Origin of the sequence: uncultured Parabacteroides sp., from assembly GCF_905196875.1 — a bacterium.
In the GTDB taxonomy this organism is placed as follows: domain Bacteria; phylum Bacteroidota; class Bacteroidia; order Bacteroidales; family Tannerellaceae; genus Parabacteroides.
In genome coordinates this window covers 1-57,671 of the sequence record NZ_CAJJWO010000005.1, presented here as the reverse complement: position 1 = coordinate 57,671, position 57,671 = coordinate 1, and the positions used below count along the sequence as shown (strand labels likewise).

Genomic DNA, 57,671 nt, shown 5'->3' with positions numbered 1-57,671 from the left:
TACCGAAGGTGATGTCTGCATTGTAAGCCGCGCGGCGTGCATCCGAGTTAGGCTGGTGTTTGTCGATACAATCTACGGAAAGTCCGTGGAACATATAAAGCGGCCCCATCCATTCCGAGTCACGTTTTGACAGGTAGTCGTTCACGGTTACTACATGTACACCGTTACGGGTCAAAGCGTTCAGGAATACCGGGAGGGTTGCCACCAATGTTTTACCTTCACCGGTTGCCATTTCTGCGATCTTACCTTTGTGAAGAACGACACCACCGAACAACTGAACGTCGTAGTGAACCATGTCCCAGGTAATTTCGTTACCACCGGCTTTCCAGTGATTCAGAAAGATTGCTTTATCGTCTTCGATACGTACGAAATCATATTTGGTTGCCAGGTCGCGGTCGAAGTCTGTTGCCGTAACGACAACTTCTTCATTTTCTGTAAAACGACGGGCTGTTTCTTTCATGATAGAGAATACTTCCGGCAGCGATTCTTCCAGAACTTCTTCCATCTTATCGGTAATAGCCTTTTCAATTTTATCTACTTCGGCCCAGATAGCTTCACGTTCTTCCAGCTCTTTATCGTCGATACCTTTACGAAGCTCTTCAACCTGAGCACGTTCGGCAGCTACATAATCCTGAATACGTTGTTTGATTTCATCTGTTTTCGCTCTCAGTTCGTCGTTCGAGAGAGCTTTGATTGACGGATATACGGCCTTGATCTTATCCACGTATGGAGTAATTTCTTTAAGGTCTCGCTGCGACTTGTTGCCGAACAGCTTCGTCATAATTTCATTAAATCCCATGATATATATTAATTTATTTTATTTCGTAAAGTGTTTATTTGTTGACAATCGGGTTTAGTTGATCACCGGAATGATATTGTCTTATCAAATTCCATGCCAAACTAAAAAACTGTCATTTCTTGGTTGTCAACTCCCAAAGAGGCAGACTCTGGGACGCATTCGGTGGCCGTATCCTCAGCACATGGGTTACCGTAGGGGCTACCTCTGTGGCTTTCACTTCACGGTAGATATGTTCCGGTTTGAGACCGTTACCCATAAATACCAATGGGGTAATTACTGCGTTATTACGAATTATTTTAACTTTTTCTTTCGGATTGTCGTTGTTGATGATCCAGCCGGGCTGCAATTCGATGATCAGGTCGCCGCGTTTCAGGTGGTGGGTTCCCTGGCGGAACTTGGCAGTTCCTTCATTCCATTCGCCGGTACGCAGGGCATTGTCGGTGGTAACATGCTGTACACCGCTGAATTCCATCAGGAATTCGGCCGCCTTGTCCTGTATGGTCGACAGATCGAGTTTAGCATCTTCAATAGCTTTGCGGTTCAGATATATTTGGTTGTTGTAGAACCCTTTCACCCAACTGCTTTGCTGCCCGTACATGGCCATCAGGTACATATTCAACAGGGCTACGCAACGTTTCGGGTGGAATTCACCGCCATTGATAAGCAAACCGTCGGCATATTCCTCTTCGCTTGTATAATAACCGGAACCTGTAAATACGACCAGTGTATTGGCCAGGCCTATCTTTTTATCGATGGCATCGAGCAATTGCTCCAGATCTTTATCCAGTTGATAGTAAGTATCCTGTATTTCACGGGTGTAGTCTTTGCTCATCGTTCCCTTATAATTACCGGCATAGTAAGTAACCGATAGCATGTCCGGACAACTTCGCGTACCGAATGCACCATATTCAAGGAACTGCAGGGCCAACCTGTTTATTTCCTTATTAATGAAAGGCGTTGTTTTCAGCTTCGGAAAACAATCTTGCGTCTTTTCATTAAAGGTATATTTGAAAGGAATTTCGTCGAGTACATAAGGGAAAGCATTATACTTTTCCATTGGGAGGGCCGGAGTCCAAATCATCTTATCCAGCCGTGCGGATAACGATTCCGGTCCGTTGTTATAGCGGTCTACATACCACGGGATTCCTTTATAATAGGTCGTCGTAGCCCATTTACCGTTCAGATCGTCCATCCAGAAAGCGCCGTTTGCTGCATGACCCGCCGAAAGGATTGCACTTTCTGCGTCCGGGGCAATGGAGTAGACATCGCTTCTGCCTTTGGAGGCTATTTTCAGTTCGTCCCCGATTGTGGAACTGAACATTTTTTTAGGAGAGTAATTCTCGCGGGTATAGTTTCCCAAATAATCGGCATCGTAAAGGACGGAGACTTCTTTGTCCTTTTCAAAATCGTAGTATTTACCGCCGCTGACACCGCTGAAGCAGGGGTTGCTTCCGGTGAATAGGGTGGCAAAAGCACTCGCCTGGTCGATATTGGAGAATTCGAATTTGATATTGTTATATACCAAACCTTCGTTCATCAACCGTTTGAAGCCGCGTTCGCCGAATGTGTTGTAAAAATATTCTACATAATCGCCCCTCAGTTGATCGACGGTAATGCAAACCACTAACTTTGGGGTACGTTGTTGTGCCTCCAGGTTAGTGACTACCAGGATCGCGATAAGCGACGTTATTATTTTTCTCATTCGATTGTCCATATCTTCAATTGTGCATCCGCCCTCTGTAAACACCGAATCCTGAACGTAGCCAAAGGGTGGCGACAAGCGGAATAAAGGCTATATTTAAATGCTGTGGGATGAAATACCAACCCGCCAACAATAGCGTAAGCGCCGCAAAGTTAATAAAATGATAATAATATGCAGCCTTTCCGAACTTTTTTACTGCAAACAAAATAACAGCAACCAGATCGAATGGTTGCAACCATACGATCGACCAATTAGGCCAGATACAGGGATGAGTCGATATAAAACAAAGGAAAAACAACACCGTACCTGCCACACCTGCAAGCAGAAAGAGGATGAAATCCACCAGGCGGAAATATGTTTTTTTCTTCCATTCGATATAGGTTGTAAACAGTACCAACAGGAAAATAAGTATGCTGCAAAACATAGGAGTGAACCACTCTTTTCCTTCCTGATCGTCGCCTGTCAGTTCTTCAGCCAGGCGAATGGTCGACTTAACCAGCTTTCTTTCGGTTCCATCCGGATTGACGATCGTTGCCTTTTCGAATTCGTCTTTCAGATATACAGGCAGGAACATCATTTCGTGTGGAGTGGCTACCCGGTCTGTCGGGCTTCCGAGTGCCAGGTCGCATCCGAAAGTAAGCCATGGATTGCTACGCGTACAGTAATTAATAAGGTCGCGGAATGTCTGCGGCTTGGGAGGATTGTTATATTTTACTTTCCCATTCACCTGTTCTTCTACGATTGCAACCGGACGAGTGGCGCAGTTGTCGAAAAAGAAATTGTACCGGTAAACGGCATTCTCAGGCTGTGCGTTGGTGATCAGCGCATTCCATATTTTATTGATCTCTTCTGGGGTGAGGTTCAGAACCTGTTCGGTTACTTCGCTTCCCCGCATCTGATATTCTATTATATAATGTGAGAAATTGTACGCAGCCAGCTTGTAATCTGTTTCCCCTTTCGTGAAACGATAGATGAAATTGGGTTTTGAGAAGTCGAAAATACCATAGTTGAATACAACATCGAGCTTATGCAAAGTATCTATAACTCGTATGGCTGTATGTCCATATAAAGTATATACTTCATCATTGGATGGAGCTGCCGTCAATATGCTGATCTGCGCTTCATCACTTAATCTGTTTTGTGCTTTTGCCGGGATCAGCAAAAGGAACAGGAAAAGCAGAAGCAAACTTTTTTTCATACGATATTTGTTTTACCGCACAAAGGTAGAGCTATTTTTTTAATTGACAATTGGTAACGGTCAATTGACGGTTATTTCATTACAGGTTATATTAATGCTGTACGAAATCCCCGCCAATTGTCTTTTTCTGCCTATCTAAGATCTTTTGAATAGCGAAACGATCCATAATAAAACGATTGCACCGATTGTGGACATGACCAGACTGCCGATCACTCCGTTTACACTGAGTCCGAGCAGGCCGAATATCCATCCGCCTAATACACCGCCTATAATACCTACTATCAGGTTTACTATCAACCCGAATCCACTCCCTTTCAATATCTTCCCGGCCAGAAAACCTGCCAGGATACCGATAATAATCGAACCTATAATTCCCATACTTTTTATTTTATTAGTTTTGTAGATAGAACAAGCGAGCGGCAGGCTTTGTTTTCCTATCTCCTGTAGATATAAAACAACCATCATGAGCCTGAAGCGGACTGTTTAGGATGAAAATTTGCCCGGATGCCTATGTTTTCTTTGTTTGACCTGTGTCGAACAACTGTCTGACCCGGCTCGAACAGCTGTCCCACAGGTGTCAGACAGCTGTCCGACCTTTGTCGAACGAATATTTCTCCACGAGGTAGGGAATATTTCTTCACAGGTTGGTCGGAATAGAATGCGGGAAGTTCGGTTTTTGATCGGGTAGAGTATTTTCGGGATTGTACTCTTTTTTTTAGTTTATCTTTATTGAAAGAGGCGGACTCTCAAAGAAATTTAGCAGGTTATTCTCTGGTTATGCATGTTATTTCATCAATTTTGTTTTTCTTTGCGGAAAATTTCAGTCACGTGAATTTAATTATAGAACAAGGAAACACCTCTTCAAAAGTTGCGGTATACAACGGATGGCATATGGAAACCTCCTTTGTGTACAAGAAATTCGATGTTGATGAATTGGAGTCTCTCTTTGGGAAATACGATTTTAAACATGGAATATTGTCGACTGTCATAGGCAAAAACGAAGAGCTGAACGATTACCTCCGGGGAAAACTTCGGCGCTTTATCTTTCTGGATGAAACAGTAAAGTTACCTATTACGGTTCAATATGAAACGCCCGAAACATTGGGGAAAGACCGGTTGGCTGCGGCTGTCGGGGCTAATTACCTGAAGCCGGGAAAAGACCTGCTGGTCATCGATGCTGGCACAGCAATTACTTATGAATTGATCGAAGCTTCAGGCACTTTTCTGGGGGGGAATATCTCTCCGGGAATGACTACCCGTTTCAAGGCTTTGAACTTTTATACAAAAAAACTACCTTTGGTGGCGGAAAAGGAGGAGATCCCTCTTATGGGCACCAGTACTGAGAGTGCTATTCAAGCAGGAGTAGTAAATGGTATTGTTTACGAGATGGATGGATACATCGAGATGTTACGGATAAAATATCCTAACCTTTTGGTTTTTTTAACAGGCGGTCATTCGTTTTATTTTGAAAGACGGCTAAAAAACTCCATCTTTGCAGACATTAATTTAGTGTTGACAGGATTAAACAGAATCTTAGAGTATAATGTTGAAGATTAATAAGCTACTAATAGCAAGCATTCTTATATTTACGCAGTTGTCGCTAGCGGCACAAAATAACACTAACTCGCCCTATACCCGTTTTGGGTATGGTGAATTAGCGGATCGTTCATTCGGAGCCGGACGGGCTATGGGGGGCGTTGGTGTCGGACTGAGATCGCCGAAACAGATAAACCCGATGAACCCGGCGTCTTACAGCTGTATGGATTCGTTGACATTTCTTTTTGATTTTGGTGCATCCGGCCAGCTTTCATGGTTCGATGACGGAATCAATAAGCAAAATAATGTGAATGGAAATGTAGAGTATATCGCTTTGCAGTTCCCAATACATAAACGTTTAGCCATGAGTGTCGGGCTTTTACCTTATTCGTATGTAGGGTATAGTTTCGGTGCACAAAGGACCAATGAGGCCAATTTGAATTATGTGGAAACATATAATGGTAGCGGCGGATTAAACGATTTGTATGTAGGATTGTCTATAGATATATGGAAGAAGCGTCTTTCTGTAGGAGCAAATTTCGGATACTTTTTTGGCAATATCAAGCATGAACAGTATTCTATTGTAGGTACCGGAAATACCTACAATGCAAACCGAAGTCAGAATCTGGAAGTGCGGGATTTTAAAATGGATTTCGGAGTGCAGTATACACACCCGATCAGTAAAACTGAAGAGGTGACTCTGGGTTTGACATTTTCACCGAAAAAACGGTTGCATTCAACGTACACTAATACATCTATAAAGTATACCGATAACGGAGCTTCAGAGGTTATCAGTTCCGATACACTGAAAAATCAGGCTTATGATATTCCGAATTCATTCGGTTTCGGTGCATCTTACGTGAAAAAAGATAAATTGACATTGGCTGCGGATGTATTGTATGAAACATGGGGTAAGGCTCATTTCTACAGTTCGGATAATAACTTTAAGAATCGTGTACGTGTTGCTGCCGGGGGTGAGTATATACCGAATGCTCAGAATCGTAATTTTTTCAACCGGGTAAGATATCGTGCAGGTGCTCATTACAGCAACTCTTATTTGATGATAAATAATAAAGATGAAGATCCAGCCTATAAAGGTAACGGGTATAACGAATATGGAGTAAGTGTTGGTATGGGATTGCCGTTGATTGATAACCGTTCTCTGATAAATGTGTCTTTTGAATACACAAAGATTAAGCCCGGAGGTGTGAACATGATTGATGAACAGTATTTCCGTTTTACTGTTAACTACACATTCAACGAAATGTGGTTCTGGAAGAAAAAAGTAGATTAATTTAAATTGCTAACTTAAATTAAAAACAGATATGAAAATAAAGGTATTATTGATTACCGCTGCATGTTCCTTAGGAGCATTTGGCGCTCATGCACAGAAAGGAGTAGATAATGGTACACAGTTCGGTTCTGGTGAAGACAGTATCCGTTGTATTACCAATATCAGCTTGTTCGTTCCTTATGCGAAAGCAGGAAATTTTAAGGACGCTTACGATTTTTGGAAAATTGTATACGATGAATGTCCTGCTGCAACAAAGGATATTTATTTGCATGGTGTAAAGATTATGGCGTGGAAGATCGCCAATGAAAAGGACCCTGCTAAGAAAGCAGCTCTGGTTGATGACCTGATGGCCGTATATGATAAACGTGTGAAATATTTTGGTGACGATAACCGTTACGGAAAAGACTGGATCGTTTCTCGTAAAGCACAGGATTATATCCAGCAGATGGGTGACAAAGCCGATTATAAGAAACTGTACAACTGGTTGGGCGAAATCATTAACGAATATGGTGATAAAACTGAAGCATTAGGCGTTTCTTTATATATGTTCGCATCTTATCAGATGATGGCAGACGATCCTAATCACAAAGGTCAGTATGTAGAAGATTATCTGAAAGCTTCAAAAATACTTGATACTCAATTGCAGGCTGCACAGGCTGCCAACAATGAAAAGGAAGTAAACAACCTGACTACATTCAAAACCAGTGTAAACGGGGCGTTTGCCAACAGTGGTGCTGCCGATTGCGAAACGCTGCAGAATCTGTATGCTCCGAAGGTTGAAGAAAACAAATCGGATCTTGCAGCTTTGAAGGAGATCGTTTCTTTGTTGAGACGTGTTCGTTGCCAGGAAATCGATGCTTTCTTTGCTGCTGCTGCTTATGCTTATGAACTGGAACCAAGTGCTGATGCTGCTATCGGTATTGCGAAACGTGCTGTAAAGAATAAAGAATATGACACAGCTATCAAGTATTTCGAAGAAGCTGCCAATATGGAAACAGACCCTTCTTCAAAAGCTGAAGACTATTATATGATCGCTTTGCTTAATTACGACCAGAAAAGCTATTCAAAAGCAAGAGAATATGCTTTGAAGGCAGCTTCTACCAATTCAAGTTACGGACAGCCTTATATCCTGATCGGACAAATGTATGCTGCAACAGTAAAGACAGTATTCCCGAATGACGGTGTACTGGCAAGAGCTGCCTACAATGCTGCTATCGACAAGTTTGAAAAAGCCAAACAAGTTGATGAAAGTTGTATAGATGAAGCAAACAAATTAATTGGTACCTATCGTGCTCATCTACCTTCAACAGAAGAAATATTTATGCACCCGGATTTGGAAAAGGGTAAACAATTCACTGTTGGTGGTTGGATCGGAGAACGTACAACAATCAGATAATTATGACTGAAACGCGTTTTCTTTGTAAAACGGGAAAATATAGCATAACAACTACCTTTGCGGTGGTTGTTATGCTTCTTTTATTTATGGCATCTTGTGGGAAAGAGAATAAAGAAGTGGTTGAAGTTACATTCGATCCGGAAAATACTTATACTATGAGAACCACTGATGCCACCAGCTTGATCTCCGACTCGGGAATTACTCGTTATCGACTGAATGCGAAGGAGTGGTTGGTCTTTGGTAAGGCTCAGGAGCCTCATTCTTATTTTCCTCAAGGTGTTTATGTGGAAAAATTTGATTCTTTATTTAATGTAGAAGCTAGTGTAAAGGCTGATACTGCTTACTATTGGGACAAGAAGGGATTATATAAACTGATCGGTCACGTGAGTGTATTAAGCCTGGAAGGAAAGAGATTAGATACTTCAATACTGTTTATCGATCAGAAGGAAGATAAAATTCATACGGATGAATATTTTGAGTTGCAGGAAGGAGAGAAGGTTATCACAGGCATCGGTTTTGAGTCTAATCAAAATATGACGAAGTATAAGATATTTAATTCGCAGGGGACTTTTCCTGTAAACGAAACTCCTCGTGATTCGTCGAGAGTGAATGTAGCTTCTGATTCGACGGTTGTGGATGTGGCAAAGGCCGATTCAATAAAAAAAGATTAGTGTGAATGCATTGACGTACATATTAATATCATTAGCTTTCTCAGCTTTTTTTTCAGGAATGGAGATCGCATTTATCTCCTCTAACAAGCTGCGGCACGAACTGGATAAAAAGAATAAAACTATAGCCGGGAAGATACTGGATATCTTTTACCGGAATCCGAACCAGTTTATTTCTACGATGCTGGTCGGCAATAATATTGCATTGGTTGTGTATGGTTTGCAAATGGCAATTATATTGGAGCCATTTATCGCAAGGTTTGTAGACAATGAAGCGCTGATCGTATTCGTACAATCGATTATTTCAACTCTTTTGATTTTATTTACTGGTGAGTTCATTCCCAAAACGATCTTCAAGTTGAATCCCAACTTTTCGCTGAATCTGTTTTCAATACCTCTATACATTATATATATTATCTTATATCCTATATCCAAGTTCTCAGCCCTTGTTTCATATCTGATTTTAAAACTGATAGGAGTAAAGGATGTGTCTGGTTCTACGGCTCGTACGCTGGGTAAGGTGGATCTGGATTTTTTTATACAACAAAGTATCGATGATGCTCCGTCCAATTCGGATATGGATACGGAAGTGAAGATATTTCAGAATGCCCTGGACTTCTCAAATGTGCGGTTGCGCGATTGTATTGTTCCTAGAACAGAGATCGTTGCTTGCGACACAACGGTCAATATAGAGGAACTCCGTTCTAAATTTATTGAGACGGGGTTGTCGAAGATATTGATATATAACGAAAATATAGACGATATCATAGGTTATATCCATTCGTCGGAATTGTTTAAGAATCCGGAAGATTGGACTCAAAATATAAAAGATATTTCCATTGTGCCGGAAACGATGGCTGCGAATAAACTGATGAAGATATTAATGCAGGAAAAGAAAAGCCTGGCTGTCGTGGTAGATGAGTTTGGCGGAACATCCGGTATTGTGACTTTGGAAGACCTTGTGGAAGAGATATTCGGAGAGATTGAAGATGAACACGACATGAAGTCGTACGTTGCCCGAAAGGTGGCGGATGACGAGTATCTTATATCCGGTCGTATGGAGATCGACTCGTTAAATGAGAAGTTTAACCTGGAACTTCCGGAGTCGGACGACTATGTGACGATTGCCGGGTATATTTTACATTTCTATCAAAAATTTCCTAAATTGAATGAATCAATCGTAATTGATAAGTATACGTTCAAAATAATAAAAGTTACAGCTACAAAAATAGAACTTGTGCGAATGAAAGTAGGTGGTTAATGAAAAAAAACAGAATAAAAGATGTAACAAATCCTTTTTTTCGTATCTTCGTGCCCTTAAACTGTAAAATATAAACTTTAAAAATAAATAACGATAAATGGCTACGCTGGAAAAAATCAGAAGCAAAGCAGGACTGCTCGTACTCGTTGTGGGTTTGGCGCTGTTCGCTTTTATCATTGGAGACTTTTTGAACTCCGGTTCTACTTATTTCAGACAAACTCAGGAGAGAGTTGCTAAGGTTGACGGAGAAGTAATTAAAATTCAGGATTATCAGGGACGTATTGATGAAATGACTGAGATGTATAAAATGCAATCAGGTCAGAATAATCTCCCCGAAGAATACATGAATCAGATCCGTCAGTCAGTATTCGATGCGATGGTACAGGAAGTTGTATTGGATGAAGCAACTGATAAATTAGGTATGCAGGTTAGCCCGGAAGAACTGTTCGATATGGTTCAGGGCGAAAACATTTCACCGATGATCCAACAGATGCAGATGTTCGTTAATCCGCAGACCGGACAATTCGACAAAACTGCTTTGTTGAACTTCCTGAAGCAAATAGACGACGATAACATCGCAAACTATCCTGCAGATCAGCAGGCACAGCTGATCCAGGCTCGTAATTTCTGGTTGTTCTGGGAAAAGAACATCAAACGTCAGCGTCTGGAACAAAAATATACAACTTTGTTAAGCAAGGCTGTTTCTGCAAACGTACTGGATGCAAAAGAAGCTTTCAATGATGTTTCAGAAAACTCAGACATCGTATATGCTATGCAGTCGTATGCAAGTATTCCTGATTCAACAGTTGATGTTAGCAAGAGCGAAATTGAAAAGCTGTACAATCAGCGCAAAGAACTTTACAAACAGAAAGAAGGTAAAGTTATTAAATACATCGCTGTTGATATTCGTCCGAGCCAGGAAGACTATGACAAGGCTAGTGCAGATATCGAATCTTTGAAAGAAGAATTCAAGACTTCAGAAAAGGTTGCTGATATTGTAAATGAAAATTCAGAAGTTCCTTATATGGATGCTTTTTTCACTGAAAATGCATTTGATCCGGAAATGAAGCAGTTCGCAACTACTGCTGAAGTAGGTGCTGTTTATGGACCGGTATTCGATAATGACAAATACAGAATGTTTAAGCTGGTTGACAAGACAGTGGCTCCTGACTCAGTAAAAGTAAGTCATATTATGTTGGCTAACACGGGTGACGAAGCTCGTACAACAGTTTTGGCAGATAGCTTGATGAACGTACTGAAAAATGGCGGTGACTTTGCTGAACTGGCCAAACAATTCTCAGCCGACCAGGCTGCCGAAAATGGCGGTGAACTGGGATGGTTTACAGAAATCACTGCACTGAGAGGTGTAAACGAAGATTTCAAGAACGCAGTATTCTCGACTCCGGTGAACAATATTGCAAAAGTTAAATCTCTATACGGAACTCACCTGGTTAAGGTTACAGAAAAAACAAATAATGTGAATAAGTATAAGGTGGCTGATATCGATATGACTGTATCTCCGAGCTCTAAAACTTATAGCAACATTTATAATGAGTTGAATCAGTTCATTTCAAAGAACAGTGACCTGGCTAAGTTGGATGATGCAGCTAAAGAAGCAGGTTATAACCTGATCTCGGGCGTAACTGTAACTGCTGACAACCAGACTTTGGGAAGCATTAAGAATTCTCGTCCGGTAATCCGTTGGGCTTTCCAGAACGATAAAGGTAAAATCTCTGAGATCTTCGAATGTGACGATAAGTTTGTTATTGCAGGTGTTGAAGGTACTTTGAAAGAAGGTTATCGTTCAGTTGCTTCTGTTACTCCGGCTTTGAGAGCTGAAATAGCTGCTCAGAAGAAGGGTGAAAAGATCGCAGCCGATCTGAAAGCTAAAAATCTAACATCTGTTGATGCTTATGCAGATGCAATGGGTTCAAGAGTAGACTCTGTTAAGTTTATTAACTTTGGAACACGTCGTATTGCCGGTATCGGTGTAGAACCGAAAATGAATGCAATGGTTTCTATTGCAGAAGTAGGTCAGTTGAGCGAACCTGTAGTTGGAAACAATGGTGTATATGTATTCAAAGTATATGACAGAAACAAAGATGCTAAAGAATTCAATGAAGCTGAAGAAATCCGCACATTGGATGCTTCTAACGCTTATCGTTTCGGATTCCAGGCTATCCAGTCACTGGTGAACAAAGCAGAAATAGAAGATAACCGCGTACGTTTCTTCTAATTTGAAATAAAGATAATAAAAGGAAATAACTATACCTTTAATAGAAAGCTGCCGGACTTATTCAGAAAAGTCCGGCAGCTTTTTTTTATCTTTGTGCCGGATTAATCGTTATATAAATAAAACAATGCAAGAGAAAAGACGATTGTTGGGCATGACGCTGAACGAACTGAAAGAGGTGGCTGCGGAGGTCGGATTACCTGGTTACGCTGCTAAACAGATGGCTGACTGGCTGTATAAGAAAAAAGTAAGCTCTATCGCTGAAATGACTAATATTGCAGCTGCCAAACGAACACAACTGGAAGAGTCTTTTGAAGTGGGTGCCGTTCCTCCTGTAGATTGTATGAAGTCGGTAGACGGAACGATAAAATATTTGTTTGCTGCCGGTACTGGTAACTTTGTCGAGGCTGTTTATATCCCGACAGATGATCGTGCAACTTTGTGTGTCTCTTCCCAGGTCGGATGTAAAATGAACTGTCTGTTCTGCATGACGGGAAAACAGGGGTTTACAATGAACCTTACAGCCAATCAGATACTGAATCAGATACAATCTCTACCGGAATCTGACAGTCTGACGAATCTGGTCTTTATGGGAATGGGAGAGCCGTTGGATAATGTGGACGAACTTTTTAAAGTTCTTGAGATCCTGACATCCTCATATGGATATGCCTGGAGCCCTAAAAGGATAACCGTTTCAACTATCGGGGTTGCCAAGGGATTGAAGCGTTTTCTAGAGGAAAGCGACTGTCATCTGGCCGTTAGTCTGCATTCTCCTTATCATGAAGAGCGATTGTCGTTAATGCCTGTGGAAAAAGCTTATCCGGCACAAAGCATCATCGAATTACTTAAGGAATATGATTTCTCACACCAGCGGCGGGTGTCATTTGAATATATTGTTTTTAAAAATTTAAACGATAGTCCGCAACATGCTAAAGCATTGATTTGTTTATTAGATACCTTGGACTGCCGGGTAAATCTGATCCGTTTTCATGCTATACCCGATGTCCCGTTGGAAAGTTCGGATCTGGCAAAGATGGAAGCATTTCGCGATATATTAAATAATGCCGGAATAATCTGTACGATTCGGGCTTCCAGGGGAGAAGATATATTTGCTGCTTGCGGAATGTTATCCACCGCTAAAAAGCAACAAAAGGGATAGAAGACAAGTCATTTAAGAGAAAAGAATTATATTTGTGTAATAAAACGAATGGGTATGAAAAAGATTTCTTTACTGATTAGCTTATTCATGTTTCTGGTATTGCTGGGTGCATGTAGCTCTGGGCCGGTTGGAAAACGTGCAACAGGACTTGCTTATGAAGTCGTTGTTGTAATGAAAAAAGCAAACTGGGATGGCCCTTCGGGAATGGCTGTTAAAAAAGAACTGACATCCGATGTCCCGGGACTTCCTCAATCTGAACCCGCATTGAAAATAACCTATGTAGATCCTTCACAATTCGATGGATTATTGACTTATGTTCGTAATATTCTGATCGTAAATATCGATCCTGCTATTTATACGAAAGCTTCAGTGAGTTATGAGAATGACCGTTGGGCAAATGGACAGGTGGTCGTAACATTAAATGCCCCTTCTCCGGAAGCTATCATCGAATATACGGAAGCACATCCAAAGGCATTGGTTGATTTCTTCGTGAAGGTGGAAATGAACCGTGCTATGAATCAGTTGCAGAAAGATTATAGTGCAGTTGTTATGGATAATCTCAAAAATAATCATGACCTGATGCTCAATGCTCCGGCGAATATGACTTATTATCGTGATACTACTGATTTCTTCTGGGCATCTAACAATGCGAATACCGGACGTACTGATTTAATCGTATATACATTCCCTTATACGGATCCGAACACCTTTACTGCAGAGTATTTGATAGCAAAGCGTGATTCTGTACTGAAAAAGAATTTGCCGGGATCTTTTCCTGAATCTTATATGGCAACAGAAACGCGTGCCGATGTAAGTTATACGCCTATAACAGTGAATGGAAAGTATTGTGGCGTATTACGTGGTTTATGGAAAATGGTCGGTGATATGATGGGTGGGCCGTTTGTCAGCCATGTCCGTCTGGATGAAAAGAACAACCGGGTCGTTGTGGCTGAAGGTTTTGTTTTTGCCCCGGAGACAGATAAACGTAATTTCATTCGTCGTATAGAGGCTGCATTATATACCCTTCGTCTGCCGGATGAATTTAACAAGTCCGTAGATGAAACGCTGGATATTCCTGAAAATAAGAAATAAACAAACATAATACATGGAAGAACGATTGATAAAAGTGGGCATTACTCACGGAGATATAAATGGCATCGGATATGAGGTGATATTGAAAACATTCTCAGATGCCAGGGTAGCAGAACTTTGTACTCCGATCATATACGGTTCGTCAAAGATTGCCGCCTATCACCGGAAAGCATTGGAATTGCCCCCTGTGAATATGAATATTATCTCTCAGGCAGAGGATGCCGGTGTTAACCGCGTTAATATTATAAACTGTGTGGATGACGAGACGAAGGTCGAGCTGTCCCAGTCGACAACTATTGCCGGTGAAGCTGCTTTTCTGTCGCTGGAAGCCGCAGTTGCAGATCTGAAACGTGGTGCTGTTGATGTTTTACTGACAGCCCCGATCAACAAGCATAATATACAAAATGACCAGTTCCATTTTCCGGGTCATACGGAATATTTGGAAGAACGTTTTGGGGGAGTAGGCCGGAAGGCCTTGATGATCCTGATGAAGGATAGTTTGCGGGTTGCTTTGGTGACCGGACATATTCCTCTGTCGGAAGTTCCATCCAGAATAACTGTGGAGGATATTATGTCGAAATTGCGTATATTCAATCAATCGCTCAAGCAGGATTTCGGAATCGTAAAGCCACGTATTGCCGTGTTGTCTTTAAATCCTCATGCTGGAGACGACGGCCTGCTGGGAAAAGAAGAGGAAACGATCATTATTCCGGCAATGCAAGAGGCTGAGAAAAGAGGTGTTATGTCTTTCGGCCCTTATGCCGCCGACGGATTCTTCGGTTCGCAGATGTATGATAAATTTGATGGTGTACTGGCTATGTATCATGATCAGGGACTGGCTCCATTCAAGACTCTGGCGATGGACGACGGAGTTAATTATACGGCCGGTTTGTCTGTGGTACGTACTTCTCCGGCACATGGTACTGCTTATGATATCGCAGGACAGAATTTAGCTTCGGAAGAGTCTTTCCGTCAGGCTTTGTATGCAGCTCTGGATATTTATCAGAATCGGTTGATCTATCGTGAAGCAACAGCCAATCCACTTCGTAAACAATATTTTGATAAAGGAGGCGATAATGAAAAGCTGGATCTTACCAAGGAAGACGATGATACGGATGTTTGTCCTCAATAAATTACGCTTTTTGACTTCAAACTTTTTTTGATAAGAAAAGTTTACGTAAGTTTGTAGTTTCAAATTGCAACATGAATTATGTTTAAAGATAAAACGATCGTATATACTTCCGGAACGTTTGATATGTTCCACTATAATCACCTACGGATGATCAATTATGCCCGTAGTTTGGCTGATATTCTTATTGTAGGTGTAAGTACGGATGAACTGGTCTCTTCTTATAAGGCGAATCCTATTATTCCTTTTAATGAACGTCTTCAGATCATTGAAGCATTGAAAACGCCTGATATTGTGATACCGCAACATACTTTGGATCATACGGAGATAGTAAAAAAACTGAATATCGATGCATTTGTTGTGGGTGACGACTGGTTCGGTAAATATGATTATCTGAAAGATCTGGGTGTGCAGGTCTTTTATTTCCCTTACGGAACAGGAGTGTCTTCTTCTAACCTGAAGAAAACGATCCATGATTCTTATGAGGAAAATCTGAAATATCAACGACATGCTAAACCTGCAACTGTAAAAGGTAAAGGGGAGGAATAAAAACGACTCATGGAAAAATATGCTTTAATTACCGGTGGTACGAAAGGTATAGGTAAAGCGGTGGCTTTCTGTTTAGGTAAAGCCGGGTATAACCTTGTCCTTACCTATGCTTCCGATCCGAATACTGCAGAACATACCAGAGAACAATTGCAGCTGCAATTACAAGTAAAGGTCTTTGTATTGCAGGCTGATGTAACAGATAAAGAATCCATAGAAAAAATATATACTTATCTGCTGGAGAAAGATTTGCAGCTCGATGCCGTAGTTTTTAATGCCGGCCTTACCTGTCGTGACTCTTTTGAAGAGTTGTCGTTGGCGGATTGGGAACGGGTGTTTTTTGCCAATGTGCATTTTCCGGTGTTCTTTCTTCAACGCACTGTCGGACGTATAAATAAAGGAGGCAGTGTAGTTTTTACCGGCTCTCTTATGGGAATTCAACCTCATTCGGTGTCTTTGGCTTACGGTGTAACAAAAAGTGCTGTACATGCCCTTGTTAAAAATCTGGTTAAGTTTCTTACGCCTTATGAATTGCGTGTGAATGCAGTGGCCCCCGGATTTGTAGATACGGAATGGCAGAAAACAAAACCGGCAGAGATACGCCGGAATATAGAAAATAAGGTTTCTCTCGGTCGCTTTTGTGATCCGGAAGAGCTAGCCGAAGTATATAAGATGTTAATTGAAAATAGTTATTTTAATGGCGAAGTGGTCGTTGTAGACGGCGGTTATTCGTATAAATAATAGATAGATGAGTAATTTGGATAAGGAATACGAAGCATCGCTGAAATCGATAGAAACAGAAAATGTTGTCGATCGGGCATTTTACCGTCCGATAGGTTTCCGTATAGCTCGTATGTTACGTGGCACAGGAATTACCCCGAATATGGTAACGGTAATTTCTATATTTGTAGGGGCGGCCGTTGGTTTTATGTTTTATCATGATAATCTGGTCTATAATATTTGTGGTATATTATTATTGATTTTTGCCAATATACTGGATTGTGTAGACGGCCAGCTGGCTCGTCTGACAGGTATAAAGTCGGCTATCGGACGAATACTGGACGGTTTTGCCGGTGATATCTGGTTTGCATCTATCTATGTTGGGTTCGCTTTACGTTTATCACACGACTACGGAACACACTGGTTCTTTGCCTTAGCTGTCTTATCCGGACTTTCTCATCTGGTACAAGCAAATATTACCGACTACTATAAAACGCTCCATCTTTATTTTATCAGCAAAGATAAAGGAGCCGAGTTCCAATCGTTGGAACAGGTTATAGCTCGCCATAAAGAGATGAAGATGGGAATCAACAAAACATTTTATTTTCTTTACAGGGGGTATACATTGCTTCAGGTAAAGGCTACTCCTGCTTTGCAGCGTATGCTGCGGAGCCTGCATGCTAAATACGGTGATGACATCCCCGAAAATGTACGGGTAGCTTTTCGTAAACAAAGTCGTGAATTGATGCGTTATATAGATCTACTGACATTTAACGGACGTACGATTGTTATGTTCATCGTGGTGTTGATAGGTGAAGTCTGGATTTATTTCCTGTATGAAATAATTGTGTTGAACATAGTCTTGCTATTGGCTATGCGTAAGCATGAAAAGATGTGTGCATCGTTTATAGAATAAATAATATATGAAAAAGAGCGTAGTAGACATAAATGATTTGCAGGAAGCTGCCCCGTTCTTCAAAAGCCGTATAGGCACCTTCCTTGGCAAATTATTGATTAAATGCTTAAATGTTGATAAAGTAAACAGGGTACATGCTAATAATTGTCATCTGCGCGGTTCTGCATTTACATCTGCGCTTCTGAGTGATCCGTTGATCGATATTAAGTATAACCTGCATAATGCGGAAATACTGGATCATTTACCGGAAGGTGCATTTATCACAATCTCCAACCATCCGATCGGATCGGTAGACGGCATTATGTTGATCGATATAATGGCTTCCCGTCGTCCTGATTTTAAAGTGATGGTAAACGGTGTCCTGACTAAGATCGGAGCCATGCAAGATAATTTTGTATCGGTCATGCCGGACTCGACAGGTACCGGACCGAATCCAGCTAATATCAATGGTGTCCGTTATTCCTTACAGCGACTGAAAGAAGGTCATCCTATGGGCTTTTTTCCTGCAGGAGCTATCTCTTTTTATAATAAGCAGGATAAAGCGATCCACGATTTACCTTGGACACATAGTGTGATCCGGTTGATAAAAAAAGCGAACGTGCCTGTTTATCCTGTCTATTTCGATTTTCTTAATTCCCGTTTCTTTTACTGGCTGGGAAGCATAAGTTGGAAGATCCGTACCCTGCGTATTCCGACAGAAGCTTTTAATAAAAGAGGAAAAACTGTCGATGTATATGTCGGTGAACCTATCTCTCCGGAAGAAATAAAGAAATTTACCGATGATACGGCACTTGCTGAGTTCTTGTTCAACAAGACTTACGGTGCTAAAAAATGAGAAACCGCTGATAGAATCTACTTCGGATAGCTGGAATTTGAATTAAGATTTGTAATTTTGGCAGACAAACTGAAATAATTACAGATATTCAATAGATATGATGATTAAGCTAGACGTCCAGCAAATAAAGCAACGTTTTGGAATTATAGGAAATAGCCCGGGCCTGAACAGGGCTATCGATGTGGCTCTTCAGGTGGCCCCGACAGATTTATCTGTCCTGATTACCGGTGAGAGTGGTGTCGGTAAGGAGACATTTCCACAGATTATACATCAGAACAGTCCGCGTAAACACGGACAATATATAGCCGTAAACTGCGGTGCTATTCCTGAAGGAACAATTGACTCGGAATTGTTCGGACATGAGAAAGGTTCTTTTACAGGAGCATTGGCAGACCGGAAAGGATATTTTGAAGTGGCCGACGGTGGTACAATCTTTCTGGATGAAGTTGGGGAATTACCTATCCCTACACAAGCCCGTTTGTTGCGTGTGCTTGAAACAGGGGAGTTTATTAAGGTCGGCTCTTCCAAGGTGTTGAAGACAAATGTGCGGATTGTAGCTGCTACGAATGTAAATCTGATACAGGCTGTTGCCGATGGGAAATTCCGTGAGGACCTGTATTATCGTTTGAATACTGTTCCTATTCAGATTCCCCCTTTACGAGAACGTCCGGAAGATATAATTCTTTTGTTCCGTAAATTCGCGGGTGATTGTGCAGAGAAATATCGTATGCCGCCCATCCGTTTGGATGATGAAGCACGTCAGTTGCTTACTTCGTACCGCTGGCCGGGTAACGTCCGGGAACTGAAGAATATAACAGAGCGTATTTCCGTGATTGAAGAGAACCGTGATATAACAGCAGATGTTTTACGTTTGTATCTTCCTGATCTGAATGTGGAGAAATATCCGGTACTGGTTAAGCAGCAGGATAATGATCAGAAGTTCTTCAACAGTGAACGTGAGATCCTTTATCAGGTTCTTTTCGATATGAAGAAAGACGTAAACGACCTGAAAAAGCTGGTCCATGATATTATGGGAGGGAAGATGCAGATGCCTGTTGCAGAAGAGACAACCTATGCACATCCTATTCATCCGGTTCATTCTACTTCCATCCAGGAAGTGGAAGACGTAGAAGAGGAAGAAACCTTATCACTGGAAGAAGTGGAAAAAGAAATGATCCGTAAGGCACTGGAAAAGCATAACGGCCGCCGTAAGAATGCTGCTGCCGATCTGAAAATTTCGGAACGTACGCTTTACAGAAAGATTAAAGAATATAATTTGGAATAATATGTTTAAGAAAAATGTGATCTGGCTTTGCCTGTTGATAGGATTGGTGCTGACAGCCTGCTCCATCTCGTATAAGTTCAATGGAGCTTCTATCGACTATACGAAGGTGAAAACCATCACGATAAAAGATTTTCCCAACCAAGCTCCCTTGGTTTATCCGCAGCTTTCGCAGGAGTTTACCGAGGCACTGAAGGATATATACATTCGTCAAACACGCCTTCAGCTGGTAAATGATAATGGCGACCTGGAGCTGGAAGGTGAGATCACCGGTTATCAACTGACACCGATGGCTGTCAAGGAAGATGCCTGGTCTTCACAAACCAAGTTGACCATTACGGTACGTGTGCGTTATTCAAACCGGACAAATCCTGATGAAGATTTCGAGCAGACTTTCTCTGCTTATCAGGAATTTGATGCGACACGAATGCTGCAGGATGTAGAACCTGAATATGTACCGCTCATTATAGAAGAAATTGTAGATCAGATTTATAATGCGACAGTAGCAAACTGGTAAGATTATGAAAGCGGCAGATTTATATCAACTGATAGAAAATCCCTCTCTGCTGACGAAGGAAACACTTCCTCAACTGAAGCAGATAGTGGACGAATATCCTTATTTTCATATAGCACGGATGCTTTATCTGAAGAATCTGGCTGTATTGAATGATATCCGTTTTGCTGCCGAACTGAGGAAAATGGCTGTCTATATACCGGACAGGAAAAAATTGTTTACATTAATTGAAGGAGAACGTTACGGCATGCATCTTAAAACTGCGTCGGGCGAAGAAGCAGAGACGGCCGACGCTTTTTCTCTGATCGAGGCCTTTCTTGCCGACCGTGAGAGTGAAGGAGAGCAACAGGCTTCAGATCCGACATTACTATTCCAACCATCCGTATCATCGGATTATATTTATTGGTCTTTGACAAAAGATTCTGAAACACAAGAGGAGGAAGAGTCGTCTGTTAAATTGCAGCATCACGATCTGATCGATTCATTTATTAAAAATGATGAACAGCGTGCACCGGGAAGTGGTTTAGGGATCAACCTGGAAACGGATGAAGAAGGACAACCCTCTTCGTTGAAACCGGAAGATGAGGAACCGGCTCGTTCTCTGGATGATGATTCTTATTTTACCGAGACTTTAGCGCATATTTATGTTAAACAGAAACGGTATGAGAAAGCGTTGCAAATTATTAAAAACTTATATTTGAATTATCCAGAAAAAAATGCTTACTTTGCAGACCAAATAAGATTTTTGGAAAAATTGATTATTAACACTAAAAAATAAAACTAAAATGTACGTATTTATTTCTATTTTGATCCTGATTGCGTCATTACTATTGATCCTGATAGTACTGATTCAGAACTCAAAGGGTGGAGGTCTGGCTTCAGGGTTCTCTTCTTCTAACCAAATTATGGGTGTACGTAAGACCACAGATTTCCTTGAAAAAGCAACTTGGGGCCTGGCAGGTTTCGTTATCGTTTGTAGTATCGTTATTACTGCATTCATTCCCAGAGCAACTACAACAACTCAATCTGAAATCAAACAACAGGTAAACGAAGCAGTAACAATCGATCCGAACACGGTAGCTCCTAACTTCGGTACTGCCCAGCAACCGGCTACTGCACCGGAAGAAGCTCCGGCTGAAACTCCTGCAGAATAAGATTTAAAGAATAAGCAGTTATATATAAAAAGGCGTTCCTCATAAGGGAGCGCCTTTTTGTTTGAATTTATGACAATTGTCAATGAGGCTATAGGTATAATTTATAAGCAGGGTTATTTAATTTTTGTATCTTTGTCAAAGTAGATAAATAAAGGCTTCTGTTTTATAATAAACGATATGATTATGGATATGATTAATTTTGACGGACTTTTGATAGGTATTGCTACTTTTTTGATTATCGGATTGTTTCATCCGGTTGTAGTAAAAGCTGAATATTATTGGGGAACTAAGTGTTGGTGGATTTTTCTTATATTAGGTATTATCGGGACAGTTGCTTCCTTGTTTATAGAAAGTGTTTTTTTATCCGCTATCTGTGGAGTTTTCGCTTTCTCTTCGTTCTGGACGATCAAAGAAGTGTTCGAGCAGGAAGAGCGCGTACTGAAAGGTTGGTTTCCGAAGAATCCTAACAGACAATATCCGGAAAAATAATTGTATCTTTGTAGCCGTAATAAATAGTACAGCTATGAAGAAGAAAAAGAAAGTCTCTCCGCTGGACGAGTACATCAAGGCAAACCGTAAAGGTAGCCGCGAAGCGGAAATAGAGAATCACGGACGTCCGGTAAGTCATAACCGGGTGCATGTATCGAAAAAGGTTTACAACCGTAAAAGAGATAAGGCAGATGCCCTGGGGCGTCTGCCTTACTTGTGTAATGCCGGTTACCTGTGCGGACCGTTTTTATTCTTCTTTCAGATAAAGCCCTTCACGAGATAGCTGATGATCCAGATTAGCTACGCCCAGGCCGACAATAGCCATTACAGTAGCGGCATGTTTCTGGTATTCAGGGATGCTCTTAGTGTAAAGGTCACGTTCGGTATGCCATATCTCATCATAGCTGAAGTTATATCCTTTGAAATCTTTTTCCATAAATCCGATGGTCGGTACCCCTTCGATAGCAAAGACAGAGGCATCCGTGCCGCCCGGTGTTTTGGGCTGTTTGCGAGGTTCGGCTTCCTTCACTTCGAACGTATATTCCGGGTTGATCTTTTGGATAGGAGTGCATATCTTTACGAAATCATCATACATCGCTTTCGGTACGCTGATACCTACCGGAGGCGTTGGGCCACCATCGCGGTTAAAGAGGTTGGCTATTTTGTCCAGTTTCTTCAGATTACCTTTCACCCATGCCGTTGCACCGAGCAAACCAAATTCTTCACCGGCAAAAGCACAGAATAACATCGTACGTTTGGGTTTAGCACCGGAAATGGCGATCAGGCGGGCCGCCTCCATGACAGGAGTAACGCCTGAACCGTCATCGACACCTCCTGTGCCTACGTCGAACGAGTCGAGGTGACCGCTAAGCATTACATATTCCCCCGGATATTTACTACCTTTGATGGAGCCTATTACATTATAATATTTCACCGGTCCCAGGCGGAAATGATTGCGTATGTCGAATTCAAGCATGAAAGAGCGGCGTTCTTTCACCATCTGTTTGATCACTTCGTATTGATGTTCGTCCAGCTTGATGTCGGCAACGGTCGGTAATTTATCGATAGTCATTTCTTTGTCGAATACGACGTCTTTATCATAGAGGGCGCGTAGAGGAACCGGTGCCGACTGGATAAAACCTAATACTCCGGCCTCGCACATTTCTTTATAAAACAGTGCCGGAACATCCTCTTTAAGAGGCAGCATCGGATTGTTGGTTCTGTTCTCCCAGTTGCCGATCATTATTTCCCGGTTCTTTACAGCGATCTCGTTATTCTCGGCAATGATAGCGGCACGGGTTGAGTCGGCCGAAGCAGAGTGGGCGATCGGCCAGCCTACATTTTTGCCGTTCACTAAGACCCAGGCACCTTTCAGCTGGCCTTTCATACGATCGAACTCTTCCTGTGTACGGGGCTCCATCAAAACATGACCGCGTTGTAATCCTTTCGTACCGGAGGTGTAGGAAGGAGTAACGAAGTGCAGTTCCATACCTTGTTCTCCCAATAACTTGCCGAACCACGGACCACGGTTGAATCCGACCGGTAAAGTGCCGGCTTCCTGCAATTCCACTTCCAGTCCCCATTCTTTGAACTTGGAGGCAACCCATTGGGTGGCATTATCGTAGGCATCGGAACCGATAGGGCGGCCGCCAAAACGATTGGTAAGGATATCCAGATGGTTCATAACACGGTTGTCGGTACGTCCGGTCTCGATAATTTTGTTTACAGCGGCATCCTGTGCCGGTAAAGAGGAAACGGTCATGCAGGCCATTGTTGCAAAAAGAAGTATAGTCCTTTTCATATAAGTGTTGTTTAAGTCTTGCAAATTAATGGATATTCCCGACGTTCACCAAATGAAAAGTAAAAAATAATCATAGAATCGTTACATAAATGTAAAAGTATAACCAAAATAAATAAATACCTTTGCTACAAAATCGGAAGCGTGTGAAATCTATCTGCAATGCTATAGTAAAATATCTGCTGGTAGTTCTGTTTGTGAGCTACTATGTAGGGGGCACTGCGTTCACTCATACCCATTATTTCCCGACTTATTCAGTTACCCATTCTCACCCGTTTTTGCCGGGAGCCGACGGACTGCCGCATCACACGCATAGTTCTGCCGCGTTCAATACCATTCAGGAACTGGATGATCTCCTGATGGAGGCGGCTACCTTATGTTTAGCTCTGGTGACGGCCTGGGTACTTCTTTCCGTGTTTATTCAGAAACACCAGTATACAACCCCCGTACGTCTTGTACGTAATGTCAGCCTGCGTGCCCCGCCTTTGTATTAAATAATTTATTCGTAACGGAAAAACAGAATTATTTAATACAACATAACAACAATATGAAACAATTACTTATGCTATTGCTTCCGGCAATGGTATTGTGTTCCTGCAACTCAAACAAGCAGGACGATGAAGTTGCTGTTGCCATCACTTTGCGGGGCGACACGATACAAATAGGGGATAAATCGCCGATCTTATCCCGATTGAAGACCGATGTAGTGAAGAAAGAACCCTACCGTATGGAGTTCAGTACTTCCGGGGTGGTGAAAGCCATTCCTTCTAATTATGCGGAGGTTGCTTCTCCTTTTGGCGGACGCATTTCCAAATCGTTCGTACGGCTGGGGCAGAAAGTGGCTGCCGGAAGTCCTATCTTCGAGATCAGTTCACCCTCTTTCTTTGAAACAGGGAAGGCTTACTATCAGGCCAAGCAGGAGATGGAGTTGGCTTTGAAGAGTCTGAAGCGCGAAAAAGATCTGTTACAAAACAAAGTGGGCGTCCAGAAAGAACTCGAAGAGGCCGAAGTGAATTATGAACTCAAAAAGAAAGACTACGAAAATGCCGTCGCCGCATTGAAGGTGTTTCAGATAGAACCCGCAGATATGGTATTGGGGCAACCCCTGATTGTTCGCTCGCCGATAGCGGGAGAAGTGGTGACCGACCGTATCGTGATCGGCCAGTATATAAAGGAAGATGCAGAACCTGTCGCTGTCATAGCCAACCTGAATAAAGTATGGGTATCGGCCCATGTAAAGGAAAAGGATATGTCGCTGATACAATCGCTTGACAGTGTGGAGATCCGCCTGGTGGCTATGCCCGACCGACCTTTCCCCGGAAAGATATACCATGTCAGCGAAATGCTGGATGAGGAGACCCGCTCGGTGGAAGTGTTGATCGAATGCGATAACGACGCCCGCCTGATGAAACCGGCCATGTACGGGACTGTCAAGCTGTGCGATCGTAGTGCGGAAGTGATCCGTATCCCTGACTCGGCCATTCTCCAGGAGGAAGAAAGTGCATACGTACTTGTCTCTTTGGGAAGCAACAGCTATCGTAAGCAACAGGTATCGACTTCCGTCAGCGAAGGAGGGAAGACGGTGATCCTTTCCGGCCTTACTTCCGGCGATACGATCGTGACTACCGGAGCCTTTTACTTACTTGATGCCCGTTAAACACTATGAAAAGGATTATTTATATGGCGATATACCGGCGGGGGCTGATGTTCGTACTCTTCCTGTTTTTGGGTATAGTAGGTTACTATTCATGGACGAAACTGGCAATCGATGCCTATCCTGATATTGCAGATACTACGGTACAGGTTGTAACGCAAGTACCCGGTCTGGCTGCCGAAGAGATAGAGCAGCAAATCAGTATCCCTATCGAAAGGGCGATGAACGGTATGCCGGGACTGAATGTGATGCGAAGCAAAAACACGTTCGGCCTCTCGACTGTCGTACTGGTTTTCGATGACGGTATCGACGATTACTGGGCCCGTCAGCGGGTGCAGGAGCGTCTGGTAGATGTGGAGTTGCCTTACGATGCGGTACCGGGACTTAACCCGTTGACTTCGCCAACCGGTGAGATCTTCCGTTATGTACTGGAAAGCGACCAGCTGGATATACGCGAACTGACCGACCTGCATAAATGGGTAGTCATTCCCCGTCTGAAACAGGTGACAGGTGTGGCCGATGTCAGTAACTTCGGCGGTATCACCACCCAATACCAGATAGAGGTGAACCCACATAAGATGGAACAATATAATGTGACATTGGGAGATATCACCGAGAAGATCGAAAAGAATAACGTAAACGCCGGCGGCAGTATGCTGAGCCGTGGCGATCTGAGCTATGTGATCCGTGGTATCGGTCTGGTGAAAGACCTGAAAGACCTGGGCCGTATCGTTGTCAAGACCGAGAACGGTATACCCGTCTACCTCGACGATCTGGGAACGCTGAAATACGGAAACCTGGAGCGTAAAGGCGTGTTAGGTTTCTTCGACGGCGTGCGCGACTATTCCGATGGCGTGGAAGGTATCGTGCAGATGCTTCGCGGCGAGAACCCTTCGCAGGTGCTGGAAGGAGTGCATCAGGCCGTAGACGAACTGAATAACGAGACCCTGCCTAAAGGGACTCATCTGCATGTCTTTATGGATCGTACCAACCTGGTGGATACGACTTTGCATACCGTATCCCATACCCTGTTCGAAGGAATGGTGCTGGTCGTGCTGGTGTTGATCCTGTTTCTGGGAAACTGGCGCGGTGCTTTGTTGGTGGCGCTCACCATCCCGCTGTCTTTGCTGATCGCTTTTATCCTGATGCAGTTGACCGATATTCCGGCCAACCTGTTGTCGTTGGGAGCGATCGACTTCGGTATCCTCGTGGACGGGGCGATCGTGATGATGGAGACGGTATTGAAGAAGCGCGAACGGCATCCCGACGAAATGCTGACCGAAGATTCCATCCTGCGCCGTACCACCGAAGTGGCCCGCCCGATCTTCTTCTCTACATTAATTATTATCACCGCTTATCTTCCCTTGTTCGCTTTCGAGCATATTGAAAAGAAACTCTTCACTCCGATGGCTTACACCGTGGGTTATGCCTTACTGGGTGCGCTGGCTGTTGCCCTCTTCCTGATACCGGGGCTGGCTTTCTATGCCTATCGCAAACCGCGTAAGATATATCACAACGGCTGGTTGGAGAAGTTGGGGGATATCTATCATAAGCAGATCATCGCCCTGCTGGATAAACCTAAGCGGGTGTTGATGCCTTTGCTGGTTATTCTGGTAGCAGCCGGCGTGTTGAGTTACACCGTAGGAAAAGACTTCCTGCCACCGTTGGACGAAGGAGCTGTCTGGATACAGGTGCAACTGCCTCCGGGTATTTCTATCGAGAAGGCGAAGGAAATGGGAGCCGAATTGCGCAAAGCGGTGAAAGAGTTTGAAGAGGTCTCTTACGTAATGACCCAGGTAGGCCGCGATGACGAGGGAGCCGAAGCTTTCTCTCTTTCCCATATCGAATGCGGTGTCGGCCTGAAACCCTACGATACCTGGAAGTTCGGCAAAACAAAAGCAGACCTGATCGAAGAAATGTCGGAGAAGCTTTCGACCATGCCGGGTTATACCGTCAGCTTCTCCCAGCCGATCATCGACATGGTAATGGATCAGATTGCCGGTGCACACAGCGACCTGGCCATCAAAGTCTATGGCGACGACATCACCGATACCCGCCACATCGCCGATAAGGTAGTCAATGTTTTGCGTACGATCCCGGGAGCCGCCGATGTTGCTATCGACCAGGAGCCACCGCTTCCCCAGTTGCAAATCATCGCCGACCGCGACCGTATCGCGCAGTATGGCCTTAACTTCTCCGACGTAGCCGATATGATCGAACTGGCGATCGGAGGAAAAGCGATCTCGCAAATCTTCGTCGGCAGTAAAAGCTACGATGTGATCTGTCGTTTCGAAGGAGCCAGCCGCAACTCGCCCGAAAGCATCGGCAACCTCTTGCTTACCAACGGAGCCGGGGCAAAGATTCCCCTTTCGCAGGTAGCGGAAGTGAAAATGACGACCGGCGCCAGTACCATCTCCCGCGAAATGAACAAGCGTCACCTGACCATCCATGTCAACCTGCGCGGCGTAGACCTGACCGAGTTTCTGAATAAGGCCAACCGCTTGATCGATAAAGAGGTAAAATACAACCACGACACCGTTCACCTGCAATGGGCCGGACAGTTCGAGAACCAGCACCGTGCCTATAACCGTTTGGCGGCAGTCGTGCCCCTGGCTTTGGGTATTATGTTGCTGTTGCTCTTCGCTGCTTGTGGAAAATTCCGTCAGGCCGCCCTGATGATGTGTGTCGTTCCCTTGGCGCTGTTCGGCGGTATGCTGGCCCTGAACGTCCGGGGAATGACGCTGAATGTATCTTCCGCCGTCGGTTTCATAGCATTGATTGGCGTGGCGATCCAGAACGGGGTAATCATGATCTCGCATATCAATAACCTGCGCAGTCGTGACCGTGGTTTCAAGCAGTCTATCATTACGGGAGCGAAGCATCGTTTCCGTCCCATATTGATGACGGCGACGGTGGCTGTGCTCGGTTTGCTGCCTGCTTCGTTGAGTACCGGTATCGGTTCCGATGTACAACGTCCGTTGGCAACTGTCATCGTATACGGATTGCTGTTTGCCACCGTAATTACTTTGTATGTGCTTCCCGCTTTATATTATCTGGTGGAAAAGCACTATTTAGATGAAGACAAGGCACCAACTAAGCCGCAGGAGCCTATCGTTTAGAGGAAAGCTCCCTACTCTCTGATTTTTCGACAACTGTCGAAAGATTATTTGCCATCTGTTAAAAAATAGTTTGCCAATTGTCAAAAGATTATATAACGGTTGTCGAAAGATCAGAAAGTGGGGACATAAGGATTAGTAAGTAACGAGTAAAACAATAATAGATATGCGACAATATATTACTATGTGCCTGCTTGCCGGAAGCCTGACAGGTAGTGCGCAGCAAATGATATCCCTTTCGTACCGGAGTTATATGGAGAAGGTGACGGAAGGAAACCTGGAGTATGCCGCCGAACGTCTGAATGTGGATGTTTCGGAGGCAGAAGTGATCGCTTCGAAAGTATTCAACGATCCGAACCTGTCTGTCTCTTATTTCAACAACGAGAATGGCAGCCTGCAGATGGGAGAAGGGGTGGAAGTGGAGCTGAGTAAGACTTTCTCTTTTGGAAAGCGTGGGGCGAACATAGCCCTGGCCCGTAGCGAAAGCGAACTGTCGAAGGCTTTGCTTGCCGATTATTTCCGCAACCTGCGTGCCGATGCAACGGTTTCTTACCTGGAAGCTCTGAAGCAATATGAGTTGTACAAGGTGAAGCAGAATGCTTACGATAATATCCGTCAGCTGGCGGAGAGTGACAGTGTGCGTTTTGCGTTGGGTAAGATTATGGAGATCGATGCGATACAAAGTCGTCTGGAAGCGGGTATCCTGAAGAATGAATTGTTGCAGGCTGAAACCGATCTGCATAATGCGTTCTCCAACCTGAACTTGCTGACGGGGTCGGTAGCTCCTGATACATTATATATCCCTGATGCTTCTTTGCATCTGCCGTACCGCGATTTTGTGCTTGCCGACCTGATCTCTACGGCTTCGATGAACCGTGCCGATCTGGTGGCCGCCCTGAAGAATAAGGAGGTTGCTTCCCGTGCGTTGAAGGTGACGCGCCGTGAGCGGAATACGGATGTCGATCTTTCCATCGCCGTCAGTAAGAATGCCCGGGTGTATAATGAAGAGGCGCCGGCTCCTCCCTTTACCGGGGTGACGGCGGGGATTGCTATTCCCCTGAAGTTTTCGAACTTTAATAAGGGTGCCGTTCGTGCCGCCCGCTTTCGGGAGCAACAGGCGGAGACGCAATATCAGCAGGCGTTGTTGCAGGTACAAACCGAAGTGATGCAGGCTTATCGTAGTTATCAATCGTTGACCGAGCAGGTCGGCCATTACGAAAAAGGTATGCTCCATGCTGCCCGCGAAGTGATAGACGGAAAGGTGTATAGCTACAACCGCGGTGAAGTTTCCCTGCTGGAAGTGCTGGATGCCCAACGGACGTATGATGATGTGCAGGCGCAATACATTGAGACATTGTTTAATTATAGTACGGCGCTCGTGGAGCTGGAGAAGAGTGCCGGGGTTTGGGATGTGGAGATGTAATACTAAAAGCACAGTAAAGTCGGTTTATACTCGATATTTACTGTGCTTTTATTTATAAGTCCCGGGATAGTTTCTCAGGGTTTTGTCTGCAATCGAATATGGTAGCTATCCTGATGTAATTATCCTTTTCCAGGCAATATACTATTTTGTAATTACCTTCAACAAGCGAACGGTATCTATGAGGATTGGTAAGTAACAAAGGCTCTATAAACCCTAATAGCGGTTGTTCTTTAAGTCTTTTACTGCTAGTCCTGATTGCATCGGTAATTTTCCTGGCAGTACGCAGTCCGTATCGCGTTTTATAAAAGTTGAATATTTCAGTGATTTGTTCTTGTGCGATAGGATCCCATCTAAGCCTTTTCATTTAAGCGAGTCCAGGTAGTTATCCATATCTTCTTCCTCAATAAATTTACCGGAGCGGTAATTTACTTCAGACTCAGCAACAACTGATCTGATCTCGTCTGCGGTCGGTGCCCAGGGATAGGGCTTGCTTTTGGATGTAGCTCTTTTTAATGATAAAGCTTTAGCACATTTCTCCATCTCTGTGAACTCTTCTTCGCTCATCGAAAAGATGAGCTCGGTAAGGCTTTGTTTCCGTAAATTCAATTCCATTGTTGTCATAATTATTCTTATTAGGTTTTCTTGTATGGCAAAGATAAGATATTAGTTCTGAATTATATTTACATTTGTGGCCAAATAAGAGATACGCGTATGATATTTTACTTTTCAGGAACCGGCAACTCCCGTTGGGTGGCGAATGCGTTGGGTATTGCTTTGGGAGAACCCGTTGTTTCGATAGCCGAGGAGTTAAAAACAGGTAAAAAGGAATTTGTCTGCCCGCTTAGGGAAGACGAGAAAGTACTGTTCGTTTACCCGGTACACTCCTGGGGGCCGGCTGTTCCCGTTGCCCGCTTTATCTCGCATCTGAAGCTGACCGGATACGATAAGCAACCGGTTTACTCTGTCTCTACCTGTGGCGACGAATGTGGCTACACGGCTGATCTGATGCGGAAAGCACTGGCGAAAAGGAATATAACACTGACCGATAGCTACTCTGTCGTTATGCCAAATAACTACATCCTCCTGCCGGGCTTCGACGTGGATAGTAAAGAGGTGGAAGAACAGAAACTGAAGGAAGCCCCTTCGGCTGTCACCGCCATTGCCAAGGCTATCTGCGAACGTAAAAACGTTAATTTATACAAGAAAGGAAGCCTACCCGGACTGAAGAGCTACTGGATATATCCTCTTTTTACTAACTTTGCGATAGGGAAGAACTACTTTCGGGTGACAGACGACTGTATCTCTTGTGGCCTGTGCGAACGGGTTTGTCCGACAGGGACTATCTCTTTGAAGGACGGAAAGCCCGTATGGTCGGATACCTGTGTGCAATGTGTCGCCTGTATCCACCGCTGTCCGGTACGTGCTATTGAATATGGTAAGATAAGCCTGAAAAAAGGAAGGTATCGTCATCCCGATGTCAACAATAAAAATAAATAACGTCAAATGAAGCAACTATTAATGATGGTTATGGCTGTGTTCCTGTTGGCAGGTTGCCAGGAAACGCCTAAAGGTTATGTGATAAACGGAGTCGTGGAGAATATGCCGGATGGCAAGATCTACCTGAAATCGTTCCGTAATAAAATGTTCTTCGATGTGGATACTGCCGAGATCAGGAACGGTAAGTTTACATTCAAAGGCGAAGTGGATCAGCCACTTCTGTATGGCCTGGCAACGGAAAATATGGATTACCCGGTACAGTTCTTTGTAGAGAATACCACTATGGATGTAACGATCGGGAATGACGGTGAGACGATTATCGTACAGAACTCTCCGGTGAATGCCATCTTCCAGGAAAACCAGAGTAAAGTATTTGAAGAAGGTTTCGATGTCGACAGCCTGATCAGCAAATACCCGGACTCTCCGGCAGCTGCTTTCTATCTGTATCGTTATTTCACTTATCAGTTACCGCTGGACGAGTTGAAAGCTACTCGTGCAAAGATATCTCCGGCATTGGCAAACTGTCCTTATGTAATAGACCTGGACGGTATCATCAAGCAACTGGAAAACGTACAGATCGGTAAGACAGCTCCTGAGTTCTCTCTGCCGGATACTGCCGGTGTGGCTGTTCCCCTGGCCGATTTCCGTGGTAAATATGTTTTACTGGATTTCTGGGCTTCCTGGTGTCCTCCCTGCCGCCGCGAAAATCCGAATGTCGTGAAAGCATTCCAGGACTATAAAGATAAGAACTTTACTATTCTGGGGATTTCCCTGGATAACAATAAGAACAAATGGCTGAAAGCAATCGCCGACGACAACCTGACCTGGACACATGTTTCCGATCTGAAGTACTGGGACTCTGAAATACCCGCTTTATATGGTGTCCGTGGTATCCCGGCCAATGTGTTGCTCGATCCTGACGGTGTGATTATAGCAAAGAATATCACCGGCGAAGAGTTACATAACAAATTGAAAGAAGTAATCAAATAGGCATGAAGCGAAGTTTGCTTATATCCTTTTTCTGTCTTCTCTGTCTGTGGGGTTCGGCGGCGGAGAAGACTGACTTTAAGAAAGCAGTTCGTCAGGCAGTCGAACGGCAGATGCAGACGTATCCCAAGTCGACACTGAAAGACCTGTATAAAAACTTTTTCCAGGATAAGTTCGGACCGGGACATATTATCAGCGATACGACTGCAGCTGCTAATTATCTGCGCCGTGAGATGGCTTCTTATACGGAAACAGAAGGCGATATCGCAGAACCGACCGGTTGGGAGGGGAACTTTTATCGGGTCAACCTATCCGTTATAAAAAAAGGACAGATCCCTTATCCGGTTTATTTCGATGCATTTATCCGCAGTGTGAATGGTATCCGTCCGGTAACTGTTGCCGAGTGGCAAAAGGAGTGGAACCGGATTGAAGCTATTATCCGCACCATGAACTTTTCCCTTACTAACTATAAAGAAGACAAAAAAGAGATCGAGGACCGTCTGAACCGCGGTGAATATGTCGGTCATCACAGTAAGATATTTGAAGACAATTACTCTCCGCATTACCGTATCATCAGTAAAGCTATTTTTGAAGAAGAATTACAACCTTTAATACAATCATCCTTAATCGATTAAAACAAACGACTACCTCTGGTTGTTCTACTAGAAAAACATAAAATCAATTAAAGAGGATATGAAGATCGCAATTAGTGGTAATTCAGGTTTCATAGGACAGCACCTGACGGATTTTTTTTCTGGCAGGGGGGATGTTATTGTTCCTTTGAAGCACTCGATGTTTCTTCTCGGAAATGACGATAAGCTGAAAGAAGCCCTGACCGGATGCGATGTTGTAATCAATCTGGCCGGTACGACAATCAATCAACGTTGGACTAGCAAAGCTAAACGCGAGATAAGGAACAGTCGTGTTTGTACGACGCGGCGGTTGGTGTCGATCATAAATGAGATGCCTGTCAAGCCGGATTTATTTATTTCGGCTTCTGCAGTAGGTATTTATCCGGATAAAGGTATTTATTCGGAAACCAGTACGTCTGAAGGTTCTGGTTTTCTGGCAGAAGTCTGTATCCGTTGGGAAGAAGAGGCTCAGAAACTATCGAGGGATGTACGATTGGTTATTACCCGCTTTGGAGTCGTACTGTCGAATGATGGTGGCGCCTTGCCGAAGATGTTGCTCCCGTTTCGTTTCTTTGTCGGCGGAAAGATTGCTTCCGGTAAGCAGGGATTTTCGTGGATACATATTGAAGATGTATTAAATGCCATCAGATTTGTTATTGAACATAAGGATCTTTCAGGTGTCGTGAATCTGGTCGCTCCCCAGCCGTTGACGAACCGTGCCTTTACCCGTGCCGCAGCCGAGGTATTACATCGTCCGGCCTGGCTGACCATTCCTGGGAAAGTATTTCGTTTTTTATACGGGGAAGGAGAGGAGCTTCTGACCAAAGGGCAACAGGCTTATCCTGCCCGCCTGCTTTCTGCCGGCTATGTGTTCCGTTATTCGGATATACGGTTGGCACTGTATAGTTTTCTGATGTGAAATAGATAGTTTGCACATTGATAATAAATAAAAAGCGATCCCTGATTAACAGAGATCGCTTTTTTATGACAGTGTCTATTTATTTATAGCTATATCCAGCTTTCTTTTGTGCACTGTTGGCATTTTCTGCCGGGATCAAAGTGAAGCCCCACTTATATTCCTGGTTTGCAGGTAATGTGTATTGAGGTTCGGGACGGGAATACCAGCTATCATAACCGGCCAATCCCTGTTGTTTCAGGTCGACACATACTTCTACGAAATTACGCGGAGTGACATCGTTGATGTGTGTCTGGCGAGGTTTGTCGTACGGGCCGATATTCGGTCGGTTGTTGATCTCTTCCTGCGTGAAGTTGTTCCACTGGTACGGACGGTTGGTTGTCTTACCGGCATCAAAGTCTTCAACAGAGTTGCGCATGGCATTGAATTCCATTTCGTCGTCGGCAACGATCAGCAGGTTTTTACCCTTACCACCCAGCGTGATCCAACGTGTATCGCAATGGTGACCGTTTTCCTGCGGACGAACATAAGGGAAGTATTGATCTTCTGCTGTGCTCTTATATTGTCCAATCATATAACCGGCTTTACGATCCCAATAGTTTTCTAACGGACCGCGTCCGAAGTATTCCAGTTGGTTCATAGTTACCGGCAGGCGGAAACGTACGCCGATACGGGGTACAACCATTTTATCACGTTCGCTAACCTTATCACGTCCCGGAGAGAAGGTAGCGGTTGCGGTTGCTTCGGAGATACCGATCTTCACGCCATCTAATTGAGCAGGAGTGAAGTGGGTAGCCACATTCATAACACCGTCAGGGTAGATCTTATAAGTGATCAGGAACTGGTTGCCGGCCGGTAATTTATAATCGACATTTACAATTGCATTGCCATCGATTATTTCAGCGGAGGCATTCGTTACGTTGAAGTTACGGCTTGACAGTTCCCATATTTCCAAACGTTTCGGGTCACCGCTACCATAATCGTTATCGTTGGGAGCACGCCAGAAGTTCGGTTGGATGCCGAAACCTTCATTGAAGTATTCTGTTCCACCCACTTTATAAGAAGTAACAACTCCCGCTTTCTTATCAAATACGAAGTTAACCTTAGAAGATGTAACTTTCACATTGTCTCCTTCTTCTGATACCGTTAGTTTAGGGCCACCGGCCTTATAAGCAACTTTATCTGCTTCAATCGGCAAACGGAACTGATCCTGTGCGATATCGTAACCGGCGGGAACCAGACCTTCCTGCTTGGTTGATGTAACGACGAAGTTAATCAAATAGTCCGTGCCTGCCTGTGGTTTCAGATCGGCTACCGGAACAGTTATTTCTTGCGAAGTCTGAGGAGCAAGGTCAAGTGAAACTTTGTTGCTTTTGATTACTTTATTGTTTGCTTTCACCGTATAGGTAATTACGTAATCCTTGAGATTAGTGAAGTAGAAGCGGTTCGTGATCTTGAATACACCATTGGCTGCATTTACAGCTTCGAAACCTACATTCTGATGTGAGAACTTCACCTCTGCCATAGCCGGATGCGGAGTACGATCCGGGTTTACGATACCGTTACAAAGGAAGTTTCCGTCGCTGGGCATATCCTTGCCGAAGTCGCCACCATAAGCATAATAGTCTTTTCCGTTCTCATCTTTAACAAGCAAACCCTGGTCTACCCAGTCCCAGATCCATCCGCCCTGCAGATTCGGATATTTATAGATTGCTTGCCATTGTCCCCAAAGGTTACCGGTTGAGTTACCCATGGCATGTGCATATTCGGAGGGAGCTACCGGACGGTCGCTACCTTCTTTTCCTATTTCTTCCAGCCATCCTGCGCTAGGATACTGTGGTACATACATGTCTGTGTTCCATTCCCACAAAGCACGTTCATAGTTAACGGGGCGATCCATCAGTTCTTTATCTTTATTCTTGAGATACAGATACGTCTGGTAGAAGTTGTAACCGTTTCCGGCTTCGTTACCTAATGACCAGATGGTTACCGACGGGTAGTTCTTGTTGCGCTCATACATGTTCATCGTACGATCCATGTGCGGCAACAGCCATTCAGGGTTGTTACCCAGTGAACCGCCTTTACTCAGGCTATAATACATTCCGTGCGACTCGATGTTCGCTTCATCGTACACATACAGTCCGTATTCGTCGCAAAGCTCGTAGAACTTACGGTCTTGCGGGTAGTGGCATAAGCGAACGGAATTGAGGTTGTTCTTCTTCATGATCTCGAAGTCCTTACGCATCAGTTCCTCCGTTACATAATGTCCGGTCTGCGGATTATGTTCGTGGATGTTTACGCCTTTGAACTTGATCGGCTGTCCGTTGAACAGCAGCACTGTATATGGTTTACCATTACCGGCGATCTGATCGATAGGCTTGATTTCGATACGGCGGAAACCGACGTTATAAGGAATAACTTCCGTTACTTTGCCGTCTTCTTTTACTGTCATCAACAGTTTGTAGAGGTTCGGATGTTCGGCATTCCAGGTGGCAACATCATTCAGGTCTTTTGTGAAAGAGACTGTTTTAATATCGTTGGCACCTACCCATAGCTTATTATCGGCGGTTGCAACAGGTTGGCCTTTTGTATCCAGCAATTCATAAGATACGGTAATATCTTTAGCTTCTTTGGTGTGGTTCTTGATATCCACGGCCAGTTTGAAGATACCGTTTTTATATGTATCGTCCAGTGTGGAGATTACGCGGAAGTCATTCACTGCGATCTTCGGTTGCGACCACAGGAACACATCACGTTCGATACCGCTGAGACGCCAGAAGTCCTGACATTCCAGGTAAGAACCAGTGCTCCATCTGAATATCTTCAGGGTAAGTACGTTTTTACCCGGTTGCAGATATTTGTTGATAAGGAACTCGGCCGGATTCTTGGAGTCTTCGCTGTAACCGACTTCCTGACCGTTCACATAAACGTAAAGACCTGATTTGGCTCCGGCGATATGCAGATAGACATCGCGTCCGTCCCAGTTGGCCGGCACTTCGAAGTCACGGCGGTAAACACCCACCGGTGTAGCTTCCGGCAATTGTGGCGGTTGCGGATTACGCGGTTTGAACTCATACCCGTGATTGGTATAAATAGCTGTGCCATGTCCCTGTACTTCCCAGTTACCCGGAACAGTAATATCATCCCAGGAAGAAGTACTGGCAGACGGATCTGTGATATTATCGGGAAGATCTTTATAAGAGTCTACGTAGAAGAACTTCCATGTACCGTTCAATAATGAATAATACGGACTTTTTTCAAAACGGGATGTGAGAGCTGTCGAACGGTCACCATACGTCATAAACGAGGTACGCGGACGCTCTTTATTTACGGCAACGACCTGAATGTCCTGCCAGTAAGGCTTCGTGGTCTGGGTGGTAGGCGTACCGTCAGCCAGTACGGACCCCAGCAGGAAGCAACTGAATGCTCCTGAGAGCACGGCTTTTTTGATAGAGTGTTTCATCTGTATTTATTTAGATTGGTATAGCTTGATAAAAGGGTATACCGAAAGTCCGTATGATAGCACGTATACTTCGGGTACACCCTTATGTGTTTGAACGCGGTTTATTTTGCTGCGTAGAAAGAATATCCTTCGGCTACCTGGCGGAATGCCAGAACACCGGCCTGGTTCAGCTCGACATTCATTTCCTTACCGTCGGGCAGATACATGACAACTTCGTCATTGTCTTTGAACTTCAGTAATTTGGTTGCTTCTCCATTCGCTTCGACGCTCCAGCTCTTGTCTGTTTCGTCGAATACCAGATCGATTGCTTTTTCTTCGCCTTCCTTCTGAATATGGTATCCGTCGGTTTTTGTTTCAACGGTATAAACGCCATCTTTGCCTTCGATCGTTTTAACTGTACCGGCATCTGCAACAGGATTGTTTCCACTCCAGAATTCGATAGAGTTGAGTACCAATACGTCGGCAAGTGCTGATATTTCGTAAACAGGAACAATCCAGAAAGCAATAAATACTAATTCGTTTACGAACTTACTGTCGATGTTTCTATTCCAGTCCAGAAGCTTATTCGTTAAACCAAATGATCCGATACAAGAGGAAAATAATACACTGCTGGCTAATGTGGTCGCCACTAATAATGTTAATCCTTTTTTCTTCATGAATTATTGAAATTGATGTTAGTAGTTAATTGTGGGCGAAGATAGTAATTATTTCGGTATCCGCCAACCAGTTCATCTCTGTTTTCTACGGGTTTGGTAATCAGTTCCGGAAGGTTGAATGTCCTGGTGAAATCGAGGTAGAAATCAGGGTCTTCCTGCGGAAGGACAAAGGGCTTTCCAGCCATGCCTGTCCGGCTGTCGAAGCTTGCTATATAAGGGTGCGCCCATAATCCGTCCAACCGTTTACTGCTGAAAACAAACCATTCTCCGGTAGACGACCAGGAATGAAAGCTTTCTACATCGTTGCTGTTTACTTCCTCCATATTACGTATGTTATTTGTTGCCAGATCGAGCAGATATAATTCGCTTTCCGGATGCCAGATCGAGAAGTTGCCATAGTCGGAGCAGGTAAACATCAGGAATTTCCCGTCGGGTGAGATACGTGGGAAAGAGACGCTTTTACCTGCTTCGGATGCATTGAATATGCATTCGGGGGTACCGAAACTTTCCTCTTTTTCGTGAAAAGGAATCCGGTACAGATCGTAATGAATGCTGTCGAGCGGCGTTTTTTTGTTTATTGCTTTACTGCGGCAATAATATAACATATCCCCGTCAGGGTTCCAGGTCGGGAACGTCTCCATCCATTTTTCACCGTAGACGGCAGTATCTGTGATAAGTGAATTGGTTTCCGTATCGAGTATGACCAGGTCCGACTCCGAGTCGGACACTTCCACTGCTTTAGGGCCGGTGGAATGGAAGTACTGTTGGATTTCGTTGACGGAAAAGGCCAGGTATCTGCCTCCCGGATGCCATGATGCGTAGGTTCCGGAGTTGTTCATTCCCGGAGCTTTGACTTCTGTCTTGTTTATCGTTTCCTGCCGGCGGACTAAGGTGCCACCTGCTTTTCCACGTATGTGTATCATCATCGTCTCCGGAGAGTTTTTGCAGAAGGTATGGCAGTTTAGGCAACCATTTTCTACGGATTGATTTTCGATGACCGGTGTTTCGTCGTAGGAGGTCAGGTCGCGCTGATAAATCCCCATCTGGTTCCACAGTTCGTAGCCCGGGTAGAGTAGGCGGTATACAAGATACGGGTCGATGGGAGAGCGGGAGATCACATTGGTGATATCCGGGTGTTGGATCCATTTGCCGTTTCGATGGATGGATATCCGGATATAGAATGTATTGCCGGCTGTATGCTTTAGCAGCTCTCTCCATTTTTCGACGGGGATAATTACGGATGACTGTTTACTCCGTATTGTGATATAGCCTCTTTCCTTATTGCCTATTTCTGTATAATATTCATCCCCTTCCTCTATGATCCTGAAATTGGGAGGGGCTATATTGGAGGGGAAAGTCACTCCGGTATAGTCGGGAAAGAGGGTGACCGGTATGTCGGTCTGCACTTCAGGTTCTATATCAGGCAGGGTGCAACTGCCTGATATGATTAGCAGCAGTAGGTAGATAACATATTTGTATGTCATTTTATCGGGATATTATTTGTTGATTACTTTGTTTCCGTAGGGACTGAGAAAGTTGAGGTAATACCAGTAGGTGTTTCCGAATTGCTTTCTCAGTTCCTGCATGTCTTTTTTCTGGTAAAGGGAATAATAGGCTTTAAATCTTTCTTCCGTAGTCGGACTGATCCTGAAACCCGTCTTGTTGAAGGTCTCTTCGTTTACTCCCAGGCGATAGATATAAAGTGCTTCCTCGTATATCCGCGGCAATTCGGGGTAGGAGAAAGCTCGTATCCTTTTCAGGTTCTCCGCAAAACGGACTAGCTGATTGCTTAATAACAGATCGCTCATCAGGTATTCGAATGCCATCCGGTTTGTCGGGTCTTTGTCGCACAGATAGCTGAGTTCCGGGCCTATGTTCAGAATATTGGCAAAACGGACTTTCTCTGTGTTATCGTAAGGGATCGCCTGTAATCCGGGGAGTTCTCCGGAGAAAAGATGTTTTTCCAGTTCTTCTGCCTGCTCCCGGTAAAAAAGAGAATGCTTTAGTTTTCGGATAAAACGCATGGCTACTTTCGGGCGGCGGTTGACGATGTTGTAACGGATCAGGTTGATCAGGTTCGGAGCTGTTTCCCCGAAGACGGTCATTGCTTCGAAGGCCCATCGGTGTGCTTCGTTTATATAACCCAGTTGTTCATAAATATAATGTCCGTATTCGGTTTGCCGGCTATCGCTTTTCCAGGGTAGATAGAGCGATTGTACTCCCATCGTCTGCGGATAGTCGAACAGATGGTATGGCATTTTACCTGTATGGAAAAGAGCCATGTTGTTGAAATATAAGATTAACTGGTTTTGTCCGCGGTATCGCTGGCAGCAGTCCATTACCTGTTCCCATTGGCCGGCTTTGAGGTGTATTTCAGCTTCGATAATCAACCGTTCGCGCATATTGTATGAAAAAATGAAAAAATAGAACGTACCTCCGGCGTACACAAGCAAACTAAGCAGGTTGATGGCCAGGCGGTATTTATTATTTATTATATGCCGGGTCACCCATAGGGTGGAGAGCACCGGGATAAGAATGACGCCGAGTGAAACAGCCGGATATATCCACCCGCATACTCCATATAATATAATAGTGGCCGGAATGAACAGTATCAACTTTAAGCGGTTGGATGTTACGAAGCTGATCCCCATATAAACCAACAGGCAAAAATCTAATCCGATCATATGGGTGATTGAAAAATCGACAGACAGGTATCGGAGCAGGAGCCAGAGAGAAGGAACTAAAGCTAATAAAAAGAGATCGTGTTTTCTAGTTAGTTTATGGCAGATAGTGACATTTAGTATGTAAGGTAGAGATAGTAAAAATGCAAACCATCCTTTTCCTGTGTGCGGCAGATAAAAGAACTGTATACAGAAATCGGTCAGGTAATCGAGCAACTGTCCCGGTGCCGAAAGGTGGCTGTTCAGGTAGGTTTGGGTGAAAAGGAACAGGTGATGCTGTTCGTGATAATGAGGTATGTAAAACATCGGCCCTTCCAAAAGCAGAAAGAACAGTGCCATGAGTAGGAGAAACAGGATGTAGGGAGTACGTCTCATAATATGTCGTATAATTATGTACGATCTTAGTACCCGGTAAGGTACCGATGCGGAACGTTATAAGGTTCCAGTGTGGAACGTGGTAAGGGCGGGCAAAAGAACACAAACAGAACTTTTGCCACGCCCTTTGGTTGAGTAATTTAGTCTTTGGTTGAATAACCCGGATTTTGTATCAGAGCCGGATTCAAGTCTATTTCAGATTGGGGAATCGGGAACAGATAATTATGGTCTTCATATTTACTGCCTGTCAGTTTGATGTTCTCACCCTGATACAGGATACATTCATCATCACCCACCAGTTTATATTTCATTCCCAGGAACGGTGCATTCAGTACATCTTTGGCAATACCCCAACGGCGGATATCCCATTTACGTTTGCTGCCTTCAAGTGCAAACTCTACACGCCATTCGTTGCGGATACGCTGGCGCAAGGCATCCTGGCTGCCGCAGTAAGTCGGTTTTGACGGATCTGTATTTTGTAGTTCAGGCATACCTACACGGCGGCGGATCTGATTTACGGCATCGAAGGCAGTAGCATCGAGGCCGGAAATCTCATTCTTCGCTTCGGCGTAGGTTAGCAATACTTCTGCATAACGGATAACATGCCAGTCTTTACCCATATCCCAACCCGCTGATTGCGGATCGATGTTAGGATCGAGCCATTTCTGCTGGTAATAACCTGTAGCAGTGGCATCGTTATGCTGGGCAACCCCGGTGCTTCCGCTCGACTTGATCGGTGCCGTTTTTACTGTAACGCCATACATCACTTCACCATCGTGCAATACGCAAACTTCCAGGCGCGGGTCGCGGTCTTTGAACGGATTTGTTTCGTCGTATGTTTTAGACTCGCTGATCGGTGAACCGTCTGCGCATTCGAATGCATCTACCAGGCTTTGTGTCGGGTTGATACCTCCCCAGCCTAATGTCGGGAAACATTCCCAGCCGATCAGATAGTGGGTAAGTTCCGGTGCATTGAACTGTCTGACCAGAATAGCTTCTTTACAAGCTTCCTGGCTTTCCCAGAATAATTCGGCATACCGGCCGGTGTTGTTGGCATCGAATAGTTCGTATTCTCCTGAATCCATGACTGTTTTAGCAGCATCGGCAGCTGTTTCGTAATGTTTGAAGTAAAGAGCCGCACGGGCTTTCATTGCATTGGCTGCACCTTTGGTGGCTCGTCCGTAGTCGCTTGAAGGCCACTGGGCCGGCAGGTGCGCGGCGGCATAATCCAGGTCTTCCATCACTTTGGCATACACCTGGTCGACCGGAGTGCGGGTGATACCGTCCATATCGTGTAGGTCGAGTGTACTTTCAACATAAGGTACATCACCGAAACTCTGTATCAGTCCGAAATAAGTAAAGGCACGCAGGAAACGAGCTTCTCCCATGGTTGCTTCTTTATCGGCCTGGTCGAAGTCTTCGATCATGTCGATCTTTTCCAATAAGACGTTACAGGCACGGATGGCCTTATACTCATCACTCCAACCCATGTCTGCCGGATCATAGATGCCTTTTGAAACGTTTCCGGCCGCCCATTTGATGCCGTGTACGGCATTATCCGAGTCAATGTCACTATCTACATCTCCATTGTATTTTCCTGGCATGACCTGACGGTATACATCTCCAATGAACATTTTTGCATCATTGGGCGTTTTCCAGAAACTTCCGTCGGACAATTCATCCTGTGGTATCCGGTCCAGAAAATCGCTACAGGAGCTGAAGCCTAATATACTCGCAGCAGAGATAGCTATATATATAAAATTCTTTTTCATATTTCTAATTGATAAACTGTTATTTAAAATCCAACTTTAAGACCTACAGAGATCTTCCTTACGTTTGAATAAAGTCCTCCGCGTGAATTACTCGGTGCCGATTCCGGGTCGAGAGTATCCATCCCTGTAATGGTGAAAAGGTTTTCACCGGTTACATATACTTTTACCCGTTCCAAATTGATCTTTGTCAGAAGTGCTTTCGGAAGGTTATAACCGACTGTCAGGTTTTTCAGACGAACATAAGATGCGTCTTCCAGCCAGTAAGAAGAGAACTGGTAGTTAATCTGGTCTGCCATTGTGATACGCGGATAAGATGCGTCATGATTGGTCGGAGTCCAACGGTCCAGATGGCGTTCCAATACTTTACCACCGTTGAAGAAGGCATAAGCAGCTTCACCGTTGACATAGGCATCTACGTCGAAAGCTCCCTGGAAGAAGAAGGACAGATCGAAATTTTTGTAGTATAAATTAGCTCCCAATCCGGCTGTCCAGCTGGGGAATTCTTTACCGATTACTTCTCGGTCGTTGGCTGCATCGATCTTGCCGTCACCATTCAGGTCTACATATTTAATATCTCCCAGTTGTTCTGTTCCGGTGCGTTTGGCATGATTTTTCAAATCATCTTCTGTATTGAAATAACCGTCAGCCCGGTAACCGTAATAAGATCCGATAGGATATCCTTCGAGGAACCAGAAGTTACCACGACCGTCGCCCGGTTCTTTGCCTTCCGTTCCTTTCAGGTCGATCAGTTCGTTGTGAACATATGCCAGGTTGAAATTGATGTCATATCTAAAGTCTTTGTTTATAACATTATTGTGAAAGACGCTCAGATCGAAACCGGTATTCTGTACTTTACCGGCATTCTGCCTGGGAGCATCCAGACCGAAGATGCCTTGAACGGGAAGCAACAGAAGCATATCGGATGTCGTTTTCTTATACCCTGCCAGTTCAAAGCCCAGTTTGTTGTTTAGGAAAGATGCCTCGATAGCCCCTTCCAAACTGCTTACTGTGGCCCATTTCAGATCTTTGTTGGCATAACGGCTTTCATAGGCGGTAGAATATAAGGAGTTGCCGAACATGTATTTTTCGTAAGCGTAGGAAGGAATTGTCAGATAAACTTCTTCGTCTTTCAACTCTTCGTTACCGGTCTGTCCCCAGCCTACACGTAGTTTTAGGTTGCTCAGCCAACTGATATCAGCATTCTTCATAAACTCTTCTTCTGTGATTCTCCATCCGGCCGAGAAAGCAGGGAAGGTACCCCAACGATTACCGGAAGCAAAGCGGGAAGAACCATCCAAACGGACATTGGCTTCAAACAGATATCTGTCGGCAAAACTGTATTGCATACGACCGAAATAAGAACGGTGGGCTACTTCGTAACCTGTCTCCTTATTTGTTTGTGACGAAGCGTCCAGTGTACTCAATGATTCCTGTAACTCATTGTTACCTCCTCCCTTACGGGTCGCTTCCAGATGTTTGTAGCGGTGGTCGATCTGTTCGAAACCGGCCAGTAAGCCCAGGTCGTGTTTTCCCCAGGTTTCGTTATAATTAACCAGTACCTGTGTGGTATACCAGTTCCACCACGTCTGTTTCTCATTGGCTTCGCGCAATCCTGTATTTGCTTCATCCTTTTCACCGTAAACGATGTTTGCCTTGAAACCGTTCTCGTCGCGGAAGTCGTTGCGAATGGAGAATAATGCTTTGGCGGACAGGTTGGGCAGGATGTTGACTTGTCCGTACAATGTTCCGTTTACCTGTTGATCCATTGTCCTTTTGAAGCCGTCACGCCCTAATAAAGCTACCGGGTTATCTTTTCCGTGGTAAAGGTAGTCACCGTTTTCATTGCGAACGCCTTCAATCGGAGTGGCGCGGTTTGTGAATTGGGTCATACCGGCTACGCTGTTCCAACCGTCCATCAGGGTACCGCGGTATCCTGAAACATTCATTCCGGCAGAGAACCATTTGTTGATCTGTGAATCGATGTTTGTGCGGGCATTGAAACGTTTATAATTGTTGGCGTCTATTAAACCATCCTGTTGGGTGTAACCGACGGATGCGCTGTAGCTGGTTTTTTCCGAACCTCCGCTGATGGATAAATGATGCATCGTTTCAATGGAGTTTTTCTTCATTGTCTCTTTATACCAATCCGTGTTGGGATGACCGTAAGGATCAGTACCATTCCGGTATAACTCAATATCCGTATCAGAGAATCGTAATGGGTTATTCGGGTTATCATTTAATGTCGCTTCGTTGTACAATATTGCATAATCAGCCGATCCCAGGAATTTCGGACGCATAGTCGGAGTAGCCCAAGCTACATTACCGGAATAGCTAACACGGGCTCTTTCTCCTTTTTTCCCTTTTTTGGTTGTGATAAGGATTACACCGTTCGCTGCTTGTACACCATAGATGGCAGCGGACGAAGCGTCTTTCAGTACTGTCAGGCTCTCGATATCAGACGGATCGATCGTATTCATGCTTCCGGGTACACCGTCGACAATAACAAGCGGACTTACGGCATTAACCGAATTCTTACCGCGAATAGTAATAGTTCCTGTCTGGCTACCCGGACGACCTGAGCTTTGAATGGCAGTAACACCCGGCATCTGTCCGGCTAATGCGGCAGATACACTGGATACGGGTCTTGACTCTAATGTTTCTGCTTTTACAGTGGCAACCGAACCGGTCAGGTTGGCTTTCTTCTGCACACCGTAACCCACTACAACAACTTCATCCAGTGCTTGTGAATCTTCATTTAATGTGATTTTTCCTTTGGAGGCTTCAGAAGCTTTAATCTCCAGAGTTTTAAACCCGATACTACTGATCACTAAGATGTCATTAGAATTGGCTTCCAGTGTGAATTTCCCATCCAGATCAGTGACAGTTCCGTTTGTTGTCCCTTTAACAACGACGTTGGCTCCAATCAATGGTTCTTTCATTCCACCATCGAAAACTACTCCACTTATGGCTTTTTTCTGTTGGGTAATAGATACTTCTGCTGTAGTGGCATACAGGGAAGATGTGGTTACTGAAACAGGAAAAGCAAGTGCGATTAAAAGCAATGATAGTTGATTTTGCTTTAAAATAGACCTGTAATTCATGTGTTTTTTATTGATAATTAATACTAGTGTTGCTATTGACATAGTTCTAGCAGAACTATTTAAAAACAACGCTGCAAATATAATATATTTTTTATTATCAATGCATAAATATATTAAAATCATTTACGATATACAATACTAACAGCTTTGTTTGTTAATTATCGATTACTCAATTAAGTTAATACATTTCTCTATTATCCTGATCAACAAAAGCTAATATAGTGAAATATTGTCGGTTATATACCACTCGTATACTTTAGTTCTGCTAGAACGATGTCGTTATTTCTCTCATGCAACTTTAATAAATCCTCTCATTTGTTTCTACCCAATAGATAACTTTATCTGAATTAGAAAGTCCGGATAATGAATTTTCATGATTATCAAAATGATATTAGTATAGCTACTAATCGGGATTAATATAGCGACTAAAAAGAATTAGTCGCAAGGGTAATATATTTTAACATATTAATCCGTTTTAAAAGTATTCAAAAGAAGAACATTTTGTCACTTTGTTTTCTTAGCTTTGCGTATTCTATCAATGTATGTATGCATAATATGTCTAACCGAATATTAATCTCGTTTTGTTTCTTGTTTGTTGGTCTGATAGTTTCGGCTCAGGTACCTGTCCGGTTGAATGAACGTCCTATTAGCCTGAATACTTCATCCGGGAAGATCAATGGAAAGATGATAGTCCCGGGAACGGCAACTTTCCCATTAGTGTTGATTATTGCAGGTTCAGGGCCAACCGACATGGATGGTAATTCGGTTGTGGCCGGTATGAAGAATAATTCGCTGAAATACCTGGCTGAAGAGTTGGGTAGGAGAGGCGTTGGCTCCCTGCGTTTTGATAAACGGGGTGTTGCTTCCAGTGCAGGCGCCGGGAAAGATGAGTTTTCCATGCGTTTTGAAGACGGTATAAAAGACGTACGGGAATGGATCGATCTTTTGTCCCGCGATCGTCGTTTGAGTGGTATTTATATAGCAGGTCATAGTGAGGGCGCCCTGGTCGGGATGCTTGCCAGCCAGGATAATCCGAAGGTGAAAGGATATATTTCTCTGGCAGGAGCGGGTCGGCCTATGTCGGATCTGCTGGAAGAGCAGATGGGCGGACAACCTGAAGTGATACGGAAAATGGTGGTATCTATCAACGACTCCCTGAAAGCTGGTAAACTGGTTCCGAGTGTGCCGCTGGGATTGCAGGCTTTGTTTCGTTCTTCCGTTCAGCCATATCTGATCTCTTGCTATAAATACGATCCGCAGAAAGAGATAAAGAAACTGACTGTTCCTGTCCTGTTGTTACAGGGGAAAACAGATATACAGGTCTCTGTAAAAGATGCAGAATTATTAAAACAATCATTACCTTCTGCTGAAATCCATTTGATAGACGGTATGAACCATGTATTAAAGGATTGTGCTACGACAGACCGTCAGGCTCAGATGGCTGTTTATACCGATCCTGACCTTCCTGTCGATGAGAACTTGCTCTTATTCATTGAAAAGTTTGTGAAGAAGCCCTGAACAATTGTATCTTTGTGCCTGTAAATAGAAATAAATATGATTTCAGTTGAAGGACTAACAGTTGAATTTGGTGGTTTTACGCTTTTTGATGATGTTTCATTTGTAGTAAATAAGAAAGATCGCATCGCACTGGTCGGAAAGAACGGGGCGGGAAAATCTACGATGTTGAAGATATTTGCAGGTTTACAATCTCCGACATCCGGTACTGTCAGTGTACCTAAAGAAACGACGATAGGTTATTTGCCACAGCAGATGCAATTGACGGACACACGTACCGTCAGGGAAGAAGCCGAGCAGGCATTCGGTCATATCCGGGAAATGGAGAAAGAGATCGAACGGTTGAATCTGCAACTGGCTGAACGTACCGATTATGAAACGGAATCTTACCAGAAACTGATAGATAAGGTGACGCATCTTTCCGAACATTTTCAGATGATGGGAGGAAGCAATTATCATGCTGAACTGGAACGTACATTGATCGGACTGGGTTTCAAACGTACCGACTTCGATCGTTCGACATCAGAATTCAGCGGAGGTTGGCGTATGCGTATCGAGTTGGCTAAGTTGTTGCTTCGCCGACCGGATGTGTTATTGCTCGATGAACCGACCAACCACCTGGATATTGAATCTATCCAATGGTTGGAAAACTTTATTGCTACCCGTGCTAATGCCGTCATACTGGTATCTCACGACCGTGCTTTTATAGATAATACGACTTTCCGGACGATTGAGATCGAACTGGGGAGTATATACGATTATAAAGTAAAATATTCCGAATATGTAGAACTCCGTAAAGAGCGCCGGGAACAACAACTCCGGGCTTTTGAAAACCAGCAGAAGAAACTGGCCGATACAGAAGCTTTCATCGAACGTTTCCGCTATAAGGCTACCAAGTCTGTTCAGGTACAATCGCGTATCAAGCAGTTGGAAAAGGTAGAACGTATCGAAGTGGACGATGTGGATACTGCTATGTTGAGTCTGAAGTTTCCTCCGGCTCCCCGTTCCGGTTCCTATCCGGTTATTATGGAAGATGTGGCGAAAAGGTATGGTGACCATCTGATCTTCCAGAATGTAACTCTGACGATCAATCGTGGCGATAAAGTCGCTTTTGTCGGGAAGAACGGAGAAGGTAAGTCAACCCTTGTCAAATGTATTATGGATCAGATCGACTATGAAGGTAAACTTCAACTGGGCCATAATGTGAAGATCGGCTATTTTGCACAAAATCAGGCGCAGCTGCTCGATGATAACCTCACTGTATTCGATACTATCGATTATGTGGCAGAGGGTGATATACGAACAAAAATACGTGATATACTAGGCGCTTTCATGTTTGGCGGTGAGGCTTCCGATAAGAAAGTGAAAGTCTTGTCGGGGGGCGAACGGAGTCGTTTGGCAATGATCCGTTTGCTGCTGGAACCAGTCAACCTGTTGATTCTCGATGAGCCTACGAACCATTTGGATATGCGTTCGAAAGATGTATTGAAAGATGCTTTGCGTGAGTTTGACGGAACGGTGATCGTAGTTTCTCACGACCGTGAATTTTTGGATGGACTCGTAGATAAAGTGTATGAGTTCGGTAACCAGCGTGTAATCGAACATCTGGGTGGCATTTATGAATTTCTGGAAAGGAAAAAGATGGATAATCTGCGTGAACTGGAACGTACCACCCAAACAGCATCTTCTTCCGGTGAAACGGAAGATCAGCCTACACAGAATAAACTTTCGTACGAAGCTCGTAAAGAGCAGAGTAAAGCGATCAAGAAAGTAGAAAAGTCGGTAGCTGAAGCCGAGAAGAAAATATCAGAACTGGAAACATCGATCGCTGCCGTCGAAGCTAAGCTAGCTACGCCCGAAGGAGCCTCCGATACCTCTTTATACAGCGATTACTCTTGTTTGAAAAAAGAGTTGTCCGATACCATGGATACATGGGCGGAGCTGACCATAGAGTTAGAAGAATTAAATGAAAAAGCGTCCCGGTGATCCGGAGACGCTTTTTTTGAAAGATATTGATTGGAGAAGGATCTCAATTAAATAAAAGTATTTACTTTTGCTCTCTGACTGGCTTTGATCTGTTACATTATGGAATAGAGCTGATCGATAAATAACAAACGCCTAATTTATATAGACAAAATATTATGTTAACTCAAATTATTAACGGTCGTATCCTGACACCGCAGGGCTGGATGAAAGATGGCTCTGTTTTGATCAGTGATAACAAGATCCTGGAAGTCACGAACTGTGACCTGGCCATAGTCGGTGCAAATTTAATTGACGCCAAGGGAATGTATATCGTTCCCGGCGGTGTGGAAATTCATGTTCATGGCGGTGGCGGACGTGATTTTATGGAAGGTACGGAAGAGGCATTCCGTGCTGCTGTTGCCACTCATATGCAACACGGTACCACAAGCATTTTCCCAACCTTATCCTCTTCTACAATTCCGATGATTCGTGAAGCGGCGGCTACTACAGAGAAATTGATGGCAGAAAAGGATAGTCCTGTTCTGGGATTACATTTGGAAGGTCATTATTTCAATATGAAAATGGCCGGAGGTCAGCTCCCTGAAAATATCAAGAACCCTGATCCCGAGGAATATATTCCGTTGCTGGAAGAAACTAACTGTATCAAACGCTGGGATGCAGCGCCTGAATTGCCCGGTGCTATGCAGTTTGGTAAATATATTACATCTAAAGGTGTATTGGCATCTGTCGGTCATACACAGGCCGAATACGAAGATATCCAGACAGCTTATGAGGCTGGTTATACTCATGCGACACATTTCTACAATGCAATGCCCGGTTTTCACAAACGCCGTGAATACAAATACGAAGGTACGGTTGAAAGTATCTATCTGATAGATGATATGACGGTCGAGGTTGTAGCCGACGGTATCCATGTTCCTCCTACTATTCTTCGTCTGGTATATAAGGTGAAGGGGGTAGAACGTACATGTTTGATCACAGACGCATTGGCTTGTGCTGCCAGTGACAGTCAGGTAGCTTTCGATCCTCGTGTGATCATTGAAGACGGAGTGTGTAAGTTGGCCGACCGTTCCGCTTTAGCAGGTAGTGTCGCTACCATGGACCGCCTGATCCGTACTGTTGTGCAGAAGGCTGAAATACCTCTGGAAGATGCTGTTCGTATGGCTTCTGAAACGCCGGCACGTATAATGGGGGTTTACGACCGTAAGGGGTCTTTGCAACGTGGCAAGGATGCAGATATTATGGTCTTGGACAAAGATCTCAATGTAAGAGCTGTCTGGGCTATGGGGAAATTGGTGGAAGGCACTAATAAGTTGTTTTAACGGGTAGAACAGGAATAGAAATATAGTAGAAGTTATGTTAACGCAAATAATAAACGGACAGATACTCACGCCACAGGGTTGGATGAAGGATGGCTCTGTCTTGATCAGCGATGGTAGAATACTGGAAGTGACGAACAGCGACCTGGCTGTGATCGGTGCGACTATAATCGATGCCAAAGGAATGTATATCATTCCTGGCTTCGTAGCAATGAATGTACACGGAGGGGGAGGATACGATTTCAAGGAATGTACGGAAGAAGCATTTCACGGAGCGGTAAATGCTCATATGAAGCATGGTGCAACTTGTATTTTTCCAACTTTGGCGCCGCTTCCGGTTACTGAAATTCAGAAAGGAGTTACTTTATGCGAAAGCGTGATGGCTGAGAAAAATAGTCCTGTCCTCGGCTTGCAACTGGAAGGCCCGTATCTGAATCCTAAAATGGCAGGTAGTCTGTTGACGGATGCCTTGAAAAATCCTGATCCTGCCGAATATAAATCTTTACTCGATAGTACCACTTGTATTAAACGTTGGGATGCCAGTCCGGAGTTACCGGGTGCATTGGATTTTGCCCGTTATGTCCGTTCGAAAGGCCTTTTAGCTGCGGTTTCGCATACAGAAGCAGAATTTGATGATATTAAGGCGGCTTATGAGGCTGGTTTTACGCATGCCGCTCATTTCTATAATGCGATGCCGGGTTTCCACAAGCGTCGTGAATATAAATATGAAGGGACGGTGGAAAGTGTATTCCTGGTTGATAATATGACAGTTGAGGTTATTGCCGACGGACGTCATTTACCGTCGACGATCCTTCGTTTGGTTTATAAACTGAAAGGAGTGGAACATACCTGCCTGACTACCGATGCATTGGCTTATGCTGCTAATGAAGGAAAACCTGTTGACGATCCCCGTATTATCATAGAAGACGGCGTTTGTAAGTTGGCTGACCATTCTTCATTGGTAGGAAGTATTGCTACAATGGATGTTTTGGTTCGTACGATGGCGCAGAAAGCCGGAGTACCTTTGGCAGACGCAGTCCGTATGGCTTCCGAAACCCCAGCCCGCCTGATGGGTGTAGACGATCGTAAGGGTTCTTTGCAGCGTGGTAAAGATGCCGATATCGTTATTCTGGACCGTAAGTTGAATGTCCGCTCTGTTTGGTCAATGGGACATTTGGTGGAAGGTACCAATACATTGGCCTGACGACAGACAAATGTATTTAACATATTAATATATCCTAAAGACGCACAACTGTGCGTCTTTATTCTTTGTTAATACCGACTTATAGGTAAATAGATATTTTTGATCGCTTCTGTTAATCTTTATTTGCCGGAGAATTGTTATATTTGTAGTTCAAGTAAAAAAGTTGTACTAAATCGTAATTAAACATGAAGACGAACCTTAGTTCTCAAATTACCCTGACGCGTATACCGCTCAGGTATTACCGTCCGGAAAACGCTTACGAGCAATCAGTTTTAACTCGTTTTGAAAAGATTCCGACAAACATCTACGAATCGGCAAATGAAGGTTCTTTCGCGATCGCAAAAGAATTGGCTTCACAAATACGTAAGAAACAGGATGCGGGCGAGCCTTTTGTGCTGGCTTTGTCAGGAGGACGCTCTCCTCAGAGTGTCTTTAAAGAATTGATCCGTTTGCATAAGGAAGAACAATTAAGCTTCCGTAATGTGATTGTATTTAATGTATATGAGTTCTATCCTCTGAGCGCATCGACCAATAGCAATCTGAACTACTTGAAGGAATCCTTCCTCGACCATGTGGATATCGATCCGAAGAATATTTATTCACCGGATGGTTCTATGCCGAAGGATGCTATTTTTGAGTTTTGCAGAAACTATGAACAACAAATTCAGAATGTAGGAGGTATCGATTACATCCTGCTGGGGGTTGGTCATGCAAGTAATATCGGCTTTAACGGTCCCGGTTCTTCGGTTAGCGTGGGTACTCGTTTGGTGTTGTTGGATAATGATGCCCGTAAAGAAGCTGCCAGAACATTTAAGTCTATCGAGAATGTCCCTGCCAGTGTGATCACAATGGGTATCTCTACTATTCTGCGTGCAAAGAATGTTATATTGATGGCTTGGGGTGAAGATAAAGCCCGTATCATAGCCAATACGGTTGAAGGTAAGGTTAGCGAAGCGGTTCCTTCCACTTATTTACAAAATCATATGAATGTAAAGGCGGTTATCGATCTTTCTGCTGCTTACGAACTGACAAGAATCAGCCATCCCTGGTTGGTTACCAACTGCGATTGGGATAACAAGTTGATCCGTCGTGCTATCGTTTGGCTGTGCCAGTTGACCGGTAAACCGATCCTGAAACTGACTAATAAAGATTATAGCGAACATGGTCTGGGTGAACTGTTGGCATTGTACGGCTCTGCTTATAATGTGAACATCAAGATCTTTAACGATATCCAGCACACAATTACCGGTTGGCCGGGTGGTAAGCCGAATGCCGACGATACCAATCGTCCGGAACGCGCTACTCCGTATCCAAAGAAGGTGATCGTATTCAGTCCGCACCCTGATGATGACGTGATCTCTATGGGTGGAACGTTGCGTCGTTTGTGCGATCAGCACCATGATGTACATGTGGCTTATGAAACATCCGGAAATATTGCCGTAGGCGATGACGAAGTGATCCGTTACTGCGAATACCTGCGTGACGTTTGCGATAAGTATTCTCCGAACGATACATCCGTTAAGGATAAGGCGGAAGAGATCATAAAATACCTGCGTTTCGAAAAGGTGGAAAACGGGGAACCGGAAAAAAAGGACGTTCTGTTCATGAAGGGAACTATTCGTCGTGAAGAAGCTCGTCACGGTTGCCGTTATTCAGGGGTGAAGGACGAAAACGTTCACTTCCTGGATCTGCCGTTCTATGAAACAGGTCTGGTTAAGAAGAACGATCTGGGTGAAGCCGATGTAGCTATCGTAAAGAAACTGTTGCAGGATATCCAACCGGATCAGATGTTTGTTGCCGGTGACCTGGCTGACCCGCACGGAACACATAAGGTTTGTCTGGATGCCGTACTGGCTGCTATCGACGAACTGAAAGACGAAGAATGGCTCAAACATTGCCGCGTTTGGATGTATCGCGGAGCATGGGCAGAATGGGAAATGGACCACATCGAAATGGCAGTTCCTATCAGTCCGGAAGAATTACGTTTCAAACGTAATGCGATCCTGAAACACCAGTCACAGGCTGAAAGCGCACCGTTCCTGGGCGACGACGAACGTCTGTTCTGGCAACGTGCCGAAGATCGTAACCGTGCTACAGCTGAATTGTACAAAGAATTGGGACTAGCCTCTTACGAAGCGATCGAAGCTTTTGTTCAGTATATGATCCCGTTCGAGAAATAAGAATAGCATTCTGAAAACATAGAAGGTATCCTGAAAAGGATACCTTCTTTTTTATGTCCGGAACAGATCACAAAAAAAGAAGATGTCCTTTTGAGACATCTTCTTCATTAATTCTGAGTTGATACTAAATTAATAGGTAGTTCCCTGGAATACATTCGATTGAGAATATGGTAGTAAAGTACCGACCATAGTCAAGTCTCTTCCTGAGAAGTTCGGGTCTACTGTAACAGTGGCCCGGTTACTACCGTTCATAAGAACCAGATTGACAGTGGCGGAGATGAAGATTCCCTGTACACTCATTGACAGGTAAACGTTACCGTCTTTATCCTGTTTGCTCTGTATATTAGATGCGCTACCCTGTACGGTTACACCACCTAAGCCGTTAGGACCTGGATACGGAGAGTTGGAAGCGATCTGAACCATTGCCTGTCCGTTGTTCAAAGAGACGAAGTTTGTGTTAGAGTTCACATAGTAAACCATTCCGTTCATCGGTTGCACGGAGTTAGCTTCCAAAACAAAAGACTGGTCAGTGATAGCTTGCAGGGCTGTGTTGAATTCCTGTTCGTCCATGACGGCATCTCTTGCTTCTCTAGCTTCTTTCTTTTCTTTTCTTTCTAACTTTTTCTCTGCTTTTTCTGCGGCTTTACTCTGAGCCTGTACATGTGTCATTCCCCCCATAACTAGAGTGAAAACGACGATAAAAGATACAATTCTTTTCATACGATTTAGTTTAAAACGTTTTCAAAATGTAATAAAAAAACAAGCAAAGGGTAAAAAGGTTTCTGGTAAATAAGCGAATACATATACTATAACATTCTATCAGAGTTATTTGGTTAATCCTCATATTTATTAAAGAAACTTTTATATTATAGCCAGTTAGGCGGCTTGTCGGCTAGGTATTCAGCAAATTATCCAGTACTTTTGTAGGAATGTTGAAGATAAAAACGAGAAGATATGAAGATAGATGTTTGTTTCTCGCCGGTCTTGTACCCTGTATATCATAATCCGGAGGCGATTGTCGTAGTAGTGGATGTGTTTCGTGCAACGACGACGATGGCGGCAGCTTTTAAGAATGGAGTACGCAGTATCCGCCCGGTGGCAACTGTGGAAGAGGCGAAGGAATATAAGGAAAAAGGCTGGCTGGTGGGAGCTGAGCGGAATGTGAAACGTTGTGATTTTGCGGATTTCGGCAATTCACCGTTCGATTATACGCCGGAGATGGTTTCCGGCAAAGATATCATCTTTACAACAACGAATGGAACGCGGGCTATCACGATCGCCAAATCGGCGTACCGTGTCATAACGGGTGCCTTTGTCAATTTGCAGGCGGTTGTGGATTATTGTCTGTTTCATGGGCGTGATGTTGTGGTTTTGTGTTCCGGCTGGCAGGATAAAGTGAATATAGAAGACACTCTGTTCGGTGGTGCTTTGGTGGATGCCCTTGCTTTTACAGGCAAATACGAACCGGCCTCTGATGCTGCGATCATTGCCCGCGATATGTGGATAAATAATAAAGAGGATCTGATCGCTTACCTCGATCCGACTGACCATATGGCTCGCCTGAAAGCAAATCACCTGGAAGATTCGGTGGCTTATTGCCTGACGCCGGATAGTGCTGTTGTTGTGCCGGAATTGGTGATAGAAAGGGATGCCTTGGTTTTGAAGAAGGTTATTACGATTTAAACAGATAGATTTATTATATTTGTAGATCACTAAATAAATAGATTATGCCGGTAAAACCTTATTCTCATCTGGATGATGAGCAACAACATCAGCAACGTTTAAATGAACCATCTCTGGCGTATGGCTATGATTTGAACGCATTGAAAGTGGAAGCAATCGGATTATTAATGAACATTGATACTCCGGCATTATTGCATAAAGCGATAGACAGCCTTTCTCATATATTAAAGGAAGGAGCAGGTTCTCCAATTCAGTTTACCGTAGAAGAATTAAAGAAAGAACTGAAGGTGTCGATGGAGCAATCCGGTATGGGATTAGGTATATCACAGGAAGAAATGCTTAAAAGGAAACCATCATGGATGAAATCCGAATAAAATGGTTACCCAAAGCAATAGGGCATATTGACGATCATTGTGCCTTTCTGGCTGAAAAGAACGAAAGAGTGGCTTATGAGCTATATATAACATTAGTCAAATCTGCGGATATATTCTATACATTTCCTCAGGCTGGCCCGGTAGAACCTTTGCTGACAGATATGCCGAATTGTTTTCGCTCTTTAGTAGTAAACGGACATTACAAGTTAATTTACACGGTGAAAGAACATCTGGTCGAGATCCATGCGGTATGGGATTGCAGGCAAGATATTTCACGATTAAAACAAGTCTTGGAAAGATAAATAGATATGGCTACGATAAATAAAATACGTTTCGGAGTAGTCGGAACGAACTTTATAACAGACTGGGTGATTGCCGGTGCACGGGAGGATGAACGTTTTGAATTGGTGGCAGTCTATTCGCGTACTCAGGAAACTGCAGATGCTTTTGCCGCCAAACATCAGATACCTTATACATTTACATCTTTGGAGGAAATGGCACAGAGTCCATTGATCGATGCGGTATATATTGCATCACCCAATTTCCTGCATGCTTCACAGAGTATCCTGTGCATGAAACATGGCAAACATGTATTGTGTGAGAAGCCTTTCGCCTCCAATGCGAGGGAGGTAAAGGAGATGATGGCTGCTTCCCATGAGTATAACGTGACGCTGATGGAGGCAATGAAGCCCACGCTAACCCCAAACTTCCGGGCTGTGCGTGAAAATTTGCATAAGCTGGGGACGATACGCCGTTATTTCTCCTGCTATTGCCAGTATTCATCACGTTATGATAAGTTCAGGGAAGGTATAGTATTAAATGCTTTTAAGCCGGAGTTGTCGAATGGTGCGATGATGGATATTGGTATTTATACATTGTACCCGATGGTCGTACTGTTCGGTCGCCCGCAAAAGGTGGAGGCGACAGGTGTGGTCCTTTCTTCGGGGGCAGACGGGCAAGGGGCAGTTAATTTCGTGTATGAAGGGATGAATGCAACTATCCTTTATTCAAAGATCGCTAACTCTTATCTACCTACGGAGGTACAGGGTGAGGAGGGAAATATCAATCTGGATCGTATAAATATAATAGGAAAGGTTACTTATACCCCCCGCATTCCGGCGGGTGCAGGGAAGACAGCTGTTTCTGAGCCGATAGATATAAGTGCGGTGACAGATAAGAATGAATATTTTTATGAGGTGGCTGAGTTTATCGATCTGATCCAGGCGGGAAAGCGCGAGTCGGAGATCAATAGCCATGAGAATTCGCTTATCACTCTTGAGATAATAGATGAAGTACGCCGTCAGCTGGGGATCGTTTATCCGGCGGATAGGTAGTTCACCTTTTCCTGGATATGAATGTTGTGTTGTTGGTATGGGCGTTTCGCGAAGAGTATATAAGGAAACCCGACAAATGGTC

The 57,671-nt window shown here is 44.0% G+C and carries 50 protein-coding genes (1 of these 50 running past the window's edge); 36 read left to right on the top strand and 14 right to left on the bottom strand.

Annotated features, from left to right (window positions below; translation table 11 throughout):
- From secA to QZ076_RS03115, 4 genes are all read right to left on the bottom strand, one after another.
- Positions 1–799: the 5' end (the start) of a preprotein translocase subunit SecA gene (gene secA, locus QZ076_RS03130; protein ID WP_293710278.1), read on the bottom strand. 2,567 nt of this gene lie to the left of the window's left edge; only the first 799 of its 3,366 coding nucleotides appear in the window; the start codon lies at positions 797–799; its stop codon lies off the left edge, out of view.
- 112 nt (positions 800–911) lie between these two features.
- Positions 912–2,501, bottom strand: coding sequence for an alkaline phosphatase family protein (locus tag QZ076_RS03125; protein ID WP_293710276.1), 1,590 nt, complete (start codon positions 2,499–2,501; stop codon positions 912–914).
- Positions 2,502–2,517: 16 nt separating this feature from the next.
- Positions 2,518–3,699: a DUF4105 domain-containing protein gene (locus tag QZ076_RS03120; protein ID WP_293710274.1), complete on the bottom strand. Its 1,182-nt coding sequence runs from the start codon at positions 3,697–3,699 to the stop codon at positions 2,518–2,520.
- A 135-nt stretch (positions 3,700–3,834) separates the two neighbouring features.
- Positions 3,835–4,077, bottom strand: coding sequence for a GlsB/YeaQ/YmgE family stress response membrane protein (locus QZ076_RS03115; protein ID WP_075556531.1), 243 nt, complete (start codon positions 4,075–4,077; stop codon positions 3,835–3,837).
- A gap of 450 nt (positions 4,078–4,527) precedes the next feature.
- Between QZ076_RS03115 and QZ076_RS03110 the strand changes: the two genes are divergently transcribed.
- The 19 genes from QZ076_RS03110 (at position 4,528) to QZ076_RS03020 (ending at position 22,206) form a co-directional block, all read left to right on the top strand.
- A complete protein-coding gene (locus tag QZ076_RS03110) occupies positions 4,528–5,256 on the top strand; it encodes a type III pantothenate kinase (protein ID WP_293710272.1) in 729 nt (242 codons plus the stop codon).
- Positions 5,243–6,529, top strand: coding sequence for a hypothetical protein (locus QZ076_RS03105; protein ID WP_293710270.1), 1,287 nt, complete (start codon positions 5,243–5,245; stop codon positions 6,527–6,529). The genes QZ076_RS03110 and QZ076_RS03105 overlap by 14 nt, the downstream gene beginning before the upstream one ends.
- A 31-nt stretch (positions 6,530–6,560) precedes the next feature.
- Positions 6,561–7,925, top strand: coding sequence for a hypothetical protein (locus tag QZ076_RS03100; protein WP_293710268.1), 1,365 nt, complete (start codon positions 6,561–6,563; stop codon positions 7,923–7,925).
- Between the two features lie 2 nt (positions 7,926–7,927).
- Positions 7,928–8,596, top strand: coding sequence for an LPS export ABC transporter periplasmic protein LptC (gene lptC / locus QZ076_RS03095; protein WP_293710266.1), 669 nt, complete (start codon positions 7,928–7,930; stop codon positions 8,594–8,596).
- 1 nt (position 8,597) lies between these two features.
- Positions 8,598–9,854: a hemolysin family protein gene (locus tag QZ076_RS03090; RefSeq protein ID WP_293710264.1), complete on the top strand. Its 1,257-nt coding sequence runs from the start codon at positions 8,598–8,600 to the stop codon at positions 9,852–9,854.
- 97 nt (positions 9,855–9,951) lie between these two features.
- On the top strand, positions 9,952–12,090 hold the full coding sequence (locus tag QZ076_RS03085) for a SurA N-terminal domain-containing protein (protein ID WP_293710262.1): 2,139 nt from the start codon (positions 9,952–9,954) through the stop codon (positions 12,088–12,090).
- A 124-nt stretch (positions 12,091–12,214) separates the two neighbouring features.
- On the top strand, positions 12,215–13,246 hold the full coding sequence (rlmN, locus tag QZ076_RS03080; protein WP_293710260.1) for a 23S rRNA (adenine(2503)-C(2))-methyltransferase RlmN: 1,032 nt from the start codon (positions 12,215–12,217) through the stop codon (positions 13,244–13,246).
- A 54-nt stretch (positions 13,247–13,300) separates the two neighbouring features.
- Positions 13,301–14,338: a DUF4837 family protein gene (locus QZ076_RS03075; protein ID WP_293710258.1), complete on the top strand. Its 1,038-nt coding sequence runs from the start codon at positions 13,301–13,303 to the stop codon at positions 14,336–14,338.
- Positions 14,339–14,351: 13 nt separating this feature from the next.
- Positions 14,352–15,470, top strand: a complete 1,119-nt coding sequence (gene pdxA, locus QZ076_RS03070; RefSeq protein ID WP_075556539.1) for a 4-hydroxythreonine-4-phosphate dehydrogenase PdxA — start codon at positions 14,352–14,354, stop codon at positions 15,468–15,470.
- A gap of 78 nt (positions 15,471–15,548) precedes the next feature.
- A complete protein-coding gene (locus QZ076_RS03065; RefSeq protein ID WP_007658908.1) occupies positions 15,549–16,016 on the top strand; it encodes an adenylyltransferase/cytidyltransferase family protein in 468 nt (155 codons plus the stop codon).
- Positions 16,017–16,025: 9 nt separating this feature from the next.
- Positions 16,026–16,754, top strand: coding sequence for an SDR family oxidoreductase (locus QZ076_RS03060; protein WP_293710254.1), 729 nt, complete (start codon positions 16,026–16,028; stop codon positions 16,752–16,754).
- Between the two features lie 7 nt (positions 16,755–16,761).
- Positions 16,762–17,649 (top strand): CDP-alcohol phosphatidyltransferase family protein, encoded by an 888-nt coding sequence (locus QZ076_RS03055; protein WP_293710252.1) that lies wholly within the window; start codon positions 16,762–16,764, stop codon positions 17,647–17,649.
- A 7-nt stretch (positions 17,650–17,656) separates the two neighbouring features.
- Positions 17,657–18,484: a lysophospholipid acyltransferase family protein gene (locus tag QZ076_RS03050; protein ID WP_293710250.1), complete on the top strand. Its 828-nt coding sequence runs from the start codon at positions 17,657–17,659 to the stop codon at positions 18,482–18,484.
- A gap of 100 nt (positions 18,485–18,584) precedes the next feature.
- Positions 18,585–19,769 carry a sigma-54 dependent transcriptional regulator gene (locus QZ076_RS03045; protein ID WP_293710406.1) on the top strand — a complete coding sequence of 395 codons (1,185 nt, stop codon included), beginning with the start codon at positions 18,585–18,587 and terminating at the stop codon, positions 19,767–19,769.
- 1 nt (position 19,770) lies between these two features.
- Entirely contained in the window at positions 19,771–20,283 is a 513-nt protein-coding gene (locus QZ076_RS03040) for an LptE family protein (RefSeq protein WP_293710248.1), read from the top strand.
- A gap of 4 nt (positions 20,284–20,287) precedes the next feature.
- Complete coding sequence (locus QZ076_RS03035) at positions 20,288–21,058, top strand: hypothetical protein (protein WP_293710246.1); 771 nt, start codon at positions 20,288–20,290, stop codon at positions 21,056–21,058.
- Between the two features lie 7 nt (positions 21,059–21,065).
- Complete coding sequence (gene secG / locus QZ076_RS03030) at positions 21,066–21,434, top strand: preprotein translocase subunit SecG (RefSeq protein ID WP_249388831.1); 369 nt, start codon at positions 21,066–21,068, stop codon at positions 21,432–21,434.
- A gap of 183 nt (positions 21,435–21,617) precedes the next feature.
- Complete coding sequence (locus QZ076_RS03025) at positions 21,618–21,923, top strand: DUF4491 family protein (protein ID WP_293710243.1); 306 nt, start codon at positions 21,618–21,620, stop codon at positions 21,921–21,923.
- 34 nt (positions 21,924–21,957) lie between these two features.
- Complete coding sequence (locus QZ076_RS03020; protein WP_293710241.1) at positions 21,958–22,206, top strand: hypothetical protein; 249 nt, start codon at positions 21,958–21,960, stop codon at positions 22,204–22,206.
- Here the strand turns inward: QZ076_RS03020 and QZ076_RS03015 are convergent.
- Complete coding sequence (locus QZ076_RS03015; RefSeq protein WP_293710239.1) at positions 22,171–23,724, bottom strand: M20/M25/M40 family metallo-hydrolase; 1,554 nt, start codon at positions 23,722–23,724, stop codon at positions 22,171–22,173. The genes QZ076_RS03020 and QZ076_RS03015 overlap by 36 nt on opposite strands.
- Positions 23,725–23,867: 143 nt before the next feature.
- On the opposite strand from QZ076_RS03015, the gene QZ076_RS03010 reads away from it, so the two are divergent.
- The 4 genes from QZ076_RS03010 to QZ076_RS02995 all read left to right on the top strand — a co-directional run bounded on the left by QZ076_RS03010 (position 23,868) and on the right by QZ076_RS02995 (position 29,914).
- Positions 23,868–24,215, top strand: coding sequence for a hypothetical protein (locus QZ076_RS03010; protein WP_293710237.1), 348 nt, complete (start codon positions 23,868–23,870; stop codon positions 24,213–24,215).
- Positions 24,216–24,268: 53 nt separating this feature from the next.
- Positions 24,269–25,378 carry an efflux RND transporter periplasmic adaptor subunit gene (locus QZ076_RS03005; protein ID WP_293710235.1) on the top strand — a complete coding sequence of 370 codons (1,110 nt, stop codon included), beginning with the start codon at positions 24,269–24,271 and terminating at the stop codon, positions 25,376–25,378.
- Positions 25,379–25,383: 5 nt separating this feature from the next.
- Positions 25,384–28,494, top strand: a complete 3,111-nt coding sequence (locus QZ076_RS03000; RefSeq protein WP_293710233.1) for a CusA/CzcA family heavy metal efflux RND transporter — start codon at positions 25,384–25,386, stop codon at positions 28,492–28,494.
- 163 nt (positions 28,495–28,657) lie between these two features.
- Positions 28,658–29,914, top strand: a complete 1,257-nt coding sequence (locus QZ076_RS02995; RefSeq protein WP_293710231.1) for a TolC family protein — start codon at positions 28,658–28,660, stop codon at positions 29,912–29,914.
- Positions 29,915–29,966: 52 nt separating this feature from the next.
- Here QZ076_RS02995 and QZ076_RS21965 read toward each other — a convergent pair whose 3' ends face one another.
- Entirely contained in the window at positions 29,967–30,278 is a 312-nt protein-coding gene (locus QZ076_RS21965; protein ID WP_365324424.1) for a type II toxin-antitoxin system RelE/ParE family toxin, read from the bottom strand.
- Entirely contained in the window at positions 30,275–30,526 is a 252-nt protein-coding gene (locus QZ076_RS02990) for a hypothetical protein (protein ID WP_293710229.1), read from the bottom strand. The genes QZ076_RS21965 and QZ076_RS02990 overlap by 4 nt, the downstream gene beginning before the upstream one ends.
- A gap of 99 nt (positions 30,527–30,625) precedes the next feature.
- On the opposite strand from QZ076_RS02990, the gene QZ076_RS02985 reads away from it, so the two are divergent.
- From QZ076_RS02985 to QZ076_RS02970, 4 genes are read left to right on the top strand one after another with little or no spacing between them, the layout of a single operon-like run.
- Complete coding sequence (locus QZ076_RS02985) at positions 30,626–31,411, top strand: EFR1 family ferrodoxin (RefSeq protein WP_293710227.1); 786 nt, start codon at positions 30,626–30,628, stop codon at positions 31,409–31,411.
- A 6-nt stretch (positions 31,412–31,417) separates the two neighbouring features.
- Positions 31,418–32,401 carry a TlpA disulfide reductase family protein gene (locus QZ076_RS02980; protein WP_293710225.1) on the top strand — a complete coding sequence of 328 codons (984 nt, stop codon included), beginning with the start codon at positions 31,418–31,420 and terminating at the stop codon, positions 32,399–32,401.
- Positions 32,402–32,403: 2 nt separating this feature from the next.
- Positions 32,404–33,033 carry a hypothetical protein gene (locus tag QZ076_RS02975; RefSeq protein ID WP_293710223.1) on the top strand — a complete coding sequence of 210 codons (630 nt, stop codon included), beginning with the start codon at positions 32,404–32,406 and terminating at the stop codon, positions 33,031–33,033.
- A gap of 58 nt (positions 33,034–33,091) precedes the next feature.
- The gene (locus tag QZ076_RS02970; protein ID WP_293710221.1) at positions 33,092–33,949 is read left to right on the top strand and encodes a TIGR01777 family oxidoreductase; all 858 of its coding nucleotides are present in this window, start codon (positions 33,092–33,094) and stop codon (positions 33,947–33,949) included.
- A gap of 79 nt (positions 33,950–34,028) precedes the next feature.
- Here QZ076_RS02970 and QZ076_RS02965 read toward each other — a convergent pair whose 3' ends face one another.
- The 6 genes from QZ076_RS02965 to QZ076_RS02940 form a co-directional block, all read right to left on the bottom strand.
- Complete coding sequence (locus QZ076_RS02965; RefSeq protein ID WP_293710219.1) at positions 34,029–37,409, bottom strand: glycoside hydrolase family 2 TIM barrel-domain containing protein; 3,381 nt, start codon at positions 37,407–37,409, stop codon at positions 34,029–34,031.
- A gap of 101 nt (positions 37,410–37,510) precedes the next feature.
- Positions 37,511–38,065, bottom strand: a complete 555-nt coding sequence (locus QZ076_RS02960; protein ID WP_293710217.1) for a DUF3332 domain-containing protein — start codon at positions 38,063–38,065, stop codon at positions 37,511–37,513.
- Positions 38,062–39,549, bottom strand: a complete 1,488-nt coding sequence (locus tag QZ076_RS02955) for a cytochrome C biosynthesis protein (RefSeq protein ID WP_293710215.1) — start codon at positions 39,547–39,549, stop codon at positions 38,062–38,064. The genes QZ076_RS02960 and QZ076_RS02955 overlap by 4 nt, the downstream gene beginning before the upstream one ends.
- A 12-nt stretch (positions 39,550–39,561) precedes the next feature.
- Entirely contained in the window at positions 39,562–41,121 is a 1,560-nt protein-coding gene (locus QZ076_RS02950) for a DUF6057 family protein (protein ID WP_293710213.1), read from the bottom strand.
- 140 nt (positions 41,122–41,261) lie between these two features.
- The gene (locus tag QZ076_RS02945) at positions 41,262–42,893 is read right to left on the bottom strand and encodes a RagB/SusD family nutrient uptake outer membrane protein (protein WP_293710211.1); all 1,632 of its coding nucleotides are present in this window, start codon (positions 42,891–42,893) and stop codon (positions 41,262–41,264) included.
- Positions 42,894–42,916: 23 nt separating this feature from the next.
- A complete protein-coding gene (locus tag QZ076_RS02940) occupies positions 42,917–45,994 on the bottom strand; it encodes a TonB-dependent receptor (RefSeq protein ID WP_293710209.1) in 3,078 nt (1,025 codons plus the stop codon).
- 555 nt (positions 45,995–46,549) lie between these two features.
- Between QZ076_RS02940 and QZ076_RS02935 the strand changes: the two genes are divergently transcribed.
- From QZ076_RS02935 to QZ076_RS02915, 5 genes are all read left to right on the top strand, one after another.
- Complete coding sequence (locus QZ076_RS02935) at positions 46,550–47,512, top strand: alpha/beta hydrolase (RefSeq protein ID WP_293710207.1); 963 nt, start codon at positions 46,550–46,552, stop codon at positions 47,510–47,512.
- 36 nt (positions 47,513–47,548) lie between these two features.
- Entirely contained in the window at positions 47,549–49,495 is a 1,947-nt protein-coding gene (locus QZ076_RS02930; RefSeq protein ID WP_293710205.1) for an ABC-F family ATP-binding cassette domain-containing protein, read from the top strand.
- A 155-nt stretch (positions 49,496–49,650) separates the two neighbouring features.
- A complete protein-coding gene (gene nagA, locus QZ076_RS02925) occupies positions 49,651–50,817 on the top strand; it encodes an N-acetylglucosamine-6-phosphate deacetylase (protein WP_129735420.1) in 1,167 nt (388 codons plus the stop codon).
- Positions 50,818–50,851: 34 nt separating this feature from the next.
- On the top strand, positions 50,852–52,018 hold the full coding sequence (gene nagA, locus QZ076_RS02920; protein WP_293710203.1) for an N-acetylglucosamine-6-phosphate deacetylase: 1,167 nt from the start codon (positions 50,852–50,854) through the stop codon (positions 52,016–52,018).
- A gap of 185 nt (positions 52,019–52,203) precedes the next feature.
- Positions 52,204–54,198, top strand: coding sequence for a glucosamine-6-phosphate deaminase (locus tag QZ076_RS02915; RefSeq protein ID WP_293710201.1), 1,995 nt, complete (start codon positions 52,204–52,206; stop codon positions 54,196–54,198).
- A 129-nt stretch (positions 54,199–54,327) separates the two neighbouring features.
- On the opposite strand, the gene QZ076_RS02910 is transcribed toward QZ076_RS02915, so the two are convergent.
- Positions 54,328–54,918: a DUF4251 domain-containing protein gene (locus tag QZ076_RS02910; protein ID WP_293710199.1), complete on the bottom strand. Its 591-nt coding sequence runs from the start codon at positions 54,916–54,918 to the stop codon at positions 54,328–54,330.
- 234 nt (positions 54,919–55,152) lie between these two features.
- On the opposite strand from QZ076_RS02910, the gene QZ076_RS02905 reads away from it, so the two are divergent.
- From QZ076_RS02905 to QZ076_RS02890, 4 genes are read left to right on the top strand one after another with little or no spacing between them, the layout of a single operon-like run.
- Positions 55,153–55,881, top strand: a complete 729-nt coding sequence (locus QZ076_RS02905; RefSeq protein ID WP_293710197.1) for a 2-phosphosulfolactate phosphatase — start codon at positions 55,153–55,155, stop codon at positions 55,879–55,881.
- Positions 55,882–55,925: 44 nt separating this feature from the next.
- The gene (locus QZ076_RS02900; protein WP_293710195.1) at positions 55,926–56,255 is read left to right on the top strand and encodes a hypothetical protein; all 330 of its coding nucleotides are present in this window, start codon (positions 55,926–55,928) and stop codon (positions 56,253–56,255) included.
- Entirely contained in the window at positions 56,237–56,557 is a 321-nt protein-coding gene (locus tag QZ076_RS02895) for a type II toxin-antitoxin system RelE/ParE family toxin (protein WP_293710193.1), read from the top strand. The genes QZ076_RS02900 and QZ076_RS02895 overlap by 19 nt, the downstream gene beginning before the upstream one ends.
- 6 nt (positions 56,558–56,563) lie before the next feature.
- Entirely contained in the window at positions 56,564–57,589 is a 1,026-nt protein-coding gene (locus tag QZ076_RS02890; RefSeq protein ID WP_293710191.1) for a Gfo/Idh/MocA family oxidoreductase, read from the top strand.
- Positions 57,590–57,671 lie beyond the last annotated feature (82 nt).

Bases quoted from the DNA above. Each gene is read 5' to 3' on its own strand.
- QZ076_RS03115 (WP_075556531.1), bottom strand. From the start codon at position 4,077: ATGGGAATTATAGGTTCGATTATTATCGGTATCCTGGCAGGTTTTCTG.
- QZ076_RS03105 (WP_293710270.1), top strand. From the start codon at position 5,243: ATGTTGAAGATTAATAAGCTACTAATAGCAAGCATTCTTATATTTACG.
- QZ076_RS02995 (WP_293710231.1), top strand. From the start codon at position 28,658: ATGCGACAATATATTACTATGTGCCTGCTTGCCGGAAGCCTGACAGGT.
- QZ076_RS03025 (WP_293710243.1), top strand. From the start codon at position 21,618: ATGGATATGATTAATTTTGACGGACTTTTGATAGGTATTGCTACTTTT.
- QZ076_RS03085 (WP_293710262.1), top strand. From the start codon at position 9,952: ATGGCTACGCTGGAAAAAATCAGAAGCAAAGCAGGACTGCTCGTACTC.
- QZ076_RS02985 (WP_293710227.1), top strand. From the start codon at position 30,626: ATGATATTTTACTTTTCAGGAACCGGCAACTCCCGTTGGGTGGCGAAT.
- QZ076_RS03000 (WP_293710233.1), top strand. From the start codon at position 25,384: ATGAAAAGGATTATTTATATGGCGATATACCGGCGGGGGCTGATGTTC.
- QZ076_RS03050 (WP_293710250.1), top strand. From the start codon at position 17,657: ATGAAAAAGAGCGTAGTAGACATAAATGATTTGCAGGAAGCTGCCCCG.
- QZ076_RS03040 (WP_293710248.1), top strand. From the start codon at position 19,771: ATGTTTAAGAAAAATGTGATCTGGCTTTGCCTGTTGATAGGATTGGTG.
- pdxA (WP_075556539.1), top strand. From the start codon at position 14,352: ATGGAAGAACGATTGATAAAAGTGGGCATTACTCACGGAGATATAAAT.
- QZ076_RS02965 (WP_293710219.1), bottom strand. From the start codon at position 37,409: ATGAAACACTCTATCAAAAAAGCCGTGCTCTCAGGAGCATTCAGTTGC.
- QZ076_RS03120 (WP_293710274.1), bottom strand. From the start codon at position 3,699: ATGAAAAAAAGTTTGCTTCTGCTTTTCCTGTTCCTTTTGCTGATCCCG.
- QZ076_RS02905 (WP_293710197.1), top strand. From the start codon at position 55,153: ATGAAGATAGATGTTTGTTTCTCGCCGGTCTTGTACCCTGTATATCAT.
- QZ076_RS03100 (WP_293710268.1), top strand. From the start codon at position 6,561: ATGAAAATAAAGGTATTATTGATTACCGCTGCATGTTCCTTAGGAGCA.
- QZ076_RS02895 (WP_293710193.1), top strand. From the start codon at position 56,237: ATGGATGAAATCCGAATAAAATGGTTACCCAAAGCAATAGGGCATATT.
- QZ076_RS02975 (WP_293710223.1), top strand. From the start codon at position 32,404: ATGAAGCGAAGTTTGCTTATATCCTTTTTCTGTCTTCTCTGTCTGTGG.
- QZ076_RS02980 (WP_293710225.1), top strand. From the start codon at position 31,418: ATGAAGCAACTATTAATGATGGTTATGGCTGTGTTCCTGTTGGCAGGT.
- QZ076_RS02950 (WP_293710213.1), bottom strand. From the start codon at position 41,121: ATGAGACGTACTCCCTACATCCTGTTTCTCCTACTCATGGCACTGTTC.
- QZ076_RS02915 (WP_293710201.1), top strand. From the start codon at position 52,204: ATGAAGACGAACCTTAGTTCTCAAATTACCCTGACGCGTATACCGCTC.
- QZ076_RS02955 (WP_293710215.1), bottom strand. From the start codon at position 39,549: ATGACATACAAATATGTTATCTACCTACTGCTGCTAATCATATCAGGC.
- QZ076_RS02910 (WP_293710199.1), bottom strand. From the start codon at position 54,918: ATGAAAAGAATTGTATCTTTTATCGTCGTTTTCACTCTAGTTATGGGG.
- QZ076_RS03065 (WP_007658908.1), top strand. From the start codon at position 15,549: ATGTTTAAAGATAAAACGATCGTATATACTTCCGGAACGTTTGATATG.
- QZ076_RS03075 (WP_293710258.1), top strand. From the start codon at position 13,301: ATGAAAAAGATTTCTTTACTGATTAGCTTATTCATGTTTCTGGTATTG.
- nagA (WP_293710203.1), top strand. From the start codon at position 50,852: ATGTTAACGCAAATAATAAACGGACAGATACTCACGCCACAGGGTTGG.
- secG (WP_249388831.1), top strand. From the start codon at position 21,066: ATGTACGTATTTATTTCTATTTTGATCCTGATTGCGTCATTACTATTG.
- QZ076_RS03060 (WP_293710254.1), top strand. From the start codon at position 16,026: ATGGAAAAATATGCTTTAATTACCGGTGGTACGAAAGGTATAGGTAAA.
- QZ076_RS02930 (WP_293710205.1), top strand. From the start codon at position 47,549: ATGATTTCAGTTGAAGGACTAACAGTTGAATTTGGTGGTTTTACGCTT.
- QZ076_RS02970 (WP_293710221.1), top strand. From the start codon at position 33,092: ATGAAGATCGCAATTAGTGGTAATTCAGGTTTCATAGGACAGCACCTG.
- QZ076_RS03045 (WP_293710406.1), top strand. From the start codon at position 18,585: ATGATTAAGCTAGACGTCCAGCAAATAAAGCAACGTTTTGGAATTATA.
- QZ076_RS03005 (WP_293710235.1), top strand. From the start codon at position 24,269: ATGAAACAATTACTTATGCTATTGCTTCCGGCAATGGTATTGTGTTCC.
- QZ076_RS03055 (WP_293710252.1), top strand. From the start codon at position 16,762: ATGAGTAATTTGGATAAGGAATACGAAGCATCGCTGAAATCGATAGAA.
- QZ076_RS03125 (WP_293710276.1), bottom strand. From the start codon at position 2,501: ATGAGAAAAATAATAACGTCGCTTATCGCGATCCTGGTAGTCACTAAC.
- QZ076_RS21965 (WP_365324424.1), bottom strand. From the start codon at position 30,278: ATGAAAAGGCTTAGATGGGATCCTATCGCACAAGAACAAATCACTGAA.
- QZ076_RS02945 (WP_293710211.1), bottom strand. From the start codon at position 42,893: ATGAAAAAGAATTTTATATATATAGCTATCTCTGCTGCGAGTATATTA.
- nagA (WP_129735420.1), top strand. From the start codon at position 49,651: ATGTTAACTCAAATTATTAACGGTCGTATCCTGACACCGCAGGGCTGG.
- rlmN (WP_293710260.1), top strand. From the start codon at position 12,215: ATGCAAGAGAAAAGACGATTGTTGGGCATGACGCTGAACGAACTGAAA.
- QZ076_RS03020 (WP_293710241.1), top strand. From the start codon at position 21,958: ATGAAGAAGAAAAAGAAAGTCTCTCCGCTGGACGAGTACATCAAGGCA.
- QZ076_RS03035 (WP_293710246.1), top strand. From the start codon at position 20,288: ATGAAAGCGGCAGATTTATATCAACTGATAGAAAATCCCTCTCTGCTG.
- QZ076_RS02890 (WP_293710191.1), top strand. From the start codon at position 56,564: ATGGCTACGATAAATAAAATACGTTTCGGAGTAGTCGGAACGAACTTT.
- QZ076_RS02935 (WP_293710207.1), top strand. From the start codon at position 46,550: ATGTCTAACCGAATATTAATCTCGTTTTGTTTCTTGTTTGTTGGTCTG.
- QZ076_RS02900 (WP_293710195.1), top strand. From the start codon at position 55,926: ATGCCGGTAAAACCTTATTCTCATCTGGATGATGAGCAACAACATCAG.
- QZ076_RS03015 (WP_293710239.1), bottom strand. From the start codon at position 23,724: ATGAAAAGGACTATACTTCTTTTTGCAACAATGGCCTGCATGACCGTT.
- QZ076_RS02990 (WP_293710229.1), bottom strand. From the start codon at position 30,526: ATGGAATTGAATTTACGGAAACAAAGCCTTACCGAGCTCATCTTTTCG.
- QZ076_RS02940 (WP_293710209.1), bottom strand. From the start codon at position 45,994: ATGAATTACAGGTCTATTTTAAAGCAAAATCAACTATCATTGCTTTTA.
- lptC (WP_293710266.1), top strand. From the start codon at position 7,928: ATGACTGAAACGCGTTTTCTTTGTAAAACGGGAAAATATAGCATAACA.
- QZ076_RS02960 (WP_293710217.1), bottom strand. From the start codon at position 38,065: ATGAAGAAAAAAGGATTAACATTATTAGTGGCGACCACATTAGCCAGC.